The sequence below is a fragment of the Streptomyces sp. NPDC050164 genome (assembly GCF_044459945.1).
GTDB classification, from domain to species: domain Bacteria; phylum Actinomycetota; class Actinomycetes; order Streptomycetales; family Streptomycetaceae; genus Streptomyces; species Streptomyces coeruleorubidus_A.
In genome coordinates this window covers 1-56,645 of sequence record NZ_JBITJK010000015.1, presented here as the reverse complement: position 1 = coordinate 56,645, position 56,645 = coordinate 1, and the positions used below count along the sequence as shown (strand labels likewise).

Below are 56,645 nucleotides of genomic sequence, written 5' to 3'. Positions count from 1 at the left end.
TACAGGTGCGGCACCAGCAGCCGCGCCGGACCGCCGTGCTCGGGGGCGAGCGGCCTGCCGTCGTACTCCCACGCGATCCAGGCGCGCCCGCCGGTCAGGTCGGCGAGCGGGAGGTTCGTGGTGTAGCCGGTGTGCGAGTAGGCGACGGCATGGGTCGCCGACCCATGGGGCCGGACCACATCCCAGAACGCGTCCAGGGACACTCCCGAGAACCGCACCCCAAACTTCGACCAGCTCGTCACACAGTGGATGGCGCCCTCGTACGCCGACGGCGGCAGCCGGTGCGCCTCCTCCCAGTCCCAGGTGCGGGGCTCCTCCACCAGACCGTCGATACGGAAGGTCCAGTCGGCGGGCGCGAGATCGGGAGTGACCTCGGCGGACAGCACGGGCCAGTCGTCGCCCGCGTCGTACTGGCCGGGCGGCAGACCAGGGTCGTCCACACGTGGGCGCCCGGTGAAGCCTCGGGTGATGTGCATGAGGTGTGCCTCCGGGCCGGGCCGACGGTGCCCCGCCGGGCCGGCGTGATCAGTGATTGCGTATTCAACCGTACGTGGGGCGCGATCCTGGTCGTGCGTACGTGCGGCGCGCCTCTAGTCCTGCATGCTGGAGCCAGGGCCCGCGTTGTAGCGCACCAGGTAGTCGGCGAATCGCGACAGGTCCTCGGCCGGTCAGTCCGCCAGCCGCTCCCGGAAGGCCGCCCGGCGGCTCTCGGTGACCTGGGCCAGGATGCGCCGGCCGGCCTCCGTCAGATGCAGCACCTGGACGCGCTGGTCCTCAGCGTCGGGGCGGCGTTCGACGAGATCCGCGTGTTCCAGCGCGGCCACCTGGCGGCTGACGGTGGACTTGTCCAGGGCGTAGTGGGCGGCCAGGTCGGTGGCACGGCACCCGCCGCTCTCCTCCAGGTGCCCGAGCAGCGTGTACGACACCAGCGACAGCTCCGGGTGCATCCGCCCCGCCGCGGCACGCGCACGGCGGGCGAAGACCGTCATCTCCCGCTGGATGGTCTCCACGGCATCGGCCGGCTGCACCGGACCTCCCTCACCACGTCGTTGTCCGGTCCTCCATGGTTGCATAGGGCAACAACCTGTCCAACCGCCCTGCCGGCGGGGGGCGGCGCACCGCCGTGCCGTACTGGTCCGCCGGCCCGTCGGGTAGTGTTGCCGCCGGCTGTGGACGGACCCAGCCGTCGCCGAACCGAGGAGGTGAGACCCATTACCGCTGTGTCAGCCCGGGTGCTCACTCCTCGATGTCGCGCGGATCGCCGGCCGTAGGCGACCGCAGGAGCGCCCTTCGCATCTCGAAAGGCTCCTGGCTTCCATGCCCTCCGTGTCTCCCGTTCCACCGTCCTCTCATGACTCCGTCGTCGTCGCCCTGCGCACCGCGGGCTGCGTCTTCGCCGAGGACGAGGCCGAGTTGATCCTCACCACCGCCCGCACCCCTGCCGAAGCCGCCGAAATGGTCGAACGCCGCGTCGCGGGTCTGCCCCTCGAACTCGTCGTCGGCTGGGCCGAGTTCCGGGGCCTGCGCATCACCGTCGGCCCGGGCGTCTTCGTGCCGCGCCGCCGCACCGAATTCCTGGTCGAACAGGCCCTGGCCCGGGCGCCCGCCGCGAGCGTCGTCGTGGACCTGTGCTGCGGCTCCGGCGCCGTCGGCGCGGCGCTGGCCGCCGGACTCGGCCGCGTCGAACTGCACGCGGCCGACATCGACCCCGCCGCGGTGCGCTGCGCCCGTGGCAACGTCGCCGCCGCCGGCGGTCACGTCCACCAGGGCGACCTGTTCGAGGCACTGCCCGGCGAACTGCGGGGCCGCGTCGGCATCCTCGCGGCCAACGTGCCGTACGTACCGAGCGACGAGATCGGCCTGCTGCCGCCGGAGGCCCGGGCCCACGAGCCGCTGGTCGCCCTCGACGGCGGTACGGACGGCCTCGACGTCCTGCGCCGGGTCGCGGCCGAGGCGCCCCGCTGGCTCGCGCCCGGCGGCTGCGTCCTGGTGGAGACGAGCCGCCGGCAGGCACCGACCGCCCTCGACACCTTCGAACGCAACGGCCTGACGGCACACCTGGCCGTCTCGGAGGAGCTGTACGCCCATGTCGTGATCGGCTTCGCACCGCAACGGCCGAGCGCGCAGCCGAACGCCGGCGGCGGCTCCTCAATCAGGTGCCGTCGCCCGCGCGATGAGCAGCGCCACGTCGTCGAAGTTGTCCGGCTCGTGCAGGGTGCGCAGCAGCAGGTCGCAGACCTCCTCCAGCGGGCGGTCGGGCCCTTCGAGCAGGGACAGCAGCGTGTCGAGCCGTTCGTCGAGCGAGTCGCGCCGGGTCTCGACGAGACCGTCGGTGTAGAACACCAGCCGGTCGCCCGGCTCCAGGTCGACGGTCGTCGTGGAGAAGGCGACACCCCCGACGCCGAGCGGCACCCCGGTCGGCAGGTCGAGCAGCTCGGGGGGCCGCCCGGCCCGGACGCGCACCGGCGGCAGATGCCCGGCGTTGGCGATCCGGCACTGTCGCAGATGCGGGTCGTGGACGGCGTAGACGCAGGTGGCGATGGTCTGTTCCAGCCCTGAGGTGATCTTGTCGAGGTGTTCCAGGAGCAGGGCCGGATCGAGGTCGAGGGAGGCCAGCGTGTTGGTCGCCGTACGCAGCCGCCCCATGGCCGCCGCCGCCGGGATGCCGCTGCCCATCACGTCACCCACCACGAGCGCGGTCTTGCCGCCCTCCAGACCGATCACGTCGAACCAGTCGCCGCCCACCTCGCTCGTGGCCCCGGCCGGCTGGTAGCGGGAGGCGACCTCCAGCCCGCCCGTCACGGGCGGATGGCTGGGCAGCAGGCTGCGCTGGAGGGTGAGCGCGGTGTCGCGGGCGCTCTGGTACCAGCGGGCGTTGTCGATCTGCACGGCGGCCCGCGCGGCCAGCTCGCGGGCCAGCAGCAGGTCGTCCTCGGTGAACGGCAGCGGATTGCGGGTGCGCTTGAGGTCCAGGGCGCCCAGCACCTCGCCGCGCGCGATCAGCGGCACCGCCAGATACGAGTGCACCCCGGCCCGGCCCAGCAGCCCGGCCGCCTCCGGGGACCGGGCGATGCGCGGCAGGTCCTCGTCCTTGACCTCCGGCAGCATCACGGCACTGGCCGTGCGCACGCACTCGGTGACGAGCCGGTCGGGCTCGTACCGGGCCACCTGCCCGGGCGGGTCGGCCGCCTCCAGCGCCTCGGCGGAGTCGTACCCCTGGACCGCCAGCGCGCGGATGACGGCCGCCTCGGCCGGGCCGAGGCTGGTGCGCCGGCCCTGCACCACGGTGTCCAGCAGGTCGACGGCCGCGATGTCGGCGAGTTCCGGCACGGCCACGTCGGCGAGCTCGCGGGCCGTGCGGTCCAGGTCCAGCGAGGTGCCGATGCGGCCGGAGGCGTCGGCGATCATGGCCAGGCGGCGCCGCGCGGCCTCGGCCTCGATGCCCGCCCGGTACTGCTCGGTGACGTCGACGATCGAGACGGCCACGCCCAGCACGGTCCCGAAGGCGTTCTCCAGCCGGTACAGCGAGATCGACCAGGCGTGGTCCCGGTGCGGGTCGGCCGGGGTGCGGCCGATCGTGGACTGGTCGACGACCGGCTGCCCGGTGTCCAGCACCCGGCGCGCCGCGGCCTCCAGGGCGTCGACGTCCATCCGCGGCACCACCTCGCGGACCGTCCGGCCCAGGTGCTCCTCGGCCGGCACGCCGTTGAGCTCCTCCAGCGCCGGGTTGACCGAGACGTACCGCAGATCGGTGTCCAGCACGGCCAGGCCGATCGGGGACTGGGCGATCATCCGCGTCGACAGCGCCACCTCGCGCTCGAGGCGGTGCACGGTCGACTGGTCGGCGCACAGACCGAGCGCGTAGACCTTCCCCTGGTCGTCCAGCAGCCGCATGTTGCGGAACTCCACGAGCCGCGTGGTGCCGTCCTTGCGGCGGACGGGGAAGGCCCCGGCCCAGCTCTGGCCGGTGCCCATGACGTCCGCGAACAGCTTGACCACGAGGTCGAGGTGCTGCTCGTGGACCATGATCCGGGCGGCGTACTGCCCCAGCGCCTCCCGCGCCTCGTACCCGAACAGCTCCTCCGCCTGAGGGCTCCACAGCACGATGCGGCCCTCGGCGTCCAGGACCACCGAGGCCACACGCAGGACGTCGAGCAGCCCGCTCGGCCGCGCCGGCCCGCGCGCGGGCTCGTCGCCCTCGGCCATGGGAGTCCCGGCTGCACTCATCCCACGCCCCGCCTTCGCCGATCTCGCGGCACGCCGTCACGGTGCCGACACCCCATGTTGTACCGCTGTCCTACCGCGCGGAGCCGTCGATCCGAGGCCCCTCCCGTCACCTTCCACCATCTCCCAACCCGGAGCCACCCGCTCCGTAAAGCCGTCGGCACGGCAGGGGCACCGCCGGTAGTGCTCGGCAGAAGGTGGTGCTTTGCTGGGGTAGGGGCGGATACGCCACGAGAGGAGCGATCACGATGGACCCTGAGCAACCGCATCCCCACAACGTCTCGGTGGAGATCAGCGGGTGCAGCAAGCAGGACGCCCGGATCGTGTTCGACACGCTGTGCGCCTGCTTCGAGTCCGACCGGCGCGCCGACGACGTACCGGAGGATCTGCACGAGACCCGCCCGACCGTGTGGCTCGGCACGTTCGACGTCGCCGACACGCACGAGGGCGCGCGACCGGCCCGGCTGTCGTCCTCCGTCGATGCCGACCTGCACGGCGGTTACTGGGCGATCGAGCAGTTCCGCATGAGGCTGGACTCGCTGTTCGCCGTACGGGACCTGAGCACGGTCTCCGGCGACCAGGAGAAGGAACTGCACGTGCGCCTCGAAAGCCGGTGACCGCCCCTCACGCCCCCATCAGACCGAGGACGGCCCGCTGGTAGACGGCGTGCACCACGGGCAGCTCCGCGAGGCGCATGCGTTCGTCCACCCCGTGCAGTCCCTCGTACGGCAGCCCGAAGCCGGCCGTGGCCGGGATTCCGCCGGCCGCCAGCAGATTGCCGATGTTCGACGGGCCCGCCGTCTTGGCCCGCACCCGCAGGCCCTCGCCCGCCGCCGCGCCCAGGAGCGCGGCGGCGGGCTGCTCGTCCTCGGCCAGCCGGTACGGCGGCCAGGCCGCGACCGCCGTGACCTCGGTCGGCCGCGGAGCGGGCGACCGCTCGTCCAGCTCGCTCACCGCCGCCCGGACCAGGGCCTCGGCCGCTCGTGCGCCGAAGCCGGGTGTCGTACGGATGTCGACGCCTACTTCGCACAGGTCCGGGACGACGGAGAAGCCCTCGCCGCCGTGGCAGAAGGTCACCGTCAGCTTCGGCGGCAGCGGGAACTCCCCGCTCACGCCGGGCAGCGGGGCCTCGTCCAGCAGCCGCACGAGGTGCGCCGCACGCGACACCGCACCCACCGTCGCTCGGCTCGATCCGGAGTGCCCTGACGTCGCGTGCACGGCGATCCGGGCCCGCCACAGCCCACGCCCTCCGACCACGACCTCCTCCAGCCCCGGGTAGCCGATCATCACCCCGGCCGGGCGGGCCGCTGCCGGGTCGGCGAGATACGCCCGGGCGCCTCCGAAGCCGCCCGTGTGCTCGTCGGCGTCCAGCAGTACCGCGAGTCCGCCGCGCAGCTCACCGGCCCGGCCGTGCAGCTCGGCCGCGATGTGGCAGAACAGGGCCGCGGCGAGTTTCGAGTCGGCCGCGCCCCTGCCCCGCAGCCGGCCGTCGACGACGTCCCCGGCGTCGGGCGGGAAGGACCAGGCCGACTCGTCTCCGTACGGCGCGGTGTCCACGCAGGCGTCCAGAGCCCACCAGGGCCCGGGCCGGCCGCCCGCGATCTCCACCAGCAGCGCGACCGGGCGGCGGGCGTCGTCGTGGAGACGCCGGTGCGGCAGTCCCCGGCCGGCGAGCCAGTCGCCGAGGACGGCGAGGACGGGCTCGTGGTCGTCGATGCCGGCGCGGCTCGGGCGGCGAATGAGCTCGCCGGCGAGCTCCACCACGGAGGAGGAAAGGCCAAGATCCCTGGTCATGGACCTACTGTGCCCTCCATCACCTTGTGCAACTAGTTGCACAAACGGTCGGCGGTCCTCTACAACTACAGACACGACACCGCGCACGGAGGGCCCGATGAGCCGTTACCCGCACCTGCTGACCCCCCTCGACCTGGGCTTCACGACCCTGCCCAACCGGGTCCTCATGGGCTCCATGCACGTCGGTCTGGAGGAGGCCGAGGGCGGTTTCGCCCGCATGGCCGCCTTCTACGCCGCCCGCGCCCGCGGGGGAGTGGGCCTGATCGTCACCGGCGGCATCGCGCCCAACGACGAGGGACGCCCGTACGAGGGCGGCGCGAAGCTCACCACCGAGGCGGAGGCCGAGCAGCACCGGGTCATCACCGACGCCGTGCACCGCGAGGGCGGGCGGATCGCGATGCAGATCCTGCACTTCGGCCGGTACGCGTACCACAAAGACCTCGTCGCCCCGAGCCCGGTCCAGGCGCCCATCAGCCCCTTCCCGCCCCGCGAGCTCACCGACGCCGACATCGAGCGGACGATCGAGGACTACGTCCGCGCCGCCCGCCTCGCCCGGCAGGCCGACTACGACGGCGTCGAGATCATGGGCTCCGAGGGCTACCTCATCAACGAGTTCATCGCCCAGCAGACCAACCACCGCACCGACCGCTGGGGCGGGGCGTACGAGAACCGCATGCGCTTCCCCCTGGAGATCGTGCGGCGGGTGCGCGAGGCGGTCGGCGAGGACTTCATCGTCGTCTACCGGCTGTCCATGCTCGACCTCGTCCCGGGCGGTTCGACGCTCGGCGAGGTGATCACCCTCGCCAAGGCCGTGGAAGCCGCCGGGGCGACGATCATCAACACCGGCATCGGCTGGCACGAGGCCCGCATCCCCACCATCGCGACCTCCGTGCCGCGCGGCGCGTACACCTGGGTGACCAAGCGGCTCATGGGCGAGGTGTCCGTCCCGCTCGTCACCACCAACCGCATCAACACCCCCGAACTCGCCGAGGAGTTGCTCGCCGAGGGCGTGGCCGACATGGTGTCGATGGCCCGCCCGATGCTCGCCGACCCCGACTTCGTCATCAAGGCCGCCGCCGGCCGGCCCGAGGCGATCAACACCTGCATCGGCTGCAACCAGGCCTGCCTCGACCACACGTTCAGCGGTCTGATCACCTCCTGCCTGGTGAACCCGCGCGCCTGCCACGAGACCGAACTGGTGCTCTCCCCGACCCGGCTGCGCAAGCGCGTCGCGGTCGTCGGCGCCGGTCCTGCGGGGCTGGCTTGTGCGGTCTCCGCCGCCGAACGCGGGCACGAGGTGACGCTGTTCGACGCCGCGAGCGAGATCGGCGGCCAGCTCAACGTCGCCCGCAAGGTCCCCGGCAAGCAGGAGTTCGACGAGACGCTCCGCTACTTCCGCACCCAGCTCGACTGGCACGGCGTCGACATACGGCTGAACACCCCCGTCGGGACCGGCGACGTCGACGACTACGATGAGGTCGTCGTCGCCACCGGCGTCACCCCGCGCACCCCCGACATCCCCGGCATCGACCACCCGAGCGTCCTCGGTTACCTCGACGTCCTGCGCGACGGCGCCCCCGTCGGCGACCGGGTCGCGATCCTCGGCGCGGGCGGCATCGGCTTCGACGTCGCCGAGTACCTCACGGACAGCGGCGACAAGGCGCACGAGAACCCGCAGACGTACTTCCGCCAGTGGGGCGTCGACCTGGACTACCGCGCCCCCGGCGGCCTCGCCGCGCCCGAGCGGCCGGCCCCGCCGCGCACCGTCCACCTGCTCCAGCGCAAGACCTCCAAGGTCGGCGCCGGCCTCGGCAAGACCACCGGCTGGATCCACCGCACCGAACTCAAGCACCGCGGCGTCACCATGGTCCCGGGCGTCGGCTACGACCGGATCGACGACGCCGGACTGCACATCACGATCGACGGTGAGAGCACCGTGCTGGAGGTCGACACGATCGTGCTGTGCACCGGCCAGGAGCCGCGCCGCGGCCTGTACGAGGAGCTGATCGCGGCCGGGCGCAGCGCCCACCTCATCGGCGGCGCCGACGTGGCCGCGGAACTGGACGCCAAGCGCGCCATCAAGCAGGGCACCGAGCTGGCGGCCGCCCTGTAGTGCGCAAACGCGTCCCTAGGATGAGGCCATGTCACTCCCGCACGCGATCCTCACCGCCCTGCTCGAGAAGCCGTCGTCCGGGCTGGAGCTGACCCGCCGGTTCGACCGGTCGATCGGGTACTTCTGGTCCGCGACGCACCAGCAGATCTATCGCGAGCTGGGAAAGCTGGAGACCGACGGCCTGATCCGGGCCCTGCCCGCCGAACAGCCGACGCGCGGGCAGAAGAAGAGCTACGAGGTCCTTCCGGCGGGCCGCGCCGAACTGGCCCGCTGGACGGCCGCTTCCCAGGACCCCAAGCCGCACCGCGACGCGCTGCTGTTGCGGCTGAGGGCGGGGGCCGTGGTCGGCACCGCGGGCCTGGAGGCCGATCTGCGACGCCACCTGGAGCTGCACGAGCGGCAGCTGGCGGAGTACCAGGAGATCGAGAAGCGCGACTTCCCGCCCGGCCGGGACGGCACCGAGGACCGGCTGCGGCATCTGGTGCTCCAGGCCGGCATCGACCTGGAGACCTTCTGGACCCAGTGGCTCAGGCGCGCTCTGGCGGACTTCGCCGAACTCCCGGACGAGGAACCGACCCGCCCGGCCTGACGGAGGTATGACGGCGGCCCGCCCGACCGGAGCGCTTCGGGAGGGCGGGCCGCCATGCGTACCGGATCAGAGCCGGTACGGCCTGTTGCGCCGGCGCAGGTACCAGGCCGTCGCGAGGAGACCGGTCCCGACCAGCGCGCCGCCCGCCACGAGCGTGACGGTTCCGTAGTCCGTCGCGCTCCCGCCGACCCCGCCCATGACACCGCGGGACGGTGAGGCCGAGGGGGACGGCGACCTCGTGGGGGAGGCAGTGGGGGAGACGACGACGGACTGCGTGCCCGCGGTGGTGCCGTCCGAGCAGATGACGATGACGGTGTACGTCCCCGAGGTGACGTTCGACCAGGCAGCGGACTGACTGGTCGACGTCCCCGACAGGGTCACCTGACGCCCCTGGGCGAAGCTGCCCTGACTGCTGGTGAGAAGCGAGGCGGTGCCCCAGCTGCCGTTGATCTGGGTGCACGCGCTGGTCGTGACCGACACCGTGGAACCCGTGGTGCTCACGGAGATGCCCGGGCCCGCGGCAGCGGGCACCGCGGCCAGGGCGAGGGGCAGCGCGGCGGCGGCTGCCACGGTCAGGCCGGAGCGGAGAACTGGCGATGAGTTGCGCATGTGGACTGCCCTCCGGCGGCACGGTTGGCGGTACATCCCTTGCGCCGCCGAGGATCGGGGAACGCCCGTGCTGCCTCAGAGTCAGCCAAGGCGCCACCGGCCCCGGCCGCACCCCGGGTGCCCCCGTGCAGGTGACGGGTTCCCACGGCCGGACCATGCCGAGGAGCGCGTCAGCGCCCCCGACCCGTCGTCACCGTCCGCTCCGTCGAGAAGCCTCCCCAGGTGCCGTCCGGCAGCATCGCCCGGACCCGGACCCGGACGCGGTGGCTGACACCGGAATCCCGCCCCACGTAGAAGCTGTACGCGGCCCGGTCGCGCGGCGCGTCCCCGCCGTACACCAGAGAGGTGGCGGGCCGGCCGTCCAGATGGATCTGGTACTCGGTGACCTCACCGTCCACGCGCGGCGGCACCCAGCTCAGGTCGACGTAGTACGCCCCGTCCGCGCGGTGGTTCGTCGCCCGGAAGCCGGTGGGGGCCGTCGCTCGGCCGTCATCCGTGCCCGGCGTGGTGACACGGACGGCGGGAGCGGCGGGGGAGACGTTCCCGGCCGCGTCCCTGGCCCGGACGGTGAACGAGTAGGCCGTGCCGGGCCGCAGCCCCGTGACCACGGCGGCCGTCTGAGACCCGCTCACGCTGTGGATCTTCACGTCCCCCTGATGGATGTCGTAGGACACCACACCCCGGTCGTCCGTCGAGGCGGACCAGGACAGCTGGACCGCCCGGCTGCCTGCCGCCCGGCCGTGCGGAGCCGACGGGCGGGTGGGTGCCAAGTGGTCGTCCGCGACGGCCGCGGGTGTCCTCGCCCGGACCTCCCGGCTGCGCGGTCCCAGCCGCCCCTCGGCGTCCCGCGCCTGCACGGTGAAGACATACAGGGTGGAGGGCCGGAGCCTGGTGACGTCCACCATGTGCTTCGAGCCCGGCACTTCCCTGACCTTCATGGTGCCGCGATACACCTCGTAGACATCGGCCCGGGCGGTCGTGCTCCACATGACGTGCACGCTCGTCGCCGTGCCCGCTGTCGCGGTGACGCCTGTCGGCGCGCCGGGCGGAGATCCGCCGTCCCCTTCGCCCGTGCCGGTCCAGCCGCAGGAGGCGACCAGGACGAGAGCCGCGCAGAGCGCGAGGCGACGGAGAAAGCAGGGAAGAGAGGAAAGGCCTCGCACGACACTGCCTCCCGGGGTGGCACTCGGGAATGGTCCGGACCAATATGGCGCGGCTGGCGCGATCACATCAAGAGGGCGGGTGCGGGGAGCCCTCTGTGGGGGCGTCACCCCCCGCTGTTCGTGACCACCCGGGAGAGTTACGTATGCTGAGGTTCCTCACGGCCGAACTCCTGGCGGACACCAGGGAGTTCGGGCTTGTCGCGCGGACCGCTGTCGTCGCAGATCCCGCGCCGGCGCGGGTGGTCGGGCACGCCTGAGTCCTTACGCGGACTCAGGCCCCCGGCCCCTGTCGGAGGTTGGGGCCGTGCACCGTCCGGCCCTCCAGCGGTGGCCGGGTGATGGATCCGGGGCCAGATTGGGCTGAGTGCCCGTCAGGTTCCCCACGAGAGGCTCCTCTATCGTGCGTGTCCAGTCGCTCACTCTGGCCGCGGCCAGCGCCGCCCTGCTCGCTTCGACGACACCCCCCGCCGCCCCGCCCCAGGTGGCGTGGCGCGAGAACCCCGTCCGCGCAGCCGACCTGCTGGCCAAGGTGCGGGACTGCACTCCGGTCTCCCGCGGCCGGTACCGCAGCGACGGCGGCGCACCCGCGAACATCCCGGTCTGCGGCACCCGCGACGCCGTGTTCTGGAAGGCGGACATGGACATCGACTGCGACGGCCGCCCCGGCCCTCGCTGCAACCGCCGCGCGGACCCGTACTTTTCCGACAGTACTGCCTACGCGCAGTCCGACGGCCGCTCCCTGAGCGCCGAGCGTCTCCCTTTCATCGTCGTGCCCGCCCCGAGCCGCATCTGGGACTACCGGGAGCACGGCGTGGGCGGCGGTTCCGTCGTGGCCGTCGTCTTCGGCGACCGCGTGCAGTACGCGGTCGTCGGCGACACGGGCCCGCAGGACATCATCGGAGAGGCGTCCTACGCGACCGCCAAGGCGCTCGGCATCCGCGCCGACCCACAGGGCGGTGGCACCCCGTCCGGCGTCACCTACATCGTCTTCAAGAACGCCCGCGTCTCACCCATCGAGGACCACGCGGCCGCCGTGACGACGGGGGAGCGGCTGGCCAGGCGATTCGTCGGCGCCGGCTGAGCGATTGACGGAGCGTCAGGGAAAGGGTCAGCTCGTTCGCTCGCTCGTTCGCCAGAGAGGCGACACCCGCGTCTCGCGAATGCCTCTCCGCCCGGCGGCCGATGGCGCGCCGGGCACGCCGCTCTCCGGCGCGCCCGGCCCGGTCTCACACCTTCCGGTACGTGTACGCCTCCGCGGCGGCCGACTCAACCGCCGCCAGATCGGCCCCGGTGGCCGCCGTGACGACCGCGGCCACGGCTCCCTCGACGAACGGAGCGTCCACCAGCCGCGTCTGCTCCGGGAGTTCGTCGCCCTCCGCGAGCAGCGCCTTCACGGTGAGCACCGCACTGCCCAGGTCGGCCAGCACGGCGACGCCGGCACCGCGGTCCACGGACGCGGCCGCCGTGGCGATCAGTTCAGCACTCGTGCCGAGCCCGCCGCCCTCGGTGCCGCCCGCGGGGGCGACGGGCACCGCGGGTCCACCGCCCGCGAGCCCCTTCGCCAGCGCGGCGACCGACGCGGCCACCTCCGCGCTGTGCGACACCAGCACGACGCCCACGAGCCGCTCGTCACTCACCGGCGGCCTCCGCGAGTCCGGCGACGAGCAGCGCCGCCGACGTGGCACCCGGGTCCTGGTGCCCGATGCTGCGCTCGCCCAGATAGCTCGCCCGACCCTTGCGCGCCTGCAAGGGCGTCGTCGCCACGGCGCCCTCCTCGGCGGCGGTCCGGGCCGCCGCGAACGAGTCGCCCAGCGCGTCCACCGCGGGCACCAGCGCGTCGATCATGGTCTTGTCGCCCGGCGCGGCACCGCCGAGCGTCATGACCGCGTCCACCCCGGCCCGCAGCGCCTCGGCCAGCTGCTCCGCGCTGACCTCGGCGGCGTCGCCGAGCGCCTTGCCGGTGCGGCGCAGCAGCGTCCCGTACAGCGGCCCCGAGGCACCGCCGACGGTCGAGATCAGCTGGCGCCCGGCCAGCGTCAGGATCCCGCCGGGCGTGCCGGGAGCCTCCTTCTCCAGGGCCGCCGCCACGGCCGTGAAACCGCGATGGAGGTTGCTGCCGTGGTCGGCGTCCCCGATGGGGGAGTCGAGGGCGGTGAGCCGTTCCGCCTCGCGGTCGACGGACGCGGCGGTCACCGTCATCCAACGGCGGAAGAAATCGGCGTCGAGCACTGGATCTCCTTGCCTGGTAGGTACGTGGTGATCCTCTACCCCTTCCGCGTCACATGCCCCAGCGCAGACCCGGCGTCTTCACCGGCGCGTCCCACAGCCGCAGCAGCTCCTCGTCGACCTGGCACAGGGTGACGGAGGCGCCCGCCATGTCCAGGGAGGTGACGTAGTTGCCCACGAGAACGCGGGCGACGGCGACGCCGCGGGCGGCGAGCACCCGGTGCACCTCGGCGTTGAAGCCGTACAGCTCGAGCAGGGGCGTCGCGCCCATGCCGTTGACGAGGACCAGCACGGGGTTGCGCGGCCGGAGGTCCTCCACCACCGCCTCGACGGCGGCCTCGGCGATCTCGCCGGACGTCATCATCGCCCGCCGCTCCCGCCCGGGTTCGCCGTGGATGCCGATGCCCAACTCCAGCTCGCCGGGCGGCAGATCGAAGGTGGGGCTGCCCTTGGCCGGTGTGCTGCACGCGCTCAGCGCGACACCGAAACTGCGGGAGTTCTCGTTGACCTGCCGGGCGATGGCCTCCACCCGCTCCAGCGGCATGCCCTCGTCAGCGGCGGCGCCCGCGATCTTCTCCACGAACAGGGTCGCGCCGGTACCGCGCCGCCCCGCCGTGTAAAGGCTGTCGGTCACCGCCACGTCATCGTTGACCAGCACCTTCGCGACCTGAATGCCCTCGTCCTCGGCCAGCTCGGCGGCCATGTCGAAGTTGAGCACGTCACCGGTGTAGTTCTTCACGATGAACAGCACCCCGGCCCCGCTGTCCACGGCGGCGGCCGCGCGCAGCATCTGGTCGGGCACCGGGGAGGTGAAAACCTCACCCGGACAGGCCGCCGACAGCATGCCGGGCCCTACGAAACCCCCGTGCAGCGGCTCGTGTCCCGAGCCACCGCCCGAGACCAGCCCCACTTTCCCGGCCACGGGAGCGTCCCGCCGCACGACCACCCGGTTCTCCACGTCCACGGTCAGATCCGGGTGGGCGGCCGCCAGACCACGCAGCGCGTCCGCGACCACGGTCTCCGGGACGTTGATCAGCATCTTCACGGGAACCTCCTGATGAGACTAGCATCTGGGTCTCTGACCTCCATCTTCGCAGGTCAGATTGGGGTTGACCAGTTTTCGATCTCGGCGGTACGCAGCCCTCCGTAGCGGGTTGTGGCGGTACTGATGCTGACTCGATGCCGACTTTGATGACGGCCCGTCAGGTGCGGTTGGTCGTCCCTCGTGAGCTGGTTGGTGATTCTCCAGTCGGCAGTATCCGCCTTGCGCGAGCGGAGGTCGCGTTGCTGGTCTCCAGGGGTCGACTGTGGGGCGGTCGCGGCATTGTCACGCCGTCCAGTATCTCGATTCCCGCCGAGCCGCAGGACGGAGAGCGCCGACTGCGGGAAAAGCGTGCAGCCGCAGGCCCCAGAAGGAGTGTCGGTGACTGGCGCAGTACCCGTACTCAGCCCGTCCGGCCAGGCCGGAAGGCTTGACGGTCTCGCGTGAACGGCCGCATTCCATCGGCGTGGAGTCCACGATCCACACGTCGTCGCTCCACGCCGAGGTATCGGTGGCCAGCAGCCGGGTGACGCGCCGAAGCAGTCCGGGGGCCTTGTGCAGCCGCTTGCTGTAGCCGGGTTGCTTGGGCAGGTACGGGAAGAGGTGTCGCAGGTGGGAATGGGCGTGGCGGAGGGCGACGCCGGCAACGATCAGAACGGCCTGGAGAGCGGTGAGGGAGAAGGCCAGGGCCATAGGCAGACAGGCAACGGGCCTGTCGCTGCCGACTTCGTCGACATCACCACGGCCCAACCCAACGTGACAGCACCCCGCGTGTCGCAGAAGGCCTCGCGAGGACAGGGCTGCGTATTCCGGACGACGTCAGCCTGGTCGGCTTCGACGATCTGCCCTTCGCGGACTGGGCGCCCCCGCGTCTGACGACCGTGCGTACCCCGCTCGCCGACATGACGGCGCTCGCCGCCCGTATGGTGCTGCGGCTGCTGTCCGGACAGCCGTTGGAGCGGCCGGTGGGCCGGCCGCTCCGGCAGTGCCGTTGACCGTCTTCGGCTGCTCAACCCACCGTGACGGAGTAGGAGTTGGTGTCGAGCTGTCCCCGGCCCTGGAAGACCTCGGTCCCGGCCTGGACGCTGGAGAGGTACTTGGATCGGGCCATAGAACCCCGGTTCACCAGCGCGTTGGTGAAGTCGGTGAGGTTGAGGTTCGCGGACGTCGTGTTGCTGGTGCGGACGAACGAATGGACCTTCCAGCCGATGTCGCCCTGGTACAGGTCCCAGGTGGCGCCACCGATGTTGAGGGTGGCGACCTTGGTGCCCAGGGGCCCGGCACCGCCCGCGCGGTACAGCCAGACCATGACCTCGTCAGTGGGCTGGTTCTGCCAGTCGGGGTTGGGGATGTTGTGCAGCCACAGGTCGTACGCCACGTTGAGCGTGTTGGCGTTGTGCTGGGTGACGTTGAAGTTCCAGGAGGTGCGCACCGGCCTGTTGGCGGACAGCTGTGTGGGCAGCTGGGTGTTCTGGGTCTTCCACCCCCAGTGCCAGCCGAGGACCGAACTGGTGTAGGACTTCACGGAGTTGTTCTGACCGGCCTTGGGTGCCCAGTCCCAACTGGTGCCCCAGCCGATGGTGTTGCCGGACTGATAGGTGTCCCAGGCGCACTGCCAGCCGTTCGCGTTTGCCTGGCCCCACAGGTTGTTGTTCACGTAGTACTTGCCCTGGGTGATCGTGCCGTAGGCGTTGCACGTGCCGGCGGCGGAGGCCGTCGTGGGCATCCCCAGCACGGCGGTGGCGCTGAGTACTACGGCGAGCAGGGCTGAGCGCAGAGGTCGAAGTCTCCTGAGCATGGATCACCCTCCGGATGATTGCGGGTCTATGACACAGGAACCCGGTTGCACGCGCCGATCCGGCGAGGTGCGGGGATCCGGCAAGGGGCGGTACGGATCTCAGTCCGCCGGGGCCGGCGCGTGATCGAACGAGGCACTGACCGGCAGGCCGGTGCAGTGAGGTTGCGTGACGTACGGACGTACAGTCGAAGCGCTTCGACGCCCAGTGCCGCAGAGTGCCCAGCCGCTGAGCCAGGCTCACGATAGGACTCGAACAGAAGCGAAGCAATGTCCCTGTCGGGGTTTGTTGAATCCTGATTGCCGAGCATCAGGCATCGGTCCGCTGTGTCAGGCCCGCGGCGGTCCCCAGCCGCTCCTGGACACCTTCACCGCGTACTTCGACTCCGGCTGCGTGTCCGCGGAGGCGGCGCTGCGGCTGTCGCTGGGCGTGCGGGCCTTCACCTACCGCCTGGAGCGCATCCACAAGCTCACCGGCGCCGATCCGTCCGACCCGGTGCACCGCTACACGCTGCAGACCGCGGTGATCGGGGCCCGGCTGCTGGACTGGCCGGCGAAAACCCTCTGAGAGTGCGCACCAGGACCCTTACGAGAGTCTGACGCGACCGCCGTTCCACATCGGCGCACCGTTGCCCCTGTCCACTCTGTTCACGTCCGCAGGCGCGGACTCCACCGCACGGGCGGCGCGAAGGGATTGAAGAACGGACGTGAACATGCACAGCAGCCGCAGGGGTCACCGGGCGAAGTCCAGGACACGGCGCATCCTGTTCGGCGGCGGGGCCCTCGCCGTCGCCGGTGCGGCCACGGTGGCAGTCTCCCTGGCCTCGGCCGGTCAGTACTCCGGCACCGCTGCCGGGGCCGACCACGCCGTCTTCGTCCAGGGCAACGAGCTGGACGGCAACACGATCCACGTGTTCACTCGGGGTGACGACGGCAGCCTGAAGCCCGCGGGGACCTACGGGACCGGCGGCAAGGGCGGTGACCAGGTCGACGCCCCCACCGACTCGCTGGCCTCGCAGGGCTCGCTCGTCTACGACGACGCCTCGGGGATGCTGCTGGCGGTCAACGCGGGCAGCAACACGGTGACGTCGTTCCGTGTCGAGGGACAGCAGCTCAAGGAACGGCAAGTGGTCGAATCCGGTGGGGAGTTCCCCGCCAGTATCGCGGTGCACGGCAAGGTCGCGTATGTCATGAACGCGGGTGGCGAGGGCAGCGTCCAGGGGTTCGCGATCACCGGTGAGGGGCTCAAGCCGCTGAAGGGGTCGCACCGTTCCCTGGGCCTGGACAACGAGGACGTACCCCGCTTCGACACCTCGCCGGGCGAGGTCGAGTTCACCCCTGACGGACGCAGTCTGGTGGTCACCACGAAGGGCAACAACACCGTCGAGGTCTTCCCGATGAAGCGCGACGGTCTGCCGGCCGTCGCGGAACCCGTCGTCAACGACTCCGCGGGCGGTGTTCCGTTCGCGATCAGCTTCGACCGCAGCGGGAAGCGGATGCTGGTCGCCGAGGCGGAGAAGTCCACGGTCACCACGTACCAGGTGAAGCGCGACGGACAGCTGAAGGTCCTTCAGGAGCCCCTCGCCAACGGCCAGGAGACCCTGTGCTGGCTGGAGCGCGCGGGCAACTACCTCTACGGCGGCAACACCGGCAACTCCACCGTCACCGGCTACCGCATGGACAAGCACGGCACGCTGAGCTTGACCAACGAGGTGGGCATCGCGACTCCGCCCTCGGCCAAGTCGCAGGGCGTGATCGATCTCGCCGTGACGGAGGACGAGAAGTTCGTCTACGTCCAGAACGCCGTCTCCGGAACCGTCGACGGCTTCCGCGTCGAGGCCGACGGCGCTCTCACCAAGGTCACCACGGCCGAGGGCCTGCCCGCCTTCGACGAGTCCGGCATGGAGGGCATCGCCGCTGTCTGACGAGGGTGTGGGGGGTCAGGGCCTGTTCGTCGGCCGGCCCACGAGGAACGCGACGAGCGCGCCGGCCAGCGCTGCCCACGCCAAGGCCGCCGCCCCGGCCTGTGACCAGCCCGTCGCGGCGACGGCCACGGCCGCCACCACCCCGGCGGCCACGGCAGGGCCGCTCGTCGCGCAGGCCCACTGCCGGCGGACGCTCCCCGGCCGGCGTAGTTCACCGATCGCCGCCTTGATCATCAGCGCGGCGACCACGACGACCACTGGCAGCAGCGACCCGGCGCCGTTCACGAGGCGGCGGCGAAGCGCTGATCGGGGCGGGCGGCGGTGACCGTGCCGGGCGGCGTCACCTGGATGCCGGCACGTTCGGTGACGGCTACCAGCGGGCTGCCGGGGCAGGCCGTCAGTGCCGCGATCTCCGTAGGACACGCGTCCGGTCCCGTCACGGGCGGCGGATACGGACGGCGTCGCGTGCACTCGACCACGGCCGGTCCCCTCAGACGTTCCTCGGCGGCGTCTGTCCCTCCCGTGCGGGCCACGTCAGCCGTCGCCCGAGGCGCTGCCGGGCCAAGGGCTGGTCCGTTGGTAGACGTCGGGGATGCCGTCGGCGTCCTCATCCCGTGTCTCCTCCTCCCACAGGCGGCGGTAGACCCCGTTGCGGCGCTTGACCAGCAGCGCCGCCAAAAAAGCGGCGATGAGTGAGCCGAGAAGCACGGCGGCCTTGATGAGCTCGGCTTCGGCCGGGTCGGGGAAGGCCAGTTCACCGATCAGCAGGGCAACAGTGAAACCGATCCCGGCGAGCACCGCCAGGGCGAACACATCGGCCCAGGCCAGGTCGGGGTTGAGGCGGGCCCGGGTGAAGCGCGCGGCGAGGTACGTGCCCGCGAAGATGCCCAGGGTCTTTCCGGCGACCAGTCCCAGCACGACACCCAGCGGCTCCGGCTGGGTGAACACCTCGCCCAGCGACCCGGTGGAGACTGCGACGCCCGCGGCGAAGAGGGCGAAGAGCGGTACGGCCACTCCTGCCGAGACCGGATGCAGCAGATGAGAGGTCCGCTCGGCAGGGGAGACGCCCTCGCCCTTGTCGCGGGTGGTGCGCAGGATGAGGCCCATGGCCACCCCGGCGACGGTGGCGTGGACGCCTCCGTTGTACATCAGCGCCCAGATGGCGATGCCGAGCGGCACGTACCACCACCAGCCGCGCACGCGGTACCGCTGGAGCACGTAGAAGACGACCAGACCGGCCAGGGCTCCGGCGAGGGCGGCGAGGTTCAGATCACTGGTGAAGAAGACCGCGATGACGAGGATCGCACCGAGGTCGTCGACGACGGCGAGGGTGAGCAGGAAGGCGCGGAGGGCGGACGGCAGGTGGGTGCTGAGGACGGCCAGGACGGCGAGGGCGAAGGCGATGTCGGTGGCCATGGGCACGGCCCAGCCCTTCAGACCGCCTCCGCCGACGGTGGCGGTGGCCGCGTACACGGCGGCCGGCACCACCATGCCGCACAGCGCGGCGACCACCGGCAGCGCGGCCGTGGCGGGCGTACGCAGCGAACCCACGACGAGCTCACGTTTCAGCTCGATGCCGGCGACCAGGAAGAAGATGCTGAGCAACCCGTCGGCGGTCCAGTGCTCCACCGACAGATCGAGACCGATCGCGCCGATGCCGAAGTGGAAGTCGCGGATCGCCTCGTACGTGCCACTCCACGGGCTGTTCGCCCACACCAGCGCCACCACGGCCGCTGCCAGCAGGACCAGCCCGCCGACGGTCTCCGTCCGCAGGGCCTGGGCCACCGCCGAGCGCTCCGCCCACGGCAGAAGACCGAGGAAAGTGGAACGCTCGCGCGGGGCAGCGGCCATCAGAAGGACCTCCGGGGCATCGGCATGAGGGCATACGCCCCTTCGACGCCGACCAGACTTCCCGGCACACCCCGCGTGCGGCGCCCGCTCCGGGCGGACCGCTGACGCGTTCCGAACACCCTAACCGTCCACTCCTGATCACGCCAGGTGCCGTTTCACCTGCCTCGATACACACAAAGATCGGGTCCGTACACACCAAGGCGCGAGGTGTGTACGGACCCGATCAGGAGCCGGGCCGCGGGGCGGTCAGAGGGTGTTCTTCGCCGACTCCTGGTCTTCGTCGGCATCGGTGATCTCACCGGCGTTGCGGGCGCGGACGAACTCCAGGAAGGAGTTGAGCTCGCGCTTGACGACGGGGGCGAGGAGGTACAGGCCGATGATGTTGAAGACCGACAACAGGAAGAGCGCGGAGTCGGCGAGGCTGATCAGCGAGTCGAGGGACATCAGGGCGCCCAGGACCACGAACAGGCTCCAGACGACCTTGAAGACGGTCTCGCTGGCCTTGCTCTTGCCGAACAGGTACGACCAGGCCTTGAGGCCGTAATAGCCCCAGGTCAGGATCGTGGAGAAGGCGAACAGCAGCACCGCGACGGTGAGCACGGCCGGGAACCAGGGCAGTACGGTCTCGAAGGCGTCGGAGGTGATGGTGACGCCGCCGATGCTCTCGCCGGCGCGGGCCTCGCCCCAGCTGGCCGGGTTGGCGATGACGATGGTCAGCGCGGTCATGGTGCAGATGACGACCGTGTCGATGAACGGCTCCAGCAGGGCGACCAGACCCTCGCTCGCGGGGTGGTTGGTCTTGACCGCGGAGTGGGCGATCGGGGCGGAGCCGAGACCGGCCTCGTTGGAGAACGCGGCGCGCTGGAAACCGATGATCAGGGCACCGAGCACACCGCCGGCGACGCCGTCGGCCTCGAAGGCGCCCTGCAGGATGGTCTGGAAGGCGTCCGGCACGTGGGTGACGTTGCCCAGGATGACGACCAGGCAGGCCACGATGTAGATGCCGGCCATCGCGGGCACCAGCCGGCTGGTGACCGAGGCGATGGAGCGGATGCCGCCGAGCAGCACGAGACCGACCAGCGCGGCGACGACCAGGCCGAAGAGGACGGCACCGGCGGAGGAGGCCAGGAAGCCGTCCTCGCCTCCGAAGGTCGAGGCGACCTGCGCGTAGCTCTGGTTGGTCTGGAACAGGTTGCCGCCGAACAGTCCGAAGAAGAGGATCATGATCGAGGCGAGGACGGCGAGCACCTTGCCGAGCTTCTTGCCGCCCGCGCCGAAGCGGTCGGCGAGACCCTTGGGCAGGTAGTGCATCGGGCCGCCGGAGACGGTGCCGTCGGGGTGCACCTCGCGGTACTTCACGCCGAGCGTGACCTCGACGAACTTGGATGCCATGCCGAGCAGACCGCACAGGATCATCCAGAACGTCGCGCCCGGGCCACCGATGGAGACGGCGACGGCCACACCGGCGATGTTCCCGAGGCCGACCGTGCCGGAGACGGCGGCGGTCAGCGCCTGGAAGTGGTTGACCTCACCGGCCGACCCCTTCTCGTCGTACTTACCGCGCACTACATCGACGGCGAGTCTGAACTTGCGGAGCTGCACGAACCCGAACCAGCCGGTGAAGATCAGACCGGCGACGACGAGCCAGGCGACGATGAGAGGAAGGTCCGTTCCGCCGACCGGAACGGCGTAGAAGACAACTTCTCCCAGCCACTTGGCTATGGGTTCGAAAAACTCACTGACGGCTTCGTCGACGGACTCGGTCATGGAGTCGAGTGACACAGTGGCTACCTCAATGGTGCTGGACCGGGACACAGGGGTATGCCGCCGGCTGGTGTGCGGTCTCTGAACGAACGTCGTTGTCCGATCGGCGACACTGGGCACGCGGTCCGCGGACGCGGACCGTGAACGCCCTGGTCGTGCTGCCTGAGCATGCCGACCGCTCCGCGCTGCGGCGATGAGTAGTGCCACCTGCGGAGTTGCGCAGTTCTACCACGACCTTTACGCACCCTTTAGTGATGTAAGTCACATAACCATCAGTCACCTTCGAAAGTGCCAGCGAACGATATCGGACCGTTATCCGGGAGCCGAGATCCGTTCACCGGACATCTAATGCGGCGGCGGCGGCTCCGGCTCACAAGTCTGTGGCGTGTTTCAGGAGTAGCGATCTTCGCTATGTGGGTAAAACGGTCGCAAAAGGCCCTTCCGTGCCCGTGCCGGTGAGAGGGGGCGCGCGATGGATCCATGGCTGATCTGGTTGATCATCGCGGCCGTGTTGGCTGTGGCGGAGATCTTCACCCTGACCGCTGCGCTGGGGATGCTGAGCGCGGCCGCGTTGGTCACGGCGGGTTCCGCCGCGGTCGGCCTGCCGGTGCCTTTCCAGTTCCTGGTCTTCACAGCGGTGTCCACGGTCACGTTGCTGTTCCTGCGCCCCATCGCGCTGCGCCACGTACTCAAGCCCCAAGCCGCACGGTTCGGCGTGGACGCCCTGGTCGGCAAGGGTGCCTACGTCGTCTCCGAGGTGACGGGCCTGGGTGGCAGGGTCCGTATCGACGGTGAGGAGTGGACGGCCCGCGCCTTCGACGAGACGCTGGTGATTCCTGCTGGAAAGACCGTCGACGTCATAGAGATCAGCGGCGCCACCGCCATCGTCTACCCACGGGACTGATGACCATGGAAGCCTCCGCGTTCTTGATTGCCGGCCTGATCGTCGCGCTGTTCGCGGTTTTCACCGTGGTGCGGGCGGTCCGTATCGTTCCCCAGGCCCGTGCTCGTAACGTCGAGCGACTCGGCCGCTACCACCGGACCCTGAATCCCGGCCTCAATCTCGTCATCCCGTACATCGACCGGGTTCATCCGGTGATCGACCTCCGGGAACAGGTCGTCTCCTTCAAGCCGCAGCCGGTCATCACCGAGGACAACCTGGTCGTCGAGATCGACACTGTCCTTTATTTCCAGGTCACCGATCCACGGGCGGCCTTCTACGAGATCGCTAACTTCCTTCAGGCGGTCGAGCAGCTGACCGTCACCACGTTGCGCAATGTCGTGGGATCCATGGACCTGGAGAAGACCCTCACCTCGCGCGACACCATCAACAGCCAGCTGCGCGGCGTCCTGGACGAGGCCACCGGGAAGTGGGGGCTGAGGGTCAACCGGGTGGAGATCAAGGCCATCGACCCGCCGCAGTCCATCAAGGACGCGATGCAGAAGCAGATGCGAGCCGAGCGGGACAAGCGGGCCGCGATCCTCGGGGCCGAAGGACAGCGGCAGTCACAGATCCTCACCGCCGAAGGCGACAAGCAGGCCGCCGTCCTGCGCGCGGAGGGCAACCGCACCGCCGCGATCCTCCAGGCCGAGGGCCAGTCCCGGGCCATCGACGAGGTGTTCCAGGCCGTGCACCGCAACGACCCCGACCCCAAGCTGCTCGCCTGGCAGTACCTCCAGACGCTGCCCCAGCTGGCGCAGGGAGCGGGCAGTACGTTCTGGGTGATCCCCAGCGAGGTCACCTCCGCACTCCAGGGTGTGTCCCGCGCCTTCAGCGAGGCGCTGCCCCCGTCGCCGGCCACCCGGGAAAAGCCCACGGACGACATGGCCGCCCAGGCCGCCGACGACACGGCGCAGGCGGCGCAAGCCGCTGCCGCGGCCCTTGCGGACGCAGCGAAGGCCGATCGCGCCGCCCCCGGACCTCTCCCGTCCCAGCCCCCTGGCTGACAGCGGTCGGGGGCGTGACGCAGGGCCAGGGGATGTCCAGAGCCTCGGCACGACCGCGGTCTGTCCGGGAGTCACGTCATGCTGCTCTCCGAGCCGATCAGGTCGGTGACGGCCCGTATGCCGCCTTCGGTGAGAGCGGCGCGCTGTCTGTCCGCTCCGGTCCCATTCTGGAGAAGCCGGTGGACCAAGGCCGTCACCTGCCGGGTCGCGCCGGACGCGTCGAGTGCCGGCGCGACGTGCCGCAGGAGCTGGTACAGCACGTCGCCGGCCCGGCGCGGCCGGCCGCTCGGGCAGATCAAGGTGTCGCTCAGACCGTGCCGGGCGGCATGCCACAGAGCGACCTGGAGAAGCTCCGGCGCGCAGTCGGGCACCGGCGCCCCGGCGGTCGTCTCCGTGATGGCGGTGTCCACGAGAGCATGGGTCATGCCCGCGAGCATGACCGCGTCGTCCGCGCGCAGTTGAACGTCCAGGCACCGCACCTCGACGGTGGGGTACCGAGCCGACAGGCGGGCCTGCCAGTACAGCTGCCCGGTGTCCGAGATCACGCCGCTCTCCAGCAGTCGCGTCACGCGCTGGTCGTAGTCGGCCTCGTCGCGGAAGAACGGGGGTGCGCCGCTGACCGGCCAGCGGCCGAAGATCACGGTGCGCCAGCTGGCGAAGCCGGTGTCGTGGCCGTCCCAGAGTGGAGAGTTCGCCGACATGGCCGTCAGGGTCGGCAGCCAGACCCGGATCCGGTTCAGGACCTGCACGCCCGTCTCCCGGCTGGGCACGGCCACGTGCACGTGCATGCCGTTGACCAGCTGCTCCGCCACCAGCTGGGGAGCCTGCGTGAGCATGGCCCGGTAACGGGCCTGGTCGGTGACGGCCACCGGGTGACGATGGCGCAGCGGAGGCGTCCCGCAGGCCGCGATCCGGCAGCCGTGCGCTTCGGCCGCCGCCCCGATGGCGTGCCGCAGCCGCAGCAGATGTCCCCCTGCCTCCTCCAGCGTGCCGCACACCGGCGTGGCCACCTCGACCTGCGCCTGCAGCAGTTCGCACTGCACCTCCTGGTCGGCCACGAGATGCGCCAGACCCGCCGCGGCACGCACCTTGTCGGCCAGGGGTACCGGCAGCCCGGTAACCGGGTCGAGGAGCAGGTACTCCTCTTCCACACCGATCGTCGTCATCGGTCACCCTCTGTTCTGCCCCGTCACCGGGGCCGGATCGCGCCGCGCCGGCCGGACGCTCGCGCGTGCCCCGAGTGCCGCGGCGACGGCAGGGCAAACCATGGCAAAAACGCGATGCTGCGGTGACTCGGCGTGCCGGGCGCTTCCTCCTCCGCGGAGGCGGGCGAGGCGTCCGGCTCGGGCAGACGCGAGGGGGGTACGGGATGGGGATGGGACCGCTCAGGGCCGCGGGTTGGTGCGCTGCCACCGGGGGCGTGCGTCGTCACCACGGCGCCCGGCGACCGAGGCGCAGCGCGGGCACTGGCGGCGTACCCGGTCCGCCGCACCGCCGGACTCCGGGAAGGTGTCCGGCCAGGTGACGTGCGGGAAGCGGACCAGCCGCGAGCGGCTGAGGGACAGTCCGCAGACGGTCTGGTTCAGCCCCGGCTCCCAGGCGTGCACCTCGCCGGACGGCAGGCGGCGCCGGCCTTCCTCCTCGTCGGTCCACTGTCCGGACGCCGCGACGGCGTACCGCTTGACGCGAGCCATGGCGTGTGGCTCCGGATCAGCCGGCCGCGTGGTCGACGCGCAGCCGCACCTGCTCCTCCAGGCGCTGAAGGCTGGTGTCCAGGGCGTCGCGGACCATCGTCTCGCCGGGGTCGTGGCGCTCGTCGAAGAACGACAGGTGCACCGTCACCTCACTGGCCCCGCCGCCGATGCCGGCGACCTGGAGCCAGCCCGCGTAGCTGCCCTGGTCGCGGGTGCCCCATTCGAGCCGCATCTGCTCGCGCTGGGCGCGCAGCAGGGCGGAGGTGTCCTCGTCGGTGCGGTCCTCGTGCACGGTGACCGCGGGCAGCTCCTCGGCCTCGACGTGCAGGGCCTCCGGCAGCCAGGTGTCCAACTGGCCGATGTTCGCGGCCTGGTCGAAAACATGCTCGGGCTGTGCGGGCATCGTGCGTGAACGTTCGTATTCGGTCATCGCGGCACCGGCCTCGCTTCGGGTTCGTTCAGCGCACCGCGTTCCCGGCATCCCCAGTAGTAACCCCCAACTTTTTTGCAGAGTCTGCATCTTTGCGTACCATGCAACCATGACGGAGGGGACCCCGGCGGGCCTCGGGCTGCGTGAGCGCAAGAAGCGGGCGACCCGCGCTGCCCTGGTGGCGGCCGCGGTGCGGCTGGCGGCGGTGCGCGGGGCGGAGAACGTCACCGTCGACGCGATCAGCGAGGCAGCCGGTGTGTCCGCGCGGACGTTCTTCAACTACTTCGACTCCCGTGACGACGTCTTCGTCATGATCGGCGCGGACGCGAGTGCGAGGGTTCGGCAGGCCGTACTGGCGGCGCCCGCCGAGATGTCCCCGCTGGAGGCGCTGCGCGACGCCATGGCGAGCGAACTGGCGGAAATCGAGCAGCAGCAGGAGCTGTGGCGCCTGCACTCCGAGGTGCTGCGCCGCTCACCGCACCTGCTCGCGCGCAGTCTCGGCGCCCACCTGACGGATGAACTCGCCCTGGCCGAAACGCTCGCCGAGCGCATCGGCGCAGGCTCGCCGCTGTTCTCCGAGGACCGCGCCGGGCTCGGGTCGCCGGACGACGAACGCAGGAGGCGGGCGCTGGGCCTCTATCCGCGTCTGCTCGCCGCTGTCGGCATCGCGGCCGTCCGGGTCGCCGTCGAGCACTGGTGCGTCCGGCAGGACGAACTCGCCTTCGTGGACGTCTTCCGGGAGACGTTCGAGCATCTCGCGGCGGGGCTTCCGGCTCCGTCACCGGCGGGACCCACCGGTCCGGCGGACCGGTAGGCAGCCGCTCATCACTCCGGGACGCATCTCTCCGTCTCGGCCCCTTCCCAAGAGCGCCGTGTTCTCGGAGGTTTCGCGCGCCCGCGGTCGTGTGCCGCGCGAGTCGCCCGCGATCCGGGGCTGCCCGTCGACGGAGGGCACGGTGGGGTGGGCCGTGGTGAGCTCGCCGAAGAGGGAGGCGAAGCGGAGCTGACCCGCGTCGTCGAGGTGCTGGTCGCGGAAGACGAGCGCCTTGTGCTCCAGGAGCGCGGAGTTGATCTCGGAGACGAGGGCGGGTTCGAGGTCGCCGGAGAGATCCACGCCGAGGATCTCGGCGCCGATACGGCCGCCGATCCGGCGGATGTCGAAGCGGGTGCCGGTGGTCATGAGGCTGTGTCCTTTCAGTGCCGGCTGATCGTGTTGCCGAAGCACTTTGCTCTCAGAAATGAGGCTTCCAGCGGGAATTGGCCTGGTCAACGCCGATCGGGCAGCCGACACAACAGTGAAGCGCGCTGTTCACGATTGCCGCCGAGCCGGCCCGGTCATGGTCAGACGGGGAGCACGAACGCAGGGTGCGCACCGTTGAGGAAGTAATCCCCGACATCGCGGAGCCGGTGGGCCACGGGCTCGTACAGCGTGTGGGTCCGGGCATTGCGCCAGAAGCGGTCGAAGCCCAGCCGTGAGGACGCGGAGCGGGCACCGATGATGTCGAGGGCACGGGTGGTGGACTCCTGCGCGGCCCTGGACGCGGCGGCTTCGGCCATGGCGACGAGGACGGAGATCTCCGCGTACTCGTCGTAGCCGAGGTCTTCATCACGGGCCAGCCCGCCGTGCACGGCTTCCCGCGCCTGGTCGGCGAGGGCGGACGCGGAGCGGGTCAGCACGGTGAGTTCCCCGTACGCGGTCAGTACCTGCGGGTCCTGAGGCGAGCCGACCGGCCAGTCCGGGTGCCAGTGGGACTGGCCGGTCCTGCTGTACTCACGGGCCTCGGCGAGCACTCCCTCCGCCATGCCGAGACGGAGCTGCACCGAAAGGAGACGCCCGACCGGCGACACCAGGGCGGTCCCGGGCGACAGGACGTCCTCGTCCGCCGCCAGCGAGCCCAACACGTCGTCGGCGGCGATCGGCACGGCGTCGAACTCCACGCTCCCGCCGGCCGCGAGCCGTTGCCCGAAAGGGTCTGCGTCGCCGTCGATCACCACGCCCGGAAGGGCGGGATCGACCACCACGGCGAGTGGTTCGCCGGTGTCGGCCCGCACCGCCCGCACGGCGAGGCGGTCGGCGACCAGGACACCGGCGGCAAAGCTCTGACGACCGGTCAGCACATGGCCCTGCCCGTCCCTGGCGAGTGTCAGAGCCGGTTCCTGACGTGCCAGACCGCCACCCCAACACCACTGCTCCGCCGCGGACCGCCGTTCCAGCCGGGCGGCGGGAGCGGGCTCGGTGAAGAACCGGGCGCTCCACGACATGAAGTAGTGACAGCCGAGCAGTTGGCCTATCGCGCCGTCGGCCGCGGCGATCTCCCGGACCACCGCGTACGCCGCGGGCCAGTCCGCTCCGCCGCCCCCGAGCCCGGCCGGTACGAGGAGCGTCAGCAGTCCCGACTCGCGCAGCCGGGACACCTCGTCGAACGGGGGCTTGCCCGCCTGGTCCCTGGCCACCGCGTCCGTGGCCAGGTCGTCCGCGGTCTCGCGGGCCACGCGCAGCCAGTGCGCGTTCCCGGGCCCGGTCCGGTCGGACTCCGCCTCGGAGCCGGACGGCGCAGGGGCAACGCCCATGGCAGAGGCCTCCTCATGTCGATGTGTGAGGCGCGCACATCATCCTGTGCGGCGCCGCTGGGCGCCGCCCATGCTTCCCTAGTAATTCTATAGGGAACGTAGGAAATGAAGGGAACGGCGATAACCGGCCAACCGTGCCCGCCCCGCCTCGGCCAGCCGCTGGACCGGTGTGGGCGGCAGAGCCCGAGCCCGACGCGGTCACAACCTGACCGCATCGCGTGTCACGGTGATCGGGCAAGCCGCCCGGACCTCTCGAACCACGGGTCGGCACACGACTCGAAGGCCGAGGTGCTCCCTTGACCGTTCTCGATGCCCGGGCGCTCAACCGCGCCACCCTCGCGCGGCAGTTGCTCCTCGACCGCGCCGATCTGCCGGTGCTCGACGCCGTCGCGCACCTGGGCGGTCTGCAGGCGCAGGAACCGCAGGAACCGTTCATCGGGCTCTGGTCCCGGCTGCGGGCGTTCGAGCCGACGGTGCTGTCGGACCTGCTGACCGGGCGGCGCGTGGTGCGGGCCCATCTCATGCGCCGCACCGTCCACCTCGTCACCGCCGACGATCTCATGGCCTGGCGGGCCCGCCACGACGCGATGCTGCGCCGACGGGTGCTCGGGACGTACCGCCGCGAGCTGGAGGGCGTTGACCTCGGCGAACTCGCGGCGGCGGGGCGGGAGGTCATGGCCGACGGCGAACCCCGCTCGATGGGCGACCTCGCGCGAACCGTCGCCGGCCGCTGGCCGGCGGCGGGGCCCCGGCCACTGGGCGAAATGCTGGTCGCCGGCCTGCTCCCGATGGTGCAGCTGCCGCCGCGCGGACTATGGCGCACGACGGCGGGAGTGCGCTACGCCCTGGTCTCCTCCTGGCTGGGGCGCGAGATCGACCCACCGGTCCCGGACGACTCCGACCCCGTGGGGCAGACGCTGGTACGGCGTTACCTGGCCGCGTTCGGACCAGCCGCCTCGGCCGACCTGCGCGCCTGGTGCGGCCTGGCGGGACTGCCGGCCGCGGTCTCCGCCCTGCGCGAGGAACTGGTCGCCTTCCGCGACGAGCGCGGCCGGGAACTGCTGGACCTCCCCGACGCGCCGCGCCCCGACCCCGGCACCCCCGCGCCGGTGCGGTTCCTGCCGGCGTTCGACAACGCGATCCTCGGCTACCACGACCGCGGCCGGATCATCGACGACGCCCACCGCGGCCTGTCGGTCGAAGGCGCCCGCGTCGTCCTGGTCGACGGCCGGGTCGCCGCGACCTGGACCGTCGAGGCGGACACCGTCCTGGTCACCCCGCTGCGCCGCTTCTCCCGGGCCGACCGCGGCTCCGTCGTCGAGGAAGGGCGAGCGCTGGCGTCCTTCCTGTCAGGTGACGAGAGCGACCGGGTACGGATCGCCGCGCCTTCCGGCTGAGCGACACGCCGACACGGGCACGGTTCAGGCGCACACTGGAAGGGTGCTGCCGGTGCTCACCGAGGGGGTGTCGGCCGATGGAAACGTCAGAGCGTGTCACCGTGCGGTGGTGGCGGTGGCGGCGCAACGCGCTCAAGCGGCGTATCGACGTCGTCGAAGCCTGGGTCGTGCTCGCCGGCTGGGTGTTCGCCCTGCTCGGCGGTGTGGGCGCGGGCCTGATGGCGGCGGACGCGGTCGAGCGGGCCGTCGAGCGGCAACGGGCCGAGACCCGTCAGGTCTCGGCGGTCGCCGTCGAGGACGCGCCGGGCCCGTCACCGGCCCGTGCGGCGAGCGACCACCGGGTGTGGGCCAAGGTGCGGTGGACCGCGCCGGACGGCTCGACCCACACGGACGAGGCGCGGGTGCCGCCCAGGACCCCCGCCGGGAGCACGATCCCCGTGTGGGTGAACAGGAGCGGTGACATCACGACCCCACCGGTGTCCGAGGGCGAGGCATGGCTGCACACGACCATGGGCGGCGGGCTGGCGGGAGCCCTCGCGGGCGGGGCGGTACTGGGCGCCGTCTGGCTGACGCGGCTGTCCCTGGACCGGCGTCGCATGGCCCAGTGGGACGCGGAATGGGAGCGGATCGACACACGGCGGGGCTGGAAGACGGGCTGAAGCAGGCGGGGCCCGGGGCCCGGGGCGTCCCCCTGTGGGCCCGGATATGCCTGATGGTCAGGTGCGGCCGACGGTGTCCTGGTCGTCGATGGTCTCGTGGGTGCCCGCAGGAGCAGGTGCCGTCGCCCCGCGGGACGTGGCGCTCCGCCGGCGCAGTCGCGCGGTCAGGGCGGTGGCCACTGGCTCGGTCCAGCGGGCGGTCAGCGGGCCGAGCAGGACCAGGATGAGGACGTACGCCGTGGCCAGTGGGCCGAGGGAGGGCTCGATGCCGGCCGTGACGGCGAGCCCGGCGATGACGATGGAGAACTCGCCGCGGGCCACGAGTGTGCCACCGGCGCGCCAGCGGCCCTTGGGTCCGATCCCGGCGCGGCGCGCGGCCCAGTAGCCGGTGGCGATCTTCGTCGCGGTGGTCACGGCCGCCAGGGCGAGGGCGGGCAGCAGCACGGGCGGGACGCTGGAGGGGTCGGTGTGCAGGCCGAAGAAGACGAAGAACACCGCGGCGAACAGGTCCCGCAGCGGCGCGAGCAGGCTCGTCGCGCCCTCGGCGACCTCGCCGGACAGCGCGATGCCCACCAGGAAGGCGCCCACGGCCGCGGACACCTGGAGTTGCTGCGCGAGCCCGGCGACCACCAGGGTCACGCCGAGCACCACCAGCAGCAGTTTCTCGGGGTCGTCGCTGGAGACGAAGCGGGAGACATGGCGGCCGTAGCGCACCGCGAGGACGAGCACGAGGGTGGCCACGCCCAGGGCGATGGCCAGTGTGACGGCGCCCGCGGCCAGGCCCACCCCGGCCAGCAGGGCGGTGACGATCGGCAGGTAGACCGCCATGGAGAGGTCCTCGAGGACCAGGATGCTCAGGATGGCCGGGGTCTCGCGGTTGCCGAGCCGCCCCAGCTCGCCCAGGACCTTGGCGATGACGCCGGAGGAGGAGACCCAGGTGACACCGGCCAGCACGACGGCGGCGACCGGGCCCCAGCCGAGCAGCAGGGCGAGCACGGCACCGGGCAGGGCGTTGAGAACGGCGTCGACGATCCCGGCCGGGTAGTGGGTCTTGAGGTTGGAGACGAGGTCCGTGGCCGTGTACTCCAGGCCCAGCATGAGCAGCAGCAGGATGACGCCGATCTCGGCGCCGATGGCGACGAAGTCCTCGCTGGCGACCAGCGGCAGCAGTCCGCCCTCGCCGAAGGCGAGCCCGGCCAGCAGGTAGAGAGGGATCGGCGAGAAGCTGAAGCGCCCGGCGAGGCGGCCGAGCAGCCCGAGCCCGAGGATGAGGCAGCCGAACTCGATCAAGAAGACCGCGGAGGAGTGCATGGCGGGTCACTCCCGCCCGAGTATCGCGGCGGCCGCCTCCACGCCCTCGCGGGTCCCGATGACGATGAGGGTGTCACCGCCGGCGAGCCGGAAGTCCGGCGTGGGGGAGGGTATCGCCTCGGCCCGGCGCAGCACCGCGACGATGGACGCGCCGGTGTCGGTGCGGATCCGGGACTCGCCCAGCAGCCGGCCGTTCCAGTGCGAGGAGCCGGACAGTTCGATCCGCTCGGCGACGAGCCCCAGGTCGGTCGTGGACAGCAGGTTCGGCGTGTGGTGCGCGGGCATCAGCGCGTCGATCAGCGTCGCCGCCTCCTCCGCCGTCAGACGCACCGACAGGTCGCAGGCGTCCGGGTCGTCCTTGCGGTAGGCGCTGATGGTCCGGTGGCCGTCGCGGTGGGCGACCACGGACAGCCGGCGGCTGTCCCGGGTCGTCAGGTCGTAGCGGACACCGATGCCCGGCAACGGCGTACTGCTGAGGCGTGGCGCGCTCATGTCTGTCCCCCCTTCCGTCGGCGTGCGTGCTCCTGATGACCCGCCTGCGGGGGCCGCGCCCGGACGAGCGCCCAGATCCGGCCTGTGGGCTCATCCTAGGCGGCCGGGCGGGACCGTACCCGCCATGTGTGTGCTACCTGGAGGGCACCGGGACAGCGGATCCGGACGGGAAGGGAGTGGCCGTGGGCAGCCTCGCGGTCGCCCCCTCCACCTGCCGCACGGTGCCCGTCCCCGGCCGGGTGCCCGTGCCCGCGCCGACGGACAACTGGGACCACGCTCCCAGCGCCAGAGCCACGGCGGCGGCGGTGGCGACGACCCGTCCCACGCGCCGGACCTTGGCACGGCGGTCCAGGTCGCGCCAGGCCACGCGGGCCCACAGGTCCTCCGGCTGCCACAGGTCACCGACGGCGTATGGGGGTTGGAGCCGGCGTCCCGCCGCCCGCTCCCTCGCGGAGGGCTCCCTGGGGGCGGAGGCGTGTATGGCGTGTTCGCTGTCCGTGAGGAACCTCAGCCACACGTCGTCCGGGATCGGGGGAGTGCCGTCCGGCTCGTCGGGCGTTCCCCGTCCGCCGTCCGGCCCTTCGGTGGTCACGTCCCGTCATCTCCTCTCCGACCATCGGCCTGATCACTGCGCAACGCAAGATCAGTATGCCGCCCGGTACGAGAGGTCGCGCGTCCTGCCCGCCCCTTCGAGACGGTACCGGCGCGGGAGGCGTTGTGTGTGCCGTGGGGCGGAAGCGCCTCGCGCCTTCCGCCCCACGGGTGTCAGACGACGGCGGGTGCCTCCGGCAGGGCGTGGTCGCCGACCTTGTCGGTGCTCAGGCACAGCGAGCAGACGACGGCGTCGTGCGTCCGGCAGGCGGCCACGTCCGGCCGCTCGAACTGCTGGCGGCACACGTGGCACTCGTAGGTGACGGCGCTGGGGTTGCCGTCCTCGTCCAGGAGCGGCTCGGCGATGCCGTCGTCGGTGCGGCGCAGGTAGTACCTGCCCTTGGTGACCACGGCCATCAGCGGGGTGAGGACGAACGCGATGACGGCGGCGGCGACCGGGGAGTACGGCTGGAGCGTGTCGCCCAGCGCGTGGAAGTACATGGCGATGGACAGCGCGGAGGCGGCGACGAAGGCGACGACCCCGACCGGGTTGACGGCGTAGAGCATGCCGCGGCGGAACTCGGGCGCGTGCGGGGACAGCTTCAGCACGTACTTGTTGATGCCGATGTCGGTGGCCACGGTGACCACCCAGGCGATCGCGCAGTTCGAGTAGAAGCCCAGGATGCTGTTGAGGAAGCTGAACATGTCGGCCTCCATCAGGGCGAGCGCGAAGCCCAGGTTGACCAGGACGAAGACCATCCGGCCCGGGTAGCGCTTGGTGACGCGGGTGAAGGAGTTGGTCCAGGCGAGGGAGCCGGAGTACGCGTTCGTCACGTTGATCTTGATCTGGCTGATCACGACCAGGGCCACGGCCAGCGGCACGACGAGCCAGGACGGCATCATCGCGTCGAAGGCGTGCTTGAACTGCTGGATCGGCTCGGGTGCGGCGGTGGGACCGACCTCGGCGATGATGTAGACCGCGAGGAACACGCCGATGGCCTGCTTCAGCGCGCCCAGCACCACCCAGCCCGGGCCGGCCATCACCACGGCCGTCCACCAACTCCGCTTGTTCGCCTCGGTCTTGGGCGGCATGAAGCGCAGATAGTCGATCTGCTCGCCGATCTGCGCGATCAGCGACAGACACACGCCCGCGCCCAGCAGCACGGAGGCGGTGTTGACGCCGCCGTCCCCGTCCGTGCCCGCGTAGGCGAGGAAGCGGTCAACGGTCCCCGGGTCGGTGGCGACCAGGTACACCAGCGGGCCGACCATCAGCAGCAGCCAGATCGGCGTCGTCCACACCTGGAGCTTGCTCAGTGCCGTCATGCCGTAGATGACCAGCGGGATCACCATGAGCGTGGACACCAAGTAGCCCAGCCACAGCGGCAGTCCGAGGCCCAGCTTCAGGCCCTGCGCCATGATCGAGCCTTCGAGGGCGAAGAAGATGAAGGTGAAGCTGGCGAAGATGACACTGGTGAGGACCGAGCCGAAGTAGCCGAAGCCCGAGCCGCGCGTGATCAGGTCCAGGTCGATGTTGTAGCGGGCCCCGTAGTAGGCCAGCGGGAAGCCGGTCACGAAGATGACGACGGCGGCGAGGGCGATCGCGAGCAGCGCGTTGCCGGTCCCGTGGGCCAGACCGATGCCGGCCCCGATGGAGAAGTCGGCCATGTAGGCGATGCCGCCGAGCGCGGTCGTCGCCACCACCATCGGGGTCCAGCGCCGGTAACTGCGCGGCGCGAAGCGGAGCGTGTAGTCCTCGAGGGTCTCCTTGACGGCCTGGTCGGCGCCCGGCGCTGCCTTCTGCGCGGGTTCCGGCTCGGCGACCTCGGCCAGTCGTGGCTCGGTGCTCATGCCGCGCCTCCTTGCTGCGGGTTGGGGACTGACAAGGCAGGCACGGTAGGCAGCGGTCGTTACCCCTAAATACTTCCTGCGTGAAGGGAATGTTTCGGAGGCGTCTCACCGGGGGCCGAAGACTGTCCCACGGCACCGCCGGCACCGCGAAAGGGCCCGTGCACAGGCACGGGCCCTTCTGTCCGGCGGTGACGTCTACGTGCGGTCACCCTTCGGCTTGCCCCGCTGATCGGGCGTGCCGTGCGGCGGCGGGCTGAACGGCTGCGGGGACGTGGCGGGCGACACCGGAGAGCCTCCGTGCCCCTCACCCGTCTCGGGACGCAGGGCGCCCGGATCGCCGGACGTCGGCTCCGCGCCCTCGCGCAACTGCTCGAGACGGGATCCCAGCAGCTCTGTCACCGCCAGCCGGTCGGCGTGCGACCGCTCGTACGCCAGCAGTTCCTCCACCTCGTCCGCGGACAGCGACCGTACACGGCTCTCCAGACCGCCGATCGGCAGATGGTCGTAGTCCGGCAGCGGCAGGGTGTTGCGGGCGGGATCGGCCATGGTTCTCACTTCCCTGTGTACGGCGTGTACGACGGGTTCACGTACGACGTGGTTCACGGAGCGGAGTGCCGCGGGGAACGGGGATCAGCGGCCGCCCGGGCCGCCGCTGCCGAACGATCCGCTGCTGCCCTCGTTCCAGCGGGGACGCTCCTGGGTCGGGCTCCTCCGGCCGCTCTGGTTGCCGTGCGCCTTCAGCTCGTGCGGCGTCAGACGGTCCTGGCTTCTGGGCACCTCCTCGGGCTCCCGGCGCTCACTCGTCTCGCGGACCGGGCCGCCCTCGGGCAGCCGCGGCTGCTCGTCGGGCCGCGGCGTGGGCAGCTCCCTGCGCTTGATGCGAACGCCGAGGACGAAGGCCCCCAGCAGCAGGGCCACGACCACCACACCCGCCACGATCAGCCCGATGCCGAGGGCCCCGCGGCCCGCGGCCATCTCCATCCATGCGCTAGTCATGGCACGCGAGTACCCCTGGTCCTCACCATGAACCTGCTCACCCCGACCGTGCGGACCGGGTCTTCGACCGGTTCTCCTTGCGGACGGCGTCCAGCAGCTCCGCCTTCGACATGCGCGAGCGCCCCTCGACGCCCAGCCGCTTCGCGAGGTCGTACAGGTGCTCCTTCGAGGCACGCTCGTCGACGCCCTCGCCGCTGCGGCCGCCCTGCTGCCGGGGCCGGGCCGACCGCGGGTCCGACGGGGCCTTGCGGCCGCCCTCCTTGCGCTCCCAGTGGTCGCCGACCTTCTCGTGGGTGTGCTTCAGCGCCCCGAAGGCCACGCGGTGCGCGCGCTCGCCCTCGCCGTACTGCTCCACGGCCGAGTCGTGCGCCTTGATCCAGGTGCGCTGTGCCTCCTCGGCGGAGCGCTCCAGGGTCGACGGAAGTTCCTCTCGCCCGGGCATGTGACTCACCTCCGCGCGTCGTCGTTCCCGGGCGTGCCGAGTGCCCGGCCGGGGAGGCCGGAAAACCGTACGAAACCCTTGGCAGCACCGGGTTTGACCGGCATCGGCGGGGCTACCCGCGCGGTGTGACGACATCCCAGCAGGAGCTGTTCCGGTTCCTGGAGGACCGCTTCGCCTGTGCCCAGGCGTGCACCGAGTGCGCCCGGGCGTGCGCGTTGCGCGCGAGCCTCGTGGATCCCGACGGCACCGAGAACCAGGAACTCGTACGACGCAAGGGCATCATGTGCGCGGAGGTCTGCGACGCGACCTGCCGCGTGCTGTCCGAGCAGAATCAGGTGGACGAGGGCACCATCCGCGTCCAGGTGGAGTGGTGCCGCACCGTGTGCCTGGAGGCCGCGCACGTCTTCGACCGGCAGCCGGGGGCGGAGGACTCGGCGGCGGCGTGCCGTGCGTGCGCGCGGGCGTGCACGGACTTCCTCGCCACGCTGAACTGAGGAGGCCGTTCCCCGTCACTCGCCATTCCCAATTTCTGTAACACGTTCTACGGTGTGCGCCGACAGGACCGGCCTTGGGAGCCTGGAGGCGCCGTGCACCTCGAATACACGCCCGAGCAGCAGCGGTTGCGCACCGAACTGCGCGCCTACTTCGCCGAACTGTTCCCGGACCACGCCCGCGCCCGGCACGGCGATCCGGCCACCCGGAAGCGGTTCTACCGCGAGACCATCCGGCGGCTCGGCACGGACGGCTGGCTCGGCGTCGGCTGGCCGAAGGAGTACGGCGGGCGCGGCCTGAGCGCGATGGAGCAGTTCATCTTCTTCGACGAGGCCGCGCAGGCCGGCGTCCCGCTGCCGCTCATGGCGCTGAACACCGTCGGCCCGACGATCATGCAGTACGGCACCGACGAGCAGAAGGCGTACTTCCTGCCGAGGATCCTCTCCGGCGAGATCGACTTCGCCATCGGCTACAGCGAGCCCGGCGCGGGCACCGACCTCGCCTCACTGCGGACCCGTGCGGTCCGGGACGGCGACGAGTACGTCGTCAACGGCCAGAAGATCTGGACGACCAACGGCGACACGGCGGACTGGGTGTGGCTGGCGGTCCGTACGGATCCCGCCGCCCCGCCGCACAAGGGCATCACCATGCTCCTGGTGCCGACCACCGACCCCGGCTACTCCTGCACCCTCATCAACACCCTCGCCTCGCACGACACCACGGCCAGCTACTACGAGAACGTCCGAGTCCCCGTCTCCCACCGGGTCGGCGCCGAGAACCAGGGCTGGCGGCTGATCACCAACCAGCTCAACCACGAACGCGTGACGCTGGCCGCCCACGGCACCATGGCGATCCGCGCCCTGCACGACGTGCAGCGCTGGGCGATGGAGACCAAGCTCGCCGACGGCCGCCGCGTCGCCGACCTGCCCTGGGTCCGCCGCCTCCTGGCCCGGACCCACGCCCGCCTGGACGCGCTGAAGCTGCTCAACTGGCGGATGGTCGGTGCCGTCCAGGACGGCACACTCACCCCGCAGGACGCCTCCGCCGTCAAGGTGTACGGCTCCGAGGCCCGGCGCGACGCCTACGCCTGGCTCATGGAGATCGTCGCCGCCCCCGGCACTGTGAAGGAGGGCTCGGCGGGCGCGGTCCTGCACGGCGAGCTGGAACGCGGCTACCGTTCGGCGGTGATCTTCACCTTCGGCGGCGGCAACAACGAGATCCAGCGGGAGATCATCTCGTGGATCGGGCTGGGGATGCCGCGGGTGCGGCGCTGACGGATTGTGACGAGGCTTTTTAGTTGGCACAAAAGCGGGCTAGTTGGCACCGGTCTGAAGGCGCGGGCCAGTGGGTAGCGGGTCTGGCGGGCCGACTGTGTGAGGCAGCTGACCTGCTACTTTCTCTGAGTTGCAGAGGTTTGGGGGGTCTTCGAAGTTGAGCGGTGCGCCTCGTCTCGCACACTGACGTGGTGTCACGGTGTGTGACCGACTCCGGGAGTGATCGCCTCCTGGAAGCAGAGGGCCCGTGGGCCCTGCGTGATCATTTCTGTTCTCTGGGCAGAAGGATCATGCAGGAGCCACGGGCTTGGTCAACGATACGACGTTGCTGTTCGATCTCGACGGGGTGTCCGTCGTGCGGGTCGAGCGGCTGGGTGACGGCAGTCGTCGGGTACATCTGGTCACGGCGGACGAGGCGGCACGGGCCTGCCCCGCTTGTGGGGTCTTCGCCTCCCGGGTGAAGGGAACCGCGGTGACCCGGCCGCGTGATCTGCCCTACGGTGAGAGCAGGTTGCAGTTCTTGTGGCACAAGCGACGCTGGTACTGCCGCGAGGCTGGCTGCTCCCGCCGGTCCTTCACCGAGCAGATCCCGCAGATCCCGGCCGGTGCCAGGCTGACCACCCGGCTGCGGGGTGCGGCCGGGCGCCGCATACGGGACGCCGGCTCCACGGTCATCCAGGCCGCGCGGGATCTGCACCTGTCCTGGCCGACCGTGATGGACGCCTTCCGCGTCCAGGCCCGTGAGGTCACCGCGGAGCCGCTGCCCGAGGTGAAGGTCCTGGGCATCGACGAGACCCGGCGGGGCAGGACGAAGTGGGCACAAGACCCGGAGACGGGCAAGTGGCAGCTGGTGCGCGACCGGTGGCACACCGGGTTCGTCGACGCGCTGGGCGCCGGCGGGCTGCTCGGCCAGGCCGAGGGTCGCACCGTCGCCGACGTCCTGGCCTGGCTGTCCACCACCGGCCTGGAGTGGAGAAAGAACATCCGGTACGTCGCGATCGACATGTCCACTGCCTACCGGCCCGCCGTGCGCACCGGACTCCCGGGCGCCGTCGTGGTCGTGGACCACTTCCACGTCGTCCAGCTCGCCAACACGATGCTCTCGCAGGTCAGGCGCCGCACCACTGCCGAACTGCGCGGGCGTCGCGGACGCGCCACGGATCCGGAGTGGAAGGCCCGCAGGAAGCTGCTGCGCAACCGGGAGGACCTCAGCGCCGAGCAGTTCGCGAAGATGTGGAACCCCCTGCTCGGCGAGGGGAAGATCGGACAGACGCTGCTGGCCGCGTGGATCGCCAAGGAGTCGCAAGGCCTCGGCGGCAGCGCGAATTGCTGCCTGTGCCGAACGGTGCGCCGTTGGTGGGGCGCCGTCGGGCGCGAGCGGGTTGATCTGGAGTGGTGGATCATGGTCTGGTGATACGCCGCCGTGAACTGTCCGATGCCAGAGCGGGAGTTCGTCCGGCGGTCGCCGGGGCCACCGTGCTCAGCGGGTGCACCGGAACGGTGGAACTGCCCGACTGAGAACCCTTCACCCTCGAGCCCGGGATGCACGTGGGCGACGCAGCCGAGGCCCGAGGTAGATTCCGCTTTATCCGGGAGGCCAGTCACCCGTGCCGGCGTCGCGCCGGCTCTGCGAGAGGGACCGGAATTGTGTGGGCGTCATGTTCATGCGCCGGCGGAAGAAGGCACTGAAGACGGTGGCGTAGGTGAAGCCGATGCGTTCACTGATCGCCGTCGGGGACAGCGTCGTGTGCACGAGGAGACGTTTGGCCTCCAGCAGCACCCGGTCGTCGATGTAGCGTTTGGCCCCGCAGCCGGCCGCAGCACGGGTGGCGCGGGTCAACGTCCGGGGAGTGTAGCCGAGTTGGTCGGCGTAATCCTCGGCGCGGTGCGTGCGGGTGAAGCCTTCTTCGACAGCCCGGCGAAATCGGCGGAAGGGTTCGGTGCCGGGCTGTTGCTCCTGGGACACGTCCGCCAGTTGGGCGAGACGGAGGACGATGACCGTGAGGAGGCTCCGCATCATCTCCAGGTGTGCCTCCAGCGACAGGCCCGACGAGGAGGAGTACTCCGCTTCCAGGGCGTCGAGGACGGCAGTGAGCGAGTCATGCCGCGCCGCCGGCGGTGTGATGACCCGGTTCGGAGTGCACTCGGCGTCACGGATGACAGCCTCCGCGGTGGCGTAGCGGCCGGTGAGGCCGTCGAGTCGGTGATGCCATGCAGGATCGTGTCCCAGTCGGCGTCCTCGCGTAGCAGTTCACGAAGCGGCGACAGGGCGATCGACGGGTCGCGGGCCACGAACACCGAGGCTGCCGACTGCCTTTCGCCGGGGCTTGATCTAGGGCAGCCCTCCCACGACGAGCCGCTGCGGTGCCTGTGACCTGGGGTGTACCAATGCGCCAACTAAATTGCTTACACCGTGATGGATGCTGCTGACTCTTGTTGGCATCGCCGCAGGTCAGAAACGTTCGTCGGTGCCAACTAGAAAGCCTGGTCACACGGATTGTCGAGAATTCTTAGTTGGCACAAAGAGGGATGGTTGGCATCAAGATCACCGTCATTTCTCAGAGGTGACGTGAGCCGGGACACGGTAGTTGGAACCTGGACACGGGAGTTGGAACCAGCGTCGGGGCGGCAGGCGGGGGCGGCACCGATGGAGCCGGCTGGTGATCGAGCGCATTGTCCTGCCGTCCCTGCCGACCCGAGATCAACTCTGCGCTCTGCGTGACTGCGTTCATGGACGGAGTCACCCCGCGGGTTCGGTTGCCCGCTGAGCTGCGGAAGCTGGCATTTGATGCTGCCCTGCGGCGGGCCTGAGCCTGGGTTCTGCCATCACACTCTCAGACGGAGCTGCGGGCCTCTTCGTAGTCCGGCTCCGGTATCGGACCCTTTTTCTTTCCGACAGCAGGCAAGGTAATCAGCAGCACAACTGCTCCGAGGAGTGCGATGACCGCGATCCAGCCCGCGCCGACGTGCATAGCATGGATAAACGCATTATCAGCAGCCTGAGCAAGAGCGGGCCGGTGGATAGCGGTGGCGATGTGGCGGGCCTGTTCGGCGGAAACTCGCGCCTGATCCTGCACCGGACCGGGTGCACCCGCGAAGGTTCGATCGCACGTCGGTACATGATCGACATGATCGTGCCGCCTACTGCGATTCCGATCACACTGCCGGTTTGTCGCACGGTGTTGGTGACGGCCGATCCTGCACCGGCCTGTTCCAACGGCAGGTCGCTTATCAATGCGGCCGTAACGGGGCCTATCACCATGCCGATCGAGAGACCCTGTATCAACAACAGGATCTCGATCCAGACGAGTGGCGTTTGGAGTCCGAGGAACCCGTACCCGCCCATGGTCAGCGCAGCCACGGTTAGCGCCGGCACGGTGACAAGGCGTAGCGGCAGGCGGCGAACCAGGCGCGAGGCAAGGGGCGCCCCCGCGAGCGCGCCGAGTGCGGTCGGGATATTGGCCAAACTCGCCTTCATCGGCGAAAATCCGAGCGCGCCTTGCAGGTAGAACGCGTTATAGAAGGTGATGGCGGCCACACCGAAGAGCAGCAATCCGAGCGCCATATTGCCGCCAGCGAAAGTGCGTTGCGCGAACAGTCGCGGATCAAAGCTGGGCACCTTGAGGCGCAGTTCGACGAGTACGAAAACGGCCAGCAGAACCAGACCGACAACGATCGGCGCCCAGACGTCGGTACGACTCCACACCGCCACCTGCCCCGCCCGGATCAGCCCGTAGGCCAACGCCACGAGCCCACTGATCGACAGCAACATTCCAGCGGGGTCCAGTGGTCGCGGAGTGGGGCTGCGGAAATTCGGAACCAGCACGGCGAGCCCGACCAGCGCCAATGCCGCGACCGGGACATTGATCAGAAATACCGAGCCCCACCAGAAATGATCGAGCAGGAATCCAGCCAGCACCGGGCCGGCAGCCATTCCGACACCGGCCGACGTCGAGAAAATGCCGATCGCGGCAGCCCGCGCGGGGCCGGTAAAGGTCCACATAAGGATGGCCATCATGGCGGGCGTGATCAGCGCGCTGCCCACCCCCATCGCAGCTCGAGCTGCAATCAGCTGGCCCGCATCGCTTGCGTACGCCGCCCACAGCGAGGACCCGGCGAAGATCACCAACCCACTGGAAAACACAGTCCGGTGACCGAACCGATCGCCCAATGCGCCTGCAGTGAACATCAATGTGGCGAAGGCCAGAGTGTACGAACCGGTCGCCCATTGCAGCTGACCGGGATTGGCCCCCAGTCCACGGACCGGGTCTGCAAGGGTCTCCAGCGTAGTACTCAGGACGGTATTTTCTATCCAAATCAGCAGTGAACACAACATAAGAATGGCAAGAATCAACTGCTGCCTGGACTTCGGCAACGTTGGAGGCGCGGTCATGGACACCTTCGGATGTCGATCGGCGGGAACCTGAACGACTGGACCATAAGCAAACTCCACGACGCCGTCAAGCTTGGAATTTCTTGTCAAGACTGTTGCGGCCGAACGGACTATATGCCCTCTGCCGGATTTGCGGACTGAGCAATTTTGTGCCCTCTGGCGGATTTGCGAGTTGAGGGATTTCGTGACTTCCGGAGGGTTGCGACTGAGCGGATTTCAGTCCCGGCGGATCGATGGGGGTGAGCTTCGGGTCCTGGGCCAGGCCCTCCAACGCGGCGGTGAAGCGGGCCGAGCCGGTGAAGGAGCAGGACGGCACCGAGACGACGCATGACCTTGGGATGGGATCCGCAGTCGAGGACGGCAAGGTGCTTCTCGTACCAGTTCTGCTCCAGGAACGCGGGCACGTGCTCGGGGAGGTAGCCGTCAGCCCACGGGCTTCCCATCGCCTTCTCGCCCGGCGGAGGGCGACCACCACGCTGTTGCGGCTCAGTCGTCACTCTCAGTGCATGAACGTGTGGGCGTTCTCGATTCCCTGCTCGAGGACCTCGTCGGCGAACTTGCGGTGGGCGAGGGCGCGGGACAGTTGCAGCGTCCCCACCATCATGATGAAGAGCCCGATGGCCTTGCCGCGAGCGGACTGCGGATCCGCAGGCGCCAGACGGGCGGCGATCTCTCGTCAATGGCCGGGCCGAGTGGCCGATCCGAGTGGGCTGCTTCCCGGACCACCCCCAGTCGGAACCGCTGGAAGATAAATACGTCGACAGCGCCCTCGGTACTCGGCAAAGTGGCCGCCCGTGACGAGCAGTGAACTGTGGACCCGCGCGACCGCTGACCGCTATGACGCCGAGGGGGCCGAAATGTCCTCGGCTGCCGTTCTCGGACCGACTCTCGACTTCCTCGCCGAGCTCGCCGGAGACGGCCGGGCGCTGGAGTTCGCCATCGGAACCGGACGAGTGGGCGTCCCGCTCCGGGAACGCGGCGTGCCGGTAGTGGGCATCGAACTGTCCGAGCACATGGCAGCGGTTCTGCGGCGCAAGATCGACGAGAGCACGCTTCCGGTAGCCGTCGGGGACATGGCTGCCACCGTAGTCCCCGGCGAGTTCACCCTGGTCTATCTCGTCTACAACACCATCACGAACCTGCTCACGCAGGACGAGCAGGTCGAGTGCTTCCGCAACGCCGCACGTCATCTGGAGCCCGGCGGCCGATTCGTCATCGAGCTGGGCGTGCCGCCGCTGCGGTTCCTGCCGCCCGGCCAGGTCGCGGTACCGTTCGACGTCTCCGAGCAGCATCTCGGCTTCGACACCTTTGACCTGGTGGAGCAGATTCTCGTCTCGCACCACTTCACCCGCGACGGCGACGACGGCCGCTACCGTCGCGGCAATTCCCGGCACCGGTACGCCTGGCCGGCAGAGCTCGACCTGATGGCACGGATCGCTGGGCTCGAGCTGGAACGTCGCGTCGCGGACTGGGACGGGGCGCCGTTCACCCAGGACTCCGCGAAGCACATCTCCGTGTGGCGCAAGCCAACCTGAGGTCGGCCACCGGGCAAGGCTTCGTGGATGTCGTCGCGTATCTCCCAACGGATCCGCGATCGGCGGAATCAGCGCAAGTGGGCGGTTGGGTCGGCCGCGCGGTGAGGTGCCCGCCGGGGCGGGCCCTGTTCCGCGCGGCCTCCCGCCGAACCGGACATGACGGTTTCCCGGTCATCCGGCTCTCCAGTGACTACTGCGTGTCTGTTTTGGCAGGCTGTTTTGAGTGGATGCGGTCATGGCGGGTGTCGCAGGCCGTGCCTGTCGCGTGGCGGGCGGCGGTTCGCCGTCCGGGTCAGCGCAGCGAGAACGTCGACAATCTCTGGCCCTCGCTCAGCACGAGGTACACGTCCTGGCGCCCCTTCGCGGCGGCGGACAGAGAGGCGTTCACCGTCTCATACGTGTACACCGACCCCGTTCCGGACGCCTTCGCCGTGCCGATGAGCACGCCGGTCGGCGAGCCGAGCCGTATCTCGACCTTCCCGGCCGCTCCGGCCACCCGCGCACTGAACTTCACCGCGCCGGAGCCCAGTTGGGTATCGGCGAACTCGAGCCAGGCCCCGTCGGCCGAAGCCCCCACCGCGGTTCCGCGGACCTTGGACTCGTCGACCAGCCGCACACCCTCGTAGTCGTCGAAGTTCTCGGCCCGGGTCGGCCGTGAGAGATCCCGGGCCGGGATCGTCTCGCCGCGCACCTTGAGGGACGTACGGGAGCGGATGTCCTCGGAGGACGCGCCCACGAGGATGTCGTACGTGCTGCTCTCGACCACCCACTTGGAACGGGTGACGTCCCAGTGTGCGAGGTCCTTCGTCGTGAGCCTCAGCTTGACGGTCTTCGTCTGGCCCGGCTTGAGCGAGACCCGCTGGAACGCCTCCAGCTGTTTCAACGGCTGTTTGTCGCGTGAGACGCGCTGGTGGGTGTAGAGCTGCACGACCTCGTCCCCGGCACGCTTGCCGGTATTCGTGACGGCGACCTCGTATCCGCCGTCGAAGCGCTTCAACTGCCCGTAGCGGAAGGAGGAGTACGAGAGTCCGTAGCCGAACTCGTAGAGCGGGTCGCCCTTGAAGTACTGGTACGTGCGGTCGTGCTTGATGTTGTCGTACTCCAGGATGGAGGGGAGGTCGGCCTCCGACTCGTACCAGGTCTGGGTGAGCCGTCCGGCCGGGTTCACGTCGCCGAAGAGGACGTCGGCGAGGGCGTTGCCGGTCTCCTGGCCCGCGTGGGTGGTCCAGAGGAGGGCCGGGACCTCCTTCTGGAGGGCGCCGAGGGTGGTCGGGTAGCTGTTCTCGACGACCACGACCGTCTTCGGGTTGGCCGCGCGCACCGCCTTGACCAGGGCTTCCTGGGACGGGGCCAGGCTCATGTCCTCGCGGTCGTCGTTCTCGCGGCCGTTGATCGCGGGCATGGATCCGACCACCACGACCGCCGCGTCCTTGTCCTTCACCGCCGCCACGGCCTCCTCGGCGCCGCTGCGAACAACGTCCTTGGTGTAGCGCGCGGCCTCGGCCTTGGCGACCAGGCCGAGGGTGCCGTCAGGGCCGGTCGGGCCGAGGTAGACCGGGCTGGACCACCAGGGCTCCCGGGTCTCGTAGCCCGCGTACCGCAGCAGGTGCGTGCCGTCGGCCTGCTCCTCCAGCGCGAACTGCTGCTGCACGAACCAACCGTTCGGCTGGACCTGGTCGTTGACGAAGTTCGACCAGTTGTAGCCGACGTACTTGCCGTTCGCGGCCGACCGCAGGGTCACGATGCCGGCGCCCCAGTCGAACACGTCGAACTGGGCCTCTGCCCCACTGGACGCGCTCTCCTTCAGCGCCTCGCCGTCGGCGTCCGTCCCCGCCGTCACGTACGTCCCGCTCTCCGCGTTCTTCAGCGTGATCCGGTCCACGCCTTCACTGCTCGCGACCGACGTGCCGAGTTTCGCGGCGATGCCCTCCTTGGGCGTCACGGCGTACGGCAGGGTGCCCGAGTACCAGTCGGTGTAGAGGGTGTCGGCGAGCGGGCCCACGACCGCCACGTCCTGGGACGCGGAGGCCTTCAGGGGCAGGGCGCCACCCGAGTTCTTCAGCAGCACCGCCGCATCGGCCGCCGCCTTCCGGGCCAGCTTCTGATGGGCCGGGCTGTTGATGACGGACTTGTCGATGGAGCCGTACTTCCCGCCGCCCGGGTCGAATTCACCGAGCCGCACGCGGATGTTCAGGATGTGCCCGGCCGCCGTGTCGACGTCCGACTCCTTCAACAGGCCCGTGGACACCGCCGACTTGATTGCCGTCGTGGTCCGCACGGAGTTCGTGTCGTCCGTCGTGAAGCTGTCGATGCCCGCCTTCAGCGTGGCCGCGTTGCCCTCGGCCAGGGTGTCGTAGTACTTCTGACTGCCGGTGCCGGTCAGGTTGTTGGGCGCGTAGGCGTCGGTGACGTTCAGGAGGTCGTGGGAAGTCCAGTTGCGTAGGTCGTCCAGCGCCGGATTGACCGTCGCCGGGCGGCCGTTGACGAGGTTGTACGAGGACATCACGCCGGTTGCCGCGTCCGCCTCGATCGACGGCCTGAAGGCCGGCTCCTCGTACTCCTTCAGCACGCGTGGACGCAGGTCGGACGAGGTGGTGGTGCGGTCGACCTCGTTGTTGTTGCCGAGGAAGTGCTTGAGCGTGGGTGCCGTCTTGAGGTGGTCGGGGTCGCCGCCGGTGAGGCCGGTACCGTACGCGGTCGCCATCGAGCTCGTCAGGTACGGGTCCTCGGAGTAGCCCTCCTCGTTGCGGCCCCAGCGCGGGTCGCGGAGCGGGTTGACCACCGGGGCCCACAGGTTGAGGCCCCAGCCGGCCGGGCGCTCCTGCTGGAAGCCGCGTGCTTCGTCGCCCACCGCCGCACCGACCTTTTTCATCAACGCCGGGTCCCAGGTTGACGCGAGGCCCACGGCCTGCGGGAACACGGTGGTCTCGCCGAGCCAGGCGACGCCGTGCAGGGCCTCTGTGCCGGTCTTGAACGACTGGATGCCGAGGCGGGGGATAGCGGGCTGGTACTGGTGGAGCAGAGAGATCTTCTCGTCGAGGGTGAGGCGGGACAGGAGGTCGTCGACACGGCGGTCGACGGACAGCTTCGGGTTGCGGAAGGCGTACGCGGGGGCGTCCGCCGCGGCCGTTCCCGTGGCCGTGACGCCGAGTCCGGCGACCAGGGTCAGGCCCAGGGCCAGGGCGGGGACGCCCCGTCCCACGGTGGTTCTCCGTCTTCTCTTGCCTTTCATGGCACGGCTCCTTCAACTAGGGCCTAGCATTTGGGGCTTGGACAAGATTGCTTCCGTGGGGGGAGTGGGTGGGGGGTGGTTCAGGGGCGGGGCATGGTGCTGGCCCGCACGGTCAGCCGAGGTGACAGCAGGGTCACCTCCGGTGCGGTACCGCCGCCGAGTTTCTTCATCAGCAGGTCCACCGCCCCGGCGCCCACCTCGGCGGCCGGAATGGCGATCGACGTGACGGGGACGCGGGCGCGCTCGGCCAGTTCGTCCGGGCAGATCGCCGTGACCGACAGATCCCTCGGAACCCGTAGACCGAGCCTCTCGAACGCGTCGATCAGCGGCTCCAGGATCGGCTCGTTGTGCACGACGACACCAGTCAACGCGGGCCGCTCCCGAAGGAGTTGCTCGGCGACCTGACGGGCCGCCGCGGGCGTCGACTCGCAGGGGTGGACCGAGGAGGACAGCCCGTTCCGGTCGGCCGCGGCGGTGAAGCCCTGGACCACCCGCTGGGCGAACCCCGTCTCCCGTACGTACACCTCGGGCGGCGACCCCACGAGTCCGATCACCCGGTGCCCGAGCCCGGCCAGATGCTCGACGCACAGCTCACCCGCCGCCCTGAAGTCCAGGTCGATGCAGGTCAGCCCCTCCGGCTCCTGGGGGAACCCGATCAGCACCGAGGGCCGGTCCAGGGCGCGCAGCAACGGCAGCCGAGCATCGTGGAGTTGGAGGTCCATCACGATCAGCGCGTCGACCAGTGCCGTGTCCGCGACGCGCCGCAGCCCCGCCTCACCCTCCTCCTGCGTCAGCAGCAGCACGTCGTGGTCGTACTGACGGGCGGAGGTCACCACCGACACCGCGAACTGCATCACCACCGGCACATGGATGCCGGCCCGTAAGGGGATCACCAGCGCCAGCACGTTCGACCTGCTGCTCGCCAGCGCCCGGGCCCCGGCGTGCGGACTGTAGCCGAGCTGGAGGATGGACGCCTCGATGCGCCGCCGGGTCTCCTCGGAGATCGGGCGTTTGCCGCTCAGGGCGTACGAGACGGTGCTGGGGGAGACCCCGGCGTGCCGCGCCACATCGGTGATCTTGACCATCAGCCGAGCTCCACCGTCAGGAATCCGGTGCCGGCCTTCGCCCGCACCTCACGCCCGCCCGAGGCCAGCCCCCAGGGCGCCGAGGGGTCGTTGCAGGAAGCCCGCAGCGTGTCCCCTTCGCGGACGACGGTGAAGGTCACGTCTCCCACATGCACCGTCACCTGGGCGCCGCGGTCGAGCCCGTACGCGTGCAGGGTGACGCCGTCGGCGTACGCGTAGTCGGGCCGGTCGTCCACGGCCCCCACCGGGATCACCGCACCCGGCCTGACCAGCAGCGGAACGCTCAGGAAGCCGTGCCGCTCGCGCACCCAGCGCGGCCCGGTCACCGGCTGCCCGCTGAGGAAGTGGGTCCAGGTGCCCTCGGGGACGTAGTACGAGACGTCTCCCTCGTCGGAGAACACGGGCGCGACCAGCAGGTCGGGGCCGAGCATGTACTGCCGTTCCAGATGCGCGCACCCGGGGTCGTCCGGGAACTCCAGGACCATCGCGCGCATCATCGGCACGCCCTCGGTGTGCGCGGCGCGGGCGGCTTCGTACAGGTAGGGCATGAGGCGCAGCTTCAGGCGGGTGAAGAGGCGCAGCACGTCCACGGCCTCCTCGTCGAAGAGCCAGGGGACGCGGTAGGAGGAGCTGCCGTGCAGCCGGCTGTGCGAGGACAGCAGGCCGAAGGCGATCCACCGTTTGAAGAGGGCGGGCGTCGGCGTGCCCTCGAAGCCGCCGATGTCATGGCTCCAGAAGCCGAACCCGGACAGGCCGAGGGAGAGCCCGCCGCGCAGCGACTCGGCCATCGACTCGTACGTCGCCTCGCAGTCGCCGCCCCAGTGCACCGGGAACTGCTGGCTGCCCGCCGTCGCCGAGCGGGCGAAGACGACGGCTTCGGACTCGCCCCGGTGCTTGCTGAGCACGTCGAAGACCGTGCGGTTGTACAGGTACGAGTAGTAGTTGTGCATCCGCTCGGGGTCGCCGCCGTCCGCGTACGCGACGTCGACCGGGACCCGCTCCCCGAAGTCCGTCTTGAAGCAGTCGACGCCCTGCGCCAGCAGCGCCTCCAGCTTCGACGCGTACCACTGCCGGGCGGGCTCGCTCGTGAAGTCGACCAGTGCCATCCCCGGCTGCCACAGGTCCCACTGCCAGACAGCGCCGTCCGGCCTCTTCAGCAGATGCCCGAGGGCCTTGCCCTCCGCGAAGAGCGGCGAGCGCTGCGCAATGTACGGGTTGATCCATACAGAGATGTGCAGGCCGCGCTCCTTGAGGCGGGCCAGCATCCCCTCCGGATCGGGGAAGACCCGCGGATCCCATTCGAAGTCGCACCAGTTGAACTCGCGCATCCAGAAGCAGTCGAAGTGGAAGACCGAGAGCGGGAGTTCGCGCTCCTTCATGCCGTCGATGAAGGAGGTGACGGTGGTCTCGTCGTACGAGGTGGTGAAGGACGTCGACAGCCACAGCCCGAACGACCAGGCGGGCGGCAGCGCCGGGCGGCCGGTGAGTGCCGTGTACTTGCGGAGGATGTCCTTCGGGGTCGGGCCGTAGATGACGTAGTACGTCAACTGCTGTGTCTCGGCGCTGAACTGAACCCGGGACACCGCCTCCGAGCCGACCTCGAACGACACCCGGCCCGGATGGTCGACGAAGACGCCGTAGCCCGCGTCCGTCAGATAGAACGGCACGTTCTTGTACGCCTGTTCCGTGGCCGTGCCCCCGTCGGCGTTCCACATGTCGACGACCTGGCCGTTCTTGACCAGCGGCCCGAAGCGCTCGCCGAGCCCGAAGACCTGCGTGCCCACGCCGAGGTTCAACTGCTCGCGCAGATAGTGGCCGCCGGTGCCGGCGTCCCGCATGATGCCCATGCCCTTGGGGCCGCTGGAGGTGAGGGTGCGGCCGTCCGCGAGGAAGTCGACGTGCCAGGGCCCTGTGCGGCTCACTTTTATGGACAGGGCGCCCGCGGTGAGGGTCGCGGACTCCTCGTCGTACCCGGTGTGGGCCGTGAACTCCTCCTTGCTGAGCTCGAACTGGGGCCCGTGCGGCTCCTCGCCCTCGAAGTGTGTGAACGTGACGCCGATGACGTCCGGCATGGGCGCGTGCGCGCTGATCGTCACGACCGGTCCCTTCAGCAGGTCGCCGCGGTGGCGGATGGGCTGGGTCGGCGCGTGGATCTCCAGGGCGCCTGACCCGGCGGTCACATCCAGCACCTCGACCGGATGGGCCGCGGTCACACCCTCGCGCAGCAGCCAGTAGCCATCGGTGAACTTCACTCCCGCACCCCTTACTTGACGGCACCCACGGCGATGCCACGGGTGAGAGTCCGCTGGAAGACGAGGAAGAAGACGATGGCGGGCAGCACGCCCAGCAGCGCGGCGGCGTTCGTCATCGTGGCGTCCATCAGACGCTGGCCCTGGAGCACGCCGAGCGCCACCGACACGGTCTGGTTGTCGTTGGAGATCAGCATGACCAGGGGCAGCAGGAACTCGTTCCAGGTCCAGATGAAGAAGAAGACCAGCAGTACGCCGATGGTCGGGCGGCTGACGGGGACCACGATCCGCCACAGCACCTGCCACTTGTTCGCCCCGTCGATCCGCGCGGCCTCGATGATCTCGCGCGGGAACTGGCCGAGCACGGCGGAGAGGAGATACGTACCGAACGCGGCCTGGACCACGGTGAACACGATGATCACGCTCAACCGGGTGTCGTACAGGCCGACTTCCTTGCTCAGGTAGTAGACCGGGTAGACCAGCGCCTCCTGCGGCAGCATGTTCGCCAGGACGAAGAAGGCGAGCACCCAGGTGCGGCCCTTGATGCGGCCGACCCCGATCGCGTACGCGTTGAGCACGGACAGGACGACGGCCAGGAGGGCCACGCTGCCACTGATCAGTATGGAGTTGACGAGCTTCTGGCCGAAGTCGACTCGCTCCCAGAAGTCCTTCAGACCGTCCAGGTAGATGCCCTCGGGGAGGCTGAGCGGGCCGTTCGCCGAGTACTCGGCGGGCGACTTCACCGCGTTGAGCGCGACGATCAGGAAGGGCAGGACCATGAACAGGGCGCCGATGAACAGGGCGACGAGGACGGGATAGCGGCCGACGACGGAGCGGACGGGCCGGAGTGACCTGGTGCGTACGGCTTGTACGGCTGTCATGTGCGGAGCCCTTCCTCGGCGTCCTCGGCGCGGGTCTGGAGCTTGAGGCCGATGAGCGCCAGCACGAGGATGACCACGGTCAGCACGGTCGAGATCGCAGCGCCGTAGCCGACCTGGGTTTTCTCGAAGAAGGTGGTGAAGGAGAAGTAGGACGGGACGTTGGTCGCACCGCCGGGCCCGCCCTTTGTGAGGACGTACACCGCGCCGAACACCTTGAGCGCGGCGATCGTGCACCAGAGGAGGACGACGTAGATCTCGGGCCGGATCTGGGGGAGGGTGACGTGCCAGAACCGTCGCCACCAGCCGGCGCCGTCCAGCTCGGCGGCCTCGTACAGCTGCGGGTCGACGCGTTGCAGCCCCGCCACGAAGATGACCAGCGGGAAGCCGATCTGCACCCACACCATCACGCCCATCACGCTGTAGAGCGCGATGTCGGGGTCGCCGAGCCAGTCCTGCTGGAGGCTGCCGAGCCCGATGGCCTTCAGGAGTTCGTTCAGGGAGCCGTTCTCCGGCGCGAGGATCCAGCTCCATACGATGCCCGCGACCGCGATCGGCAGGACCTGCGGGAGATAGAAGCAGGCGCGGAGCACGGCGACCGTCTTCGTCCCGAAGTGCTTGCCGACGAAGTCGAACAGGGCGGCCGCGAGAACCAGCCCCATCACCGTCGGTACCGCCGCCATCGCCACGACCATGAAGAGGCTGTGCCGGAAGGACGCCCAGAACTCCGAATCGCCCATCAGCTCCCGGTAGTTGGCGAGCCCGACCCACTTCGGGGTGCCGACGCCCTGCCACTCGGTGAAACTCACACCCGTGTTCATGAGGAACGGCACGATGATGATCGCGAAGAAGGCGAGGATCCCCGGGAGCAGGAACAGGGTGTACGAGTCCCGGGGGCGGCGCGGGCCCTTCGCGTGCTGATGCTTCTCGGTGACCCGGCCGCCCCGTGCTCCCCCTTCGACGGTGACTGTCACGTCTTCGGCGCGCCCTTGTCGTACGCCTCCTGCACCGCGTCCAGGTAGGCCTCCGGTTTCGCGCTCCCCGTGATCAGCTTCTGCGTCTCGGAGACGAGGACGTCGTAGAAACCGGGAACGGGCCAGTCGGGGTAAAAGGCCAGGCCGTCCCTCTCGGAGAGCGTGTTGAAGTTGGCGATGAGCGCCTTGGCCTGCGGGTCGGTGATGGCGGCGGGGTCGGCCGCCACCGGGACGCCGCCCTTGTTGCCGAGCAGGTTCTGGATCTTTTTCGACATGGTGATGTCGATGAAGTCGTACGCCAGCTCCTTGTTCTTGGCGCCCTTGGGGACGACCCAGAGGTTGCCGCCGGAACCGAGGGTCATGTCCGAGTCCGGCCAGAGGAAGGTGCCCCAGTCGAACTTGTTCTCCGCGGCGAACCGGCCGTACCACCAGCTGCCGGAGAACAGGATCGGGCTCTTGCCCTGGATGAAGGAGACCCCGGCGTCCTCCGCCTTCGTACCGCTGGACTTCTTGCTGATGTAGCCCTTCTTCACCCAGTCCGCGAAGGTCTCGGCGCCGTACGTCCAGGCGGCGTCGTGGAAGTCGGTCTTGCCCTTGTAGAGCTGGTACGAGTCGACCCACGCGCGGTCGGCTTTCGACAGCGCGAGCTGGTAGAGGTACTGCCCGGCCATGTACTCGGCGCCCGCGTTGGCGAGCGGGGTGATGCCCTCGTCGACGAACTTGTCCATGGCGGCGGTGAGTTCGTCGAACGTGGTGGGTTCCTGGATCCCGTACTTCTTGAAGAGATCCTTGTTGTAGAACACCATCGTGTACTCGGCGTAGTTGGGGATTCCGTACCACTTGCCGGAACCCATCACGCCGTTGGTGTCGTACTGGCTGGTCGTCCGCACCCCGGAGCTGAGCTTCTTGTCCCAGCCGCGCTTGGTGGCCTCGGCGGACAGATCGGTCAGGAGCCCCTGCTTGGAGAGGAGTCCCGCCGTCGCGTTGCCCTTGTTGTACTCCATGAGGTCGGGCGCGTCGTCCGAGTTCAGGACCATCGGGGCGGTCTTCTGGATCTGTTCGAAGCCCTTCTCCTCGAACTCCACCTTGACCCCCGGATGGGTCTTCTCGAACTCCTTGATGGCCGCGTTCCAGGCCACGCCCATCGCGCTGTCCGGGCCCTCGTAGTGCCACAGTTTCAGCGTCTTGCCGTCTGATCCACCACTGTCCGAGTCGCCGCAGGAGGCCAGGAGCAGAGCCCCGCTCAGAACCGCCGCAGCGGTCGCCACCACACGTCTTCGTGCCGTCATCATTCAGTGCCTCCAGGGGAGTGGGATGGCTCACTGTCCCGGTGAGTCGTGCTCGTCACGCTCGTCGTGGGCGTCACGCAGGGTTCATCGAATCGTTTCGATGCGAGACGTCGAAGCGCTTCGACGGAGGAAGGTATGTGGGGGCTGGGAGCGCGTCAATGGGTGCGTCGGAATTTGGGACGGGGGTTCGGTGGGTCGGACGCGGTGTGGTGGGCGGGAGGATTGAAGCCGTCGCCGCTGCGTGCGTGTCCTGGAGCCGGCTGTATAGCGGCCGTCCGTCAGCAGACGTGATCCAGCACGTGAACGCCACGAAGGCGATACGCGCGGCACAGTCCCTGGGCTGTTGCCGGTCCATTGCCGCCATCGGAACCGGCCCACCTCGGACGAGCTGTGCCCGGTCGTGCGCGGCGGCGTTTGCCGGTGGCCCGGTCGTCCAGGCGCACCAGCTGGTGTGGCACGGGGTGAGGCGGTGGCGGGTGCGGTGGTCCGGGGGCAGGCCCTCACTGCGTCGAGATCCTCCTGCACCGGCTCGAACCGGCCGTAGGACACGCACTTCCGCTTGCGCTGGCGTGCCCCGACGGCAGGGGGGCCGGCGTGGTGGCGTCCAGGAGGGGTCCGGGTGGGGTGAACCACTGCTGGTCAGCCAGGGCTCGGCAGGGCATGGAGCCAGGGTGAGGCCGGTCCTGGTTATCGTGCGGGCAGGCGGAGGCAGCGGCGGCGGTCGGTGTTCACGAGAGCCCCGGGGGCGGGCACAGCCGGCTCGGCCTCAGCATGCCGACGTCGACCGCACCACACAAATACAGAGCCCCCGTCGGGAGACCGACGAGGACTCATGGACGATCGAGGCTAATCCTCTTGGATTTTGGCTACTTGCGTTCGAAGGACCAGATTGTGCTGTTGTCGACCGACCCGGTGTTCCATTTCACTTCGCCGGCCGGGGTTCCGTACATGTAGTGCCTGTCGGATTGTTCGTTGTTGAGCCGGAAGTTTCCGGAGGTTGATTCGAGCCTCCATAGCGAATCTGGGGTGACTTCGCCGGAATTCCAGATGACGGCGTTGTTCGGTTCGGAGTCGGCGTAGAACCGCCCGGTTCTGGCGTTCCTGATCGTCCAGGCGCCGGTGGAGTGCTGCGTGACGACCCAGTCCTGGTCGTCGTACGAGCTGGCGGCGGCGAGGGTGACCGCGCCGTTCGCGTCCGAGTCCAGGTACTTGCCCGTCGCCACGTTTTTGATCTTGTAGGTGGCAGACGGTGCGCCCGGGCTGCCGCCACCGCCACCAATGCCGCTCATGATGGCATCGATAATGCCCTGCTGGGTCACCGCATGGGAATGCCGGTTGAATAGCCCGAACCCGTACCGTCCGGTTGCGCCGTTGTCCCAGTAGATTGTTGCCGCTCCGTACTTCTTGGCGGTGGACACGACGGCGCGCGTGTAGTCCGCACGATACCTGGCGTTCGATGAATCGAACGACGACTTGTCGATCGCGCCGTACTCACCGACGACTACCGGGTATCCCCGCACGACGAATTTGTCGTACATCTTCTTCAGCTGCGCGTCCAGATAGTCCTCCTGTCCCCAGGTCGACGTCTTTGACGGATTGGTCGCGGCTCGTCCCCATTGCGTGATGGTGCCGCTTTCCTCTCCGGCGAAGTCCCACGGGTCGTAGTAGTGAACGGAGATCATGATGCGCTGTTCATTACTGGGGATGGAGGGGGAGCGATATTGGTCGGTCGGCAGCACGAAGCCGTAGTTCCCTGCGGTGTACTCGATGTTCGTGTTCCAGCCGGGAACGAGCAGCCACCTTGAACCGTTGTTCCCGCCGGTCCTCCGGACGGTGTCCACGAAGATCTGGTTGTAGCTGTTGATGTTCGAGTAGCACGGCTGGGTGGGGCGGCCGAATTGACCGTCGAAGTTTTCGTTCATGGACTCCAGGATCAGGCGCTGGTCGTAGTTCTGGAACCTGGTCGCGATCTGTTGCCAGGCCTTCTGGTACTTGGCCCTGATCGCCGTCTGGTTGGACGAGTCACAGATCAGCCAGGAGCCGTCGATGGTCTTGTAGCCGTCGCCGTGCATGTTGATCAGCACGTACAGGCCACGGTTGTAGGCGTAGTTGACGACTTCCTGGATCCTGTTCAGCCAGGCGGCATTGATCGTGTAGTCCGGGCCGGGGCCTATGTGTCGCAGATAGGAGACCGGGATTCGTATTGTTTTGAATCCTGCGGATTTCACCTTGTCGATGAGGGCCTGCGTGATGGGCGGCTGGCTCCATGCCGTTTCGCTGGGATATCCGTTGGAGTTGGCCTCCATCTGGTTCCCCAGGTTCCAGCCTGCGCCCATGTCGGCGACGATCTGCGAGGCGTTCAGTTGTGTCGTGGTGTCGGCCGATGCCTGGTTCGTCAGGCCAGTGACAGATGCGGCGACCGCCAATACAACGGCAAGGAACGTGGCTCTGATCTTCCCTGCTGGTGAAACCATGGGTACTTCCTCTCTTCCGGTCTTGAGGGTGTCAAAACCGAGCAGATCTACCTGCCTGGGCGCGGTGGTGGTCATGACATGGTCGTGCGCTCCCGCATGATCACGAGTGGGAAGCGCTCGCGCGTGGGGGAGCAACTCGGCGAACTCGGCGCGACCACTTTGCCGCTTGACCACAGGTCCCCCTTTGGTCCTGGGGGAACAGGAGGAAGTGTGGCCCTGCATCAGCGTGTGAACGTACACGGTCAAACGCTTGCCGATGTAAGCGCATGCTGAAGATCGTTTCAAGTGTTGCGCGCGAACCAGTGTGAACGTGCACAGTGTGTCCTGGCGTCCGGAACAGGCTCATCGCGCGGTCACGGCTGATTGCCAGGCAGGTGCCCCTGACCGGCAATGTCAGTGATTCAGTGCGTTCTTGCAGCTCAGGCAGGCCGATGGCGTCCTGACCGTGTGCTGCGCTTTGACGGGCGGCCTGGGCATCGCCGGCTACGCCCCGGCCCAGCCGGCCGCCGCCTCGTTGATGCAATGACAGCCGACCGTCTGTGGCACTCGCAGCCAGGGCGGCAGGCGAGATCCTCTGTTACTCGGAAGTATGCTTCACTCGGTGTCCGCCCGGGCATCAGCTGTTATGCGGCGGTCAGTCAGGCGACGTGCTGGTGTGCGTGCCCTGGCGCGAGGTGGCCGCCGGAGACATCGGTGGACAGAGCGGCGGCAGTCAACGCCCGAGTCACGTCTGGTCGTCTGGTCGGGTCGTTGCAGTGGGACCGCTCTATTCGACGCGTCGGAGCAGCCTTGGCGAACTTGTCCCAACACGAGGAGCTCTTCTCTGGCGACGACAGTGGGTCGATGCGGTTGCCGCGGTGGCAGGGTGATGTTTCACCAGCGGGTTTGGCGGTCACGTTGGTTGCTGACTACACGTTTCCGGGTCGGGCGTGGTTGCCGGCGGCGGCGATCGTGGCGTTGCTGGGGGAGTTCGACGTGGCCGCAGGGGCCGCCCGTACGACGATCAGCAGGCTGGCGCGTCGGGGGGTGCTGGAGGGCAGTCGGCGGGGGCGGTACAGCTCGTACCGGCTGACGCGGGAGGCCGCTGTCGATCTGTGGAGCGGTGGTGTCTCGATCGCCACGTTCACCACGCAGCCCGACTCATGGGACGGGTGGTGGACTCTGGTCGCCTTCTCCGTGCCGGAACGGGAGAGTACGCGACGGCGTGCGCTGCGCACCGCGCTGCGGTGGCGGGGCTTCGCGCCGTTGTACGACGCGGTGTGGGCGTCGCCGCACCCGCTCACCCCCAAGGGGCGTG

The 56,645-nt window shown here is 69.7% G+C and carries 49 protein-coding genes and 6 pseudogenes (1 of these 55 running past the window's edge); 18 read left to right on the top strand and 37 right to left on the bottom strand.

From position 1 onward, the window contains the following. Together ACIBNA_RS21090 and ACIBNA_RS21085 are read right to left on the bottom strand one after the other, a co-directional pair. Positions 1-476: the 5' portion of a sulfite oxidase-like oxidoreductase gene (locus ACIBNA_RS21090; RefSeq protein WP_399166688.1), read on the bottom strand. Its footprint begins 130 nt before the window's first position; 476 of the gene's 606 nt are visible here — the first part of the coding sequence; its start codon is at positions 474-476; its stop codon lies beyond the left edge, outside the window. A gap of 114 nt (positions 477-590) precedes the next feature. Continuing rightward, positions 591-989: pseudogene (locus tag ACIBNA_RS21085) on the bottom strand (MarR family winged helix-turn-helix transcriptional regulator). 328 nt (positions 990-1,317) lie between these two features. On the opposite strand from ACIBNA_RS21085, the pseudogene ACIBNA_RS21080 reads away from it, so the two are divergent. Continuing rightward, a pseudogene (locus tag ACIBNA_RS21080) lies at positions 1,318-2,106 on the top strand (putative protein N(5)-glutamine methyltransferase); the annotation flags it as partial. Positions 2,107-2,148: 42 nt separating this feature from the next. Here the strand turns inward: ACIBNA_RS21080 and ACIBNA_RS21075 are convergent. Further along, positions 2,149-4,227, bottom strand: a complete 2,079-nt coding sequence (locus ACIBNA_RS21075; protein ID WP_399166686.1) for a SpoIIE family protein phosphatase — start codon at positions 4,225-4,227, stop codon at positions 2,149-2,151. Between the two features lie 245 nt (positions 4,228-4,472). On the opposite strand from ACIBNA_RS21075, the gene ACIBNA_RS21070 reads away from it, so the two are divergent. Then, the gene (locus ACIBNA_RS21070; RefSeq protein ID WP_399166685.1) at positions 4,473-4,841 is read left to right on the top strand and encodes a hypothetical protein; all 369 of its coding nucleotides are present in this window, start codon (positions 4,473-4,475) and stop codon (positions 4,839-4,841) included. A 7-nt stretch (positions 4,842-4,848) separates the two neighbouring features. Here the strand turns inward: ACIBNA_RS21070 and ACIBNA_RS21065 are convergent, their stop codons facing one another. Beyond that, positions 4,849-6,018, bottom strand: a complete 1,170-nt coding sequence (locus ACIBNA_RS21065) for a M20 family metallopeptidase (protein ID WP_399166684.1) — start codon at positions 6,016-6,018, stop codon at positions 4,849-4,851. Between the two features lie 97 nt (positions 6,019-6,115). Between ACIBNA_RS21065 and ACIBNA_RS21060 the strand changes: the two genes are divergently transcribed. Together ACIBNA_RS21060 and ACIBNA_RS21055 are read left to right on the top strand one after the other, a co-directional pair. Continuing rightward, positions 6,116-8,131: an FAD-dependent oxidoreductase gene (locus ACIBNA_RS21060; protein ID WP_399166683.1), complete on the top strand. Its 2,016-nt coding sequence runs from the start codon at positions 6,116-6,118 to the stop codon at positions 8,129-8,131. Positions 8,132-8,159: 28 nt separating this feature from the next. Further along, positions 8,160-8,720 (top strand): PadR family transcriptional regulator, encoded by a 561-nt coding sequence (locus ACIBNA_RS21055; protein ID WP_399166682.1) that lies wholly within the window; start codon positions 8,160-8,162, stop codon positions 8,718-8,720. A 66-nt stretch (positions 8,721-8,786) separates the two neighbouring features. Here ACIBNA_RS21055 and ACIBNA_RS21050 read toward each other — a convergent pair whose 3' ends face one another. Next, entirely contained in the window at positions 8,787-9,329 is a 543-nt protein-coding gene (locus tag ACIBNA_RS21050; RefSeq protein ID WP_399166681.1) for a hypothetical protein, read from the bottom strand. Positions 9,330-9,499: 170 nt separating this feature from the next. Beyond that, positions 9,500-10,492, bottom strand: coding sequence for a fibronectin type III domain-containing protein (locus ACIBNA_RS21045; RefSeq protein ID WP_399166680.1), 993 nt, complete (start codon positions 10,490-10,492; stop codon positions 9,500-9,502). A gap of 400 nt (positions 10,493-10,892) precedes the next feature. On the opposite strand from ACIBNA_RS21045, the gene ACIBNA_RS21040 reads away from it, so the two are divergent. Beyond that, positions 10,893-11,573, top strand: coding sequence for a glycoside hydrolase family 75 protein (locus ACIBNA_RS21040; RefSeq protein ID WP_399166679.1), 681 nt, complete (start codon positions 10,893-10,895; stop codon positions 11,571-11,573). 145 nt (positions 11,574-11,718) lie between these two features. On the opposite strand, the gene ACIBNA_RS21035 is transcribed toward ACIBNA_RS21040, so the two are convergent. From ACIBNA_RS21035 to ACIBNA_RS21020, 4 genes and pseudogenes are all read right to left on the bottom strand, one after another. Further along, on the bottom strand, positions 11,719-12,129 hold the full coding sequence (locus ACIBNA_RS21035) for a PTS fructose transporter subunit IIA (protein ID WP_399166678.1): 411 nt from the start codon (positions 12,127-12,129) through the stop codon (positions 11,719-11,721). Continuing rightward, entirely contained in the window at positions 12,122-12,721 is a 600-nt protein-coding gene (gene dhaL / locus ACIBNA_RS21030) for a dihydroxyacetone kinase subunit DhaL (RefSeq protein ID WP_399166677.1), read from the bottom strand. Before dhaL ends, ACIBNA_RS21035 begins: the two co-directional genes overlap by 8 nt. 49 nt (positions 12,722-12,770) lie before the next feature. Next, positions 12,771-13,763: a dihydroxyacetone kinase subunit DhaK gene (gene dhaK / locus ACIBNA_RS21025; RefSeq protein WP_399166676.1), complete on the bottom strand. Its 993-nt coding sequence runs from the start codon at positions 13,761-13,763 to the stop codon at positions 12,771-12,773. 348 nt (positions 13,764-14,111) lie between these two features. Further along, positions 14,112-14,438 (bottom strand): annotated as a pseudogene (locus tag ACIBNA_RS21020) (IS982 family transposase); the annotation flags it as partial. Positions 14,439-14,560: 122 nt separating this feature from the next. On the opposite strand from ACIBNA_RS21020, the gene ACIBNA_RS21015 reads away from it, so the two are divergent. Next, positions 14,561-14,755: a substrate-binding domain-containing protein gene (locus ACIBNA_RS21015; RefSeq protein ID WP_399166786.1), complete on the top strand. Its 195-nt coding sequence runs from the start codon at positions 14,561-14,563 to the stop codon at positions 14,753-14,755. 14 nt (positions 14,756-14,769) lie between these two features. Here ACIBNA_RS21015 and ACIBNA_RS21010 read toward each other — a convergent pair whose 3' ends face one another. Next, entirely contained in the window at positions 14,770-15,558 is a 789-nt protein-coding gene (locus ACIBNA_RS21010) for an endo-1,4-beta-glucanase (RefSeq protein WP_399166675.1), read from the bottom strand. A 307-nt stretch (positions 15,559-15,865) separates the two neighbouring features. Here ACIBNA_RS21010 and ACIBNA_RS21005 point away from each other — a divergent pair. Next, a pseudogene (locus ACIBNA_RS21005) lies at positions 15,866-16,123 on the top strand (helix-turn-helix domain-containing protein); the annotation flags it as partial. Between the two features lie 145 nt (positions 16,124-16,268). Continuing rightward, positions 16,269-17,480, top strand: coding sequence for a lactonase family protein (locus ACIBNA_RS21000; protein ID WP_399166674.1), 1,212 nt, complete (start codon positions 16,269-16,271; stop codon positions 17,478-17,480). A gap of 15 nt (positions 17,481-17,495) precedes the next feature. Here ACIBNA_RS21000 and ACIBNA_RS20995 read toward each other — a convergent pair whose 3' ends face one another. From ACIBNA_RS20995 to ACIBNA_RS20980, 4 genes are all read right to left on the bottom strand, one after another. Further along, the gene (locus ACIBNA_RS20995) at positions 17,496-17,765 is read right to left on the bottom strand and encodes a hypothetical protein (protein ID WP_399166673.1); all 270 of its coding nucleotides are present in this window, start codon (positions 17,763-17,765) and stop codon (positions 17,496-17,498) included. Beyond that, positions 17,762-17,920 carry a hypothetical protein gene (locus tag ACIBNA_RS20990; RefSeq protein ID WP_399166672.1) on the bottom strand — a complete coding sequence of 53 codons (159 nt, stop codon included), beginning with the start codon at positions 17,918-17,920 and terminating at the stop codon, positions 17,762-17,764. The genes ACIBNA_RS20995 and ACIBNA_RS20990 overlap by 4 nt, the downstream gene beginning before the upstream one ends. 94 nt (positions 17,921-18,014) lie before the next feature. Then, positions 18,015-19,331 carry a Na+/H+ antiporter NhaA gene (nhaA, locus tag ACIBNA_RS20985; protein WP_399166671.1) on the bottom strand — a complete coding sequence of 439 codons (1,317 nt, stop codon included), beginning with the start codon at positions 19,329-19,331 and terminating at the stop codon, positions 18,015-18,017. A gap of 246 nt (positions 19,332-19,577) precedes the next feature. Further along, a complete protein-coding gene (locus ACIBNA_RS20980; protein ID WP_399166670.1) occupies positions 19,578-21,113 on the bottom strand; it encodes an alanine/glycine:cation symporter family protein in 1,536 nt (511 codons plus the stop codon). 454 nt (positions 21,114-21,567) lie between these two features. Here ACIBNA_RS20980 and ACIBNA_RS20975 point away from each other — a divergent pair, with 454 nt between their 5' ends. Together ACIBNA_RS20975 and ACIBNA_RS20970 are read left to right on the top strand one after the other, a co-directional pair. Beyond that, on the top strand, positions 21,568-21,999 hold the full coding sequence (locus ACIBNA_RS20975) for an NfeD family protein (protein ID WP_399166669.1): 432 nt from the start codon (positions 21,568-21,570) through the stop codon (positions 21,997-21,999). 5 nt (positions 22,000-22,004) lie between these two features. After that, complete coding sequence (locus ACIBNA_RS20970) at positions 22,005-23,042, top strand: SPFH domain-containing protein (RefSeq protein WP_399166785.1); 1,038 nt, start codon at positions 22,005-22,007, stop codon at positions 23,040-23,042. A gap of 71 nt (positions 23,043-23,113) precedes the next feature. Here the strand turns inward: ACIBNA_RS20970 and ACIBNA_RS20965 are convergent, their stop codons facing one another. From ACIBNA_RS20965 to ACIBNA_RS20955, 3 genes are all read right to left on the bottom strand, one after another. Beyond that, positions 23,114-24,208, bottom strand: coding sequence for a glutamate--cysteine ligase (locus tag ACIBNA_RS20965; RefSeq protein WP_399166668.1), 1,095 nt, complete (start codon positions 24,206-24,208; stop codon positions 23,114-23,116). A gap of 219 nt (positions 24,209-24,427) precedes the next feature. Continuing rightward, a complete protein-coding gene (locus ACIBNA_RS20960; RefSeq protein WP_399166667.1) occupies positions 24,428-24,736 on the bottom strand; it encodes a hypothetical protein in 309 nt (102 codons plus the stop codon). A 16-nt stretch (positions 24,737-24,752) separates the two neighbouring features. Then, positions 24,753-25,166: an SRPBCC family protein gene (locus tag ACIBNA_RS20955; RefSeq protein ID WP_399166666.1), complete on the bottom strand. Its 414-nt coding sequence runs from the start codon at positions 25,164-25,166 to the stop codon at positions 24,753-24,755. Between the two features lie 109 nt (positions 25,167-25,275). On the opposite strand from ACIBNA_RS20955, the gene ACIBNA_RS20950 reads away from it, so the two are divergent. Further along, entirely contained in the window at positions 25,276-25,980 is a 705-nt protein-coding gene (locus tag ACIBNA_RS20950) for a TetR/AcrR family transcriptional regulator (RefSeq protein WP_399166665.1), read from the top strand. On the opposite strand, the gene ACIBNA_RS20945 is transcribed toward ACIBNA_RS20950, so the two are convergent. Both ACIBNA_RS20945 and ACIBNA_RS20940 read right to left on the bottom strand, forming a co-directional pair. Further along, positions 25,945-26,346 carry a TauD/TfdA dioxygenase family protein gene (locus ACIBNA_RS20945; RefSeq protein WP_399166664.1) on the bottom strand — a complete coding sequence of 134 codons (402 nt, stop codon included), beginning with the start codon at positions 26,344-26,346 and terminating at the stop codon, positions 25,945-25,947. The two genes, ACIBNA_RS20950 and ACIBNA_RS20945, sit on opposite strands and share 36 nt — an antisense overlap. A gap of 161 nt (positions 26,347-26,507) precedes the next feature. Continuing rightward, entirely contained in the window at positions 26,508-27,737 is a 1,230-nt protein-coding gene (locus tag ACIBNA_RS20940) for an acyl-CoA dehydrogenase family protein (RefSeq protein WP_399166663.1), read from the bottom strand. Between the two features lie 296 nt (positions 27,738-28,033). On the opposite strand from ACIBNA_RS20940, the gene ACIBNA_RS20935 reads away from it, so the two are divergent. Both ACIBNA_RS20935 and ACIBNA_RS20930 read left to right on the top strand, forming a co-directional pair. Beyond that, entirely contained in the window at positions 28,034-29,134 is a 1,101-nt protein-coding gene (locus ACIBNA_RS20935; RefSeq protein ID WP_399166662.1) for a winged helix DNA-binding domain-containing protein, read from the top strand. Between the two features lie 77 nt (positions 29,135-29,211). After that, positions 29,212-29,793 carry a hypothetical protein gene (locus tag ACIBNA_RS20930; protein WP_399166661.1) on the top strand — a complete coding sequence of 194 codons (582 nt, stop codon included), beginning with the start codon at positions 29,212-29,214 and terminating at the stop codon, positions 29,791-29,793. 57 nt (positions 29,794-29,850) lie between these two features. On the opposite strand, the gene ACIBNA_RS20925 is transcribed toward ACIBNA_RS20930, so the two are convergent. From ACIBNA_RS20925 to ACIBNA_RS20895, 7 genes are all read right to left on the bottom strand, one after another. Then, positions 29,851-31,104: a cation:proton antiporter gene (locus tag ACIBNA_RS20925; RefSeq protein ID WP_399166660.1), complete on the bottom strand. Its 1,254-nt coding sequence runs from the start codon at positions 31,102-31,104 to the stop codon at positions 29,851-29,853. 6 nt (positions 31,105-31,110) lie between these two features. Beyond that, a complete protein-coding gene (locus ACIBNA_RS20920) occupies positions 31,111-31,596 on the bottom strand; it encodes a cation:proton antiporter regulatory subunit (RefSeq protein WP_399166659.1) in 486 nt (161 codons plus the stop codon). Positions 31,597-31,729: 133 nt separating this feature from the next. Continuing rightward, positions 31,730-32,188, bottom strand: a complete 459-nt coding sequence (locus ACIBNA_RS20915) for a hypothetical protein (protein ID WP_399166658.1) — start codon at positions 32,186-32,188, stop codon at positions 31,730-31,732. A gap of 173 nt (positions 32,189-32,361) precedes the next feature. Then, positions 32,362-34,035, bottom strand: coding sequence for a purine-cytosine permease family protein (locus tag ACIBNA_RS20910; RefSeq protein ID WP_399166657.1), 1,674 nt, complete (start codon positions 34,033-34,035; stop codon positions 32,362-32,364). Between the two features lie 195 nt (positions 34,036-34,230). Further along, the gene (locus ACIBNA_RS20905) at positions 34,231-34,581 is read right to left on the bottom strand and encodes a hypothetical protein (protein WP_274813887.1); all 351 of its coding nucleotides are present in this window, start codon (positions 34,579-34,581) and stop codon (positions 34,231-34,233) included. An 84-nt stretch (positions 34,582-34,665) separates the two neighbouring features. Next, the gene (locus ACIBNA_RS20900; RefSeq protein WP_399166656.1) at positions 34,666-35,031 is read right to left on the bottom strand and encodes a DUF6479 family protein; all 366 of its coding nucleotides are present in this window, start codon (positions 35,029-35,031) and stop codon (positions 34,666-34,668) included. A 37-nt stretch (positions 35,032-35,068) separates the two neighbouring features. Continuing rightward, positions 35,069-35,473, bottom strand: a complete 405-nt coding sequence (locus ACIBNA_RS20895; protein ID WP_399166655.1) for a ChaB family protein — start codon at positions 35,471-35,473, stop codon at positions 35,069-35,071. Positions 35,474-35,598: 125 nt separating this feature from the next. Here ACIBNA_RS20895 and ACIBNA_RS20890 point away from each other — a divergent pair, with 125 nt between their 5' ends. From ACIBNA_RS20890 to ACIBNA_RS20880, 3 genes are all read left to right on the top strand, one after another. Then, the gene (locus tag ACIBNA_RS20890; protein WP_399166654.1) at positions 35,599-35,967 is read left to right on the top strand and encodes a ferredoxin; all 369 of its coding nucleotides are present in this window, start codon (positions 35,599-35,601) and stop codon (positions 35,965-35,967) included. Between the two features lie 93 nt (positions 35,968-36,060). Beyond that, positions 36,061-37,239 (top strand): acyl-CoA dehydrogenase family protein, encoded by a 1,179-nt coding sequence (locus ACIBNA_RS20885; protein ID WP_399166653.1) that lies wholly within the window; start codon positions 36,061-36,063, stop codon positions 37,237-37,239. A 307-nt stretch (positions 37,240-37,546) separates the two neighbouring features. Next, entirely contained in the window at positions 37,547-38,653 is a 1,107-nt protein-coding gene (locus ACIBNA_RS20880; RefSeq protein ID WP_399166652.1) for an ISL3 family transposase, read from the top strand. A gap of 171 nt (positions 38,654-38,824) precedes the next feature. Here ACIBNA_RS20880 and ACIBNA_RS20875 read toward each other — a convergent pair whose 3' ends face one another. The 3 genes and pseudogenes from ACIBNA_RS20875 to ACIBNA_RS20865 all read right to left on the bottom strand — a co-directional run. Then, positions 38,825-39,205, bottom strand: coding sequence for a helix-turn-helix domain-containing protein (locus ACIBNA_RS20875; protein ID WP_399166651.1), 381 nt, complete (start codon positions 39,203-39,205; stop codon positions 38,825-38,827). A gap of 945 nt (positions 39,206-40,150) precedes the next feature. Beyond that, positions 40,151-41,632 (bottom strand): MFS transporter, encoded by a 1,482-nt coding sequence (locus tag ACIBNA_RS20870; protein ID WP_399166650.1) that lies wholly within the window; start codon positions 41,630-41,632, stop codon positions 40,151-40,153. Between the two features lie 499 nt (positions 41,633-42,131). Beyond that, positions 42,132-42,305 (bottom strand): annotated as a pseudogene (locus ACIBNA_RS20865) (TetR/AcrR family transcriptional regulator); the annotation flags it as partial. Positions 42,306-42,426: 121 nt separating this feature from the next. Between ACIBNA_RS20865 and ACIBNA_RS20860 the strand changes: the two are divergent. Next, a complete protein-coding gene (locus ACIBNA_RS20860; RefSeq protein WP_399166649.1) occupies positions 42,427-43,167 on the top strand; it encodes a class I SAM-dependent DNA methyltransferase in 741 nt (246 codons plus the stop codon). 292 nt (positions 43,168-43,459) lie between these two features. On the opposite strand, the gene ACIBNA_RS20855 is transcribed toward ACIBNA_RS20860, so the two are convergent. The 7 genes from ACIBNA_RS20855 to ACIBNA_RS20825 form a co-directional block, all read right to left on the bottom strand. Beyond that, positions 43,460-46,369 (bottom strand): glycoside hydrolase family 3 C-terminal domain-containing protein, encoded by a 2,910-nt coding sequence (locus tag ACIBNA_RS20855; protein ID WP_399166648.1) that lies wholly within the window; start codon positions 46,367-46,369, stop codon positions 43,460-43,462. Positions 46,370-46,479: 110 nt separating this feature from the next. After that, the gene (locus tag ACIBNA_RS20850) at positions 46,480-47,484 is read right to left on the bottom strand and encodes a LacI family DNA-binding transcriptional regulator (RefSeq protein WP_399166647.1); all 1,005 of its coding nucleotides are present in this window, start codon (positions 47,482-47,484) and stop codon (positions 46,480-46,482) included. Continuing rightward, positions 47,484-49,736 carry an alpha-xylosidase gene (yicI, locus tag ACIBNA_RS20845; RefSeq protein WP_399166646.1) on the bottom strand — a complete coding sequence of 751 codons (2,253 nt, stop codon included), beginning with the start codon at positions 49,734-49,736 and terminating at the stop codon, positions 47,484-47,486. The genes ACIBNA_RS20850 and yicI overlap by 1 nt, the downstream gene beginning before the upstream one ends. Before the next feature lie 11 nt (positions 49,737-49,747). Further along, positions 49,748-50,614 (bottom strand): carbohydrate ABC transporter permease, encoded by an 867-nt coding sequence (locus tag ACIBNA_RS20840; protein WP_399166645.1) that lies wholly within the window; start codon positions 50,612-50,614, stop codon positions 49,748-49,750. Beyond that, a complete protein-coding gene (locus ACIBNA_RS20835; RefSeq protein ID WP_399166644.1) occupies positions 50,611-51,585 on the bottom strand; it encodes a carbohydrate ABC transporter permease in 975 nt (324 codons plus the stop codon). The genes ACIBNA_RS20840 and ACIBNA_RS20835 overlap by 4 nt, the downstream gene beginning before the upstream one ends. Further along, positions 51,582-52,877 (bottom strand): ABC transporter substrate-binding protein, encoded by a 1,296-nt coding sequence (locus ACIBNA_RS20830; RefSeq protein WP_399166643.1) that lies wholly within the window; start codon positions 52,875-52,877, stop codon positions 51,582-51,584. The genes ACIBNA_RS20835 and ACIBNA_RS20830 overlap by 4 nt, the downstream gene beginning before the upstream one ends. Before the next feature lie 863 nt (positions 52,878-53,740). Continuing rightward, on the bottom strand, positions 53,741-55,423 hold the full coding sequence (locus ACIBNA_RS20825) for a cellulase family glycosylhydrolase (protein WP_399166642.1): 1,683 nt from the start codon (positions 55,421-55,423) through the stop codon (positions 53,741-53,743). A gap of 675 nt (positions 55,424-56,098) precedes the next feature. On the opposite strand from ACIBNA_RS20825, the pseudogene ACIBNA_RS20820 reads away from it, so the two are divergent. Beyond that, positions 56,099-56,645 (top strand): annotated as a pseudogene (locus ACIBNA_RS20820) (PaaX family transcriptional regulator); the annotation flags it as partial.

Excerpts from the sequence above, each read along its gene's own strand:
- ACIBNA_RS20850 (WP_399166647.1), bottom strand. The coding sequence starts at position 47,484 with ATGGTCAAGATCACCGATGTGGCGCGGCACGCCGGGGTCTCCCCCAGC.
- ACIBNA_RS20840 (WP_399166645.1), bottom strand. The coding sequence starts at position 50,614 with ATGACAGCCGTACAAGCCGTACGCACCAGGTCACTCCGGCCCGTCCGC.
- ACIBNA_RS20940 (WP_399166663.1), bottom strand. The coding sequence starts at position 27,737 with ATGGGCGTTGCCCCTGCGCCGTCCGGCTCCGAGGCGGAGTCCGACCGG.
- ACIBNA_RS20960 (WP_399166667.1), bottom strand. The coding sequence starts at position 24,736 with ATGGCTCGCGTCAAGCGGTACGCCGTCGCGGCGTCCGGACAGTGGACC.
- ACIBNA_RS21050 (WP_399166681.1), bottom strand. The coding sequence starts at position 9,329 with ATGCGCAACTCATCGCCAGTTCTCCGCTCCGGCCTGACCGTGGCAGCC.
- ACIBNA_RS20965 (WP_399166668.1), bottom strand. The coding sequence starts at position 24,208 with ATGACGACGATCGGTGTGGAAGAGGAGTACCTGCTCCTCGACCCGGTT.
- ACIBNA_RS21010 (WP_399166675.1), bottom strand. The coding sequence starts at position 15,558 with ATGCTCAGGAGACTTCGACCTCTGCGCTCAGCCCTGCTCGCCGTAGTA.
- ACIBNA_RS21000 (WP_399166674.1), top strand. The coding sequence starts at position 16,269 with ATGCACAGCAGCCGCAGGGGTCACCGGGCGAAGTCCAGGACACGGCGC.
- ACIBNA_RS20945 (WP_399166664.1), bottom strand. The coding sequence starts at position 26,346 with ATGACCACCGGCACCCGCTTCGACATCCGCCGGATCGGCGGCCGTATC.
- ACIBNA_RS20930 (WP_399166661.1), top strand. The coding sequence starts at position 29,212 with ATGGAAACGTCAGAGCGTGTCACCGTGCGGTGGTGGCGGTGGCGGCGC.
- ACIBNA_RS20920 (WP_399166659.1), bottom strand. The coding sequence starts at position 31,596 with ATGAGCGCGCCACGCCTCAGCAGTACGCCGTTGCCGGGCATCGGTGTC.
- nhaA (WP_399166671.1), bottom strand. The coding sequence starts at position 19,331 with ATGGCCGCTGCCCCGCGCGAGCGTTCCACTTTCCTCGGTCTTCTGCCG.
- ACIBNA_RS20925 (WP_399166660.1), bottom strand. The coding sequence starts at position 31,104 with ATGCACTCCTCCGCGGTCTTCTTGATCGAGTTCGGCTGCCTCATCCTC.
- ACIBNA_RS21075 (WP_399166686.1), bottom strand. The coding sequence starts at position 4,227 with ATGAGTGCAGCCGGGACTCCCATGGCCGAGGGCGACGAGCCCGCGCGC.
- ACIBNA_RS20900 (WP_399166656.1), bottom strand. The coding sequence starts at position 35,031 with ATGACTAGCGCATGGATGGAGATGGCCGCGGGCCGCGGGGCCCTCGGC.
- ACIBNA_RS20905 (WP_274813887.1), bottom strand. The coding sequence starts at position 34,581 with ATGGCCGATCCCGCCCGCAACACCCTGCCGCTGCCGGACTACGACCAT.
- ACIBNA_RS20825 (WP_399166642.1), bottom strand. The coding sequence starts at position 55,423 with ATGACCACCACCGCGCCCAGGCAGGTAGATCTGCTCGGTTTTGACACC.
- ACIBNA_RS21060 (WP_399166683.1), top strand. The coding sequence starts at position 6,116 with ATGAGCCGTTACCCGCACCTGCTGACCCCCCTCGACCTGGGCTTCACG.
- ACIBNA_RS20870 (WP_399166650.1), bottom strand. The coding sequence starts at position 41,632 with ATGACCGCGCCTCCAACGTTGCCGAAGTCCAGGCAGCAGTTGATTCTT.
- ACIBNA_RS20830 (WP_399166643.1), bottom strand. The coding sequence starts at position 52,877 with ATGATGACGGCACGAAGACGTGTGGTGGCGACCGCTGCGGCGGTTCTG.
- ACIBNA_RS21070 (WP_399166685.1), top strand. The coding sequence starts at position 4,473 with ATGGACCCTGAGCAACCGCATCCCCACAACGTCTCGGTGGAGATCAGC.
- ACIBNA_RS20975 (WP_399166669.1), top strand. The coding sequence starts at position 21,568 with ATGGATCCATGGCTGATCTGGTTGATCATCGCGGCCGTGTTGGCTGTG.
- ACIBNA_RS20955 (WP_399166666.1), bottom strand. The coding sequence starts at position 25,166 with ATGACCGAATACGAACGTTCACGCACGATGCCCGCACAGCCCGAGCAT.
- ACIBNA_RS20910 (WP_399166657.1), bottom strand. The coding sequence starts at position 34,035 with ATGAGCACCGAGCCACGACTGGCCGAGGTCGCCGAGCCGGAACCCGCG.
- ACIBNA_RS21065 (WP_399166684.1), bottom strand. The coding sequence starts at position 6,018 with ATGACCAGGGATCTTGGCCTTTCCTCCTCCGTGGTGGAGCTCGCCGGC.
- ACIBNA_RS20970 (WP_399166785.1), top strand. The coding sequence starts at position 22,005 with ATGGAAGCCTCCGCGTTCTTGATTGCCGGCCTGATCGTCGCGCTGTTC.
- ACIBNA_RS21055 (WP_399166682.1), top strand. The coding sequence starts at position 8,160 with ATGTCACTCCCGCACGCGATCCTCACCGCCCTGCTCGAGAAGCCGTCG.
- ACIBNA_RS20895 (WP_399166655.1), bottom strand. The coding sequence starts at position 35,473 with ATGCCCGGGCGAGAGGAACTTCCGTCGACCCTGGAGCGCTCCGCCGAG.
- ACIBNA_RS20950 (WP_399166665.1), top strand. The coding sequence starts at position 25,276 with ATGACGGAGGGGACCCCGGCGGGCCTCGGGCTGCGTGAGCGCAAGAAG.